This is a genomic window from Pedobacter chitinilyticus (assembly GCF_003313385.1).
Classification (GTDB): domain Bacteria; phylum Bacteroidota; class Bacteroidia; order Sphingobacteriales; family Sphingobacteriaceae; genus Pedobacter; species Pedobacter chitinilyticus.
Genome location: NZ_QMHN01000003.1, coordinates 173,014 through 230,684, shown reverse-complemented (window position 1 = coordinate 230,684; position 57,671 = coordinate 173,014). Strand labels below are relative to the sequence as shown.

The 57,671-nt window shown below is 39.8% G+C and carries 58 protein-coding genes and 1 tRNA gene (2 of these 59 only partly in view); 23 read left to right on the top strand and 36 right to left on the bottom strand.

The features are described 5' to 3' along the window. The 5 genes from DUT70_RS11195 to DUT70_RS11175 form a co-directional block, all read right to left on the bottom strand. Window positions 1-1,250: the 5' portion of an MFS transporter gene (locus DUT70_RS11195; protein ID WP_113647420.1), read on the bottom strand. 280 nt of this gene lie to the left of the window's left edge; 1,250 of the gene's 1,530 nt are visible here — the first part of the coding sequence; its start codon is at window positions 1,248-1,250; the stop codon falls past the left edge of the window. Window positions 1,251-1,329: 79 nt separating this feature from the next. Beyond that, window positions 1,330-2,091, bottom strand: a complete 762-nt coding sequence (locus DUT70_RS11190) for an SDR family oxidoreductase (protein WP_113647419.1) — start codon at window positions 2,089-2,091, stop codon at window positions 1,330-1,332. 65 nt (window positions 2,092-2,156) lie between these two features. Beyond that, window positions 2,157-2,540 carry a helix-turn-helix domain-containing protein gene (locus tag DUT70_RS11185; RefSeq protein WP_113647418.1) on the bottom strand — a complete coding sequence of 128 codons (384 nt, stop codon included), beginning with the start codon at window positions 2,538-2,540 and terminating at the stop codon, window positions 2,157-2,159. Between the two features lie 53 nt (window positions 2,541-2,593). Further along, window positions 2,594-3,649 (bottom strand): nucleoid-associated protein, encoded by a 1,056-nt coding sequence (locus DUT70_RS11180; protein ID WP_113647417.1) that lies wholly within the window; start codon window positions 3,647-3,649, stop codon window positions 2,594-2,596. Between the two features lie 171 nt (window positions 3,650-3,820). Beyond that, window positions 3,821-4,609 carry a TerC family protein gene (locus DUT70_RS11175; protein ID WP_113647416.1) on the bottom strand — a complete coding sequence of 263 codons (789 nt, stop codon included), beginning with the start codon at window positions 4,607-4,609 and terminating at the stop codon, window positions 3,821-3,823. Window positions 4,610-4,814: 205 nt separating this feature from the next. Between DUT70_RS11175 and DUT70_RS11170 the strand changes: the two genes are divergently transcribed. Continuing rightward, a complete protein-coding gene (locus DUT70_RS11170) occupies window positions 4,815-6,416 on the top strand; it encodes an amidase family protein (protein WP_113647415.1) in 1,602 nt (533 codons plus the stop codon). A 78-nt stretch (window positions 6,417-6,494) separates the two neighbouring features. Here the strand turns inward: DUT70_RS11170 and DUT70_RS11165 are convergent, their stop codons facing one another. Then, window positions 6,495-7,790, bottom strand: coding sequence for a DUF6600 domain-containing protein (locus tag DUT70_RS11165; protein WP_113647414.1), 1,296 nt, complete (start codon window positions 7,788-7,790; stop codon window positions 6,495-6,497). Between the two features lie 285 nt (window positions 7,791-8,075). Here DUT70_RS11165 and DUT70_RS11160 point away from each other — a divergent pair, with 285 nt between their 5' ends. Next, on the top strand, window positions 8,076-8,789 hold the full coding sequence (locus DUT70_RS11160; protein WP_113647413.1) for an SAM-dependent methyltransferase: 714 nt from the start codon (window positions 8,076-8,078) through the stop codon (window positions 8,787-8,789). A 9-nt stretch (window positions 8,790-8,798) separates the two neighbouring features. On the opposite strand, the gene DUT70_RS11155 is transcribed toward DUT70_RS11160, so the two are convergent. The 9 genes from DUT70_RS11155 to DUT70_RS11115 all read right to left on the bottom strand — a co-directional run bounded on the left by DUT70_RS11155 (window position 8,799) and on the right by DUT70_RS11115 (window position 17,165). Next, window positions 8,799-9,236 (bottom strand): hypothetical protein, encoded by a 438-nt coding sequence (locus tag DUT70_RS11155; RefSeq protein WP_113647412.1) that lies wholly within the window; start codon window positions 9,234-9,236, stop codon window positions 8,799-8,801. Then, complete coding sequence (locus DUT70_RS11150; protein ID WP_162926612.1) at window positions 9,223-9,594, bottom strand: phage holin family protein; 372 nt, start codon at window positions 9,592-9,594, stop codon at window positions 9,223-9,225. Before DUT70_RS11150 ends, DUT70_RS11155 begins: the two co-directional genes overlap by 14 nt. 26 nt (window positions 9,595-9,620) lie before the next feature. Next, the gene (locus tag DUT70_RS11145) at window positions 9,621-9,887 is read right to left on the bottom strand and encodes a YtxH domain-containing protein (protein ID WP_113647410.1); all 267 of its coding nucleotides are present in this window, start codon (window positions 9,885-9,887) and stop codon (window positions 9,621-9,623) included. 198 nt (window positions 9,888-10,085) lie between these two features. Next, complete coding sequence (locus DUT70_RS11140; RefSeq protein ID WP_113647409.1) at window positions 10,086-11,528, bottom strand: hybrid sensor histidine kinase/response regulator; 1,443 nt, start codon at window positions 11,526-11,528, stop codon at window positions 10,086-10,088. Between the two features lie 9 nt (window positions 11,529-11,537). Then, complete coding sequence (locus tag DUT70_RS11135) at window positions 11,538-11,948, bottom strand: response regulator (protein ID WP_113647408.1); 411 nt, start codon at window positions 11,946-11,948, stop codon at window positions 11,538-11,540. Next, window positions 11,945-14,395, bottom strand: coding sequence for a PAS domain-containing protein (locus tag DUT70_RS11130; RefSeq protein WP_113647407.1), 2,451 nt, complete (start codon window positions 14,393-14,395; stop codon window positions 11,945-11,947). The genes DUT70_RS11135 and DUT70_RS11130 overlap by 4 nt, the downstream gene beginning before the upstream one ends. Before the next feature lie 2 nt (window positions 14,396-14,397). Continuing rightward, the gene (locus tag DUT70_RS11125) at window positions 14,398-15,819 is read right to left on the bottom strand and encodes a sigma-54-dependent transcriptional regulator (RefSeq protein ID WP_113647406.1); all 1,422 of its coding nucleotides are present in this window, start codon (window positions 15,817-15,819) and stop codon (window positions 14,398-14,400) included. A 139-nt stretch (window positions 15,820-15,958) separates the two neighbouring features. Then, the gene (locus DUT70_RS11120) at window positions 15,959-16,741 is read right to left on the bottom strand and encodes an enoyl-CoA hydratase/isomerase family protein (RefSeq protein ID WP_113647405.1); all 783 of its coding nucleotides are present in this window, start codon (window positions 16,739-16,741) and stop codon (window positions 15,959-15,961) included. A gap of 4 nt (window positions 16,742-16,745) precedes the next feature. Beyond that, the gene (locus DUT70_RS11115; protein WP_113647404.1) at window positions 16,746-17,165 is read right to left on the bottom strand and encodes a cobalamin B12-binding domain-containing protein; all 420 of its coding nucleotides are present in this window, start codon (window positions 17,163-17,165) and stop codon (window positions 16,746-16,748) included. 187 nt (window positions 17,166-17,352) lie between these two features. Here DUT70_RS11115 and DUT70_RS11110 point away from each other — a divergent pair, with 187 nt between their 5' ends. Next, window positions 17,353-19,002, top strand: a complete 1,650-nt coding sequence (locus DUT70_RS11110; protein WP_113647403.1) for a glutamine--tRNA ligase/YqeY domain fusion protein — start codon at window positions 17,353-17,355, stop codon at window positions 19,000-19,002. Between the two features lie 81 nt (window positions 19,003-19,083). Here DUT70_RS11110 and nadD read toward each other — a convergent pair whose 3' ends face one another. The 5 genes from nadD to DUT70_RS11085 form a co-directional block, all read right to left on the bottom strand. Next, window positions 19,084-19,689, bottom strand: a complete 606-nt coding sequence (gene nadD / locus DUT70_RS11105; RefSeq protein ID WP_240432086.1) for a nicotinate (nicotinamide) nucleotide adenylyltransferase — start codon at window positions 19,687-19,689, stop codon at window positions 19,084-19,086. Window positions 19,690-19,693: 4 nt separating this feature from the next. Next, window positions 19,694-20,062 carry a four helix bundle protein gene (locus DUT70_RS11100; protein WP_113647402.1) on the bottom strand — a complete coding sequence of 123 codons (369 nt, stop codon included), beginning with the start codon at window positions 20,060-20,062 and terminating at the stop codon, window positions 19,694-19,696. A gap of 126 nt (window positions 20,063-20,188) precedes the next feature. Continuing rightward, window positions 20,189-20,758, bottom strand: coding sequence for a guanylate kinase (gene gmk / locus DUT70_RS11095; RefSeq protein ID WP_113647401.1), 570 nt, complete (start codon window positions 20,756-20,758; stop codon window positions 20,189-20,191). A gap of 64 nt (window positions 20,759-20,822) precedes the next feature. Beyond that, window positions 20,823-21,686 carry a YicC/YloC family endoribonuclease gene (locus DUT70_RS11090; RefSeq protein ID WP_113647400.1) on the bottom strand — a complete coding sequence of 288 codons (864 nt, stop codon included), beginning with the start codon at window positions 21,684-21,686 and terminating at the stop codon, window positions 20,823-20,825. Window positions 21,687-22,059: 373 nt separating this feature from the next. Further along, window positions 22,060-22,806 (bottom strand): lysophospholipid acyltransferase family protein, encoded by a 747-nt coding sequence (locus DUT70_RS11085; RefSeq protein WP_113647399.1) that lies wholly within the window; start codon window positions 22,804-22,806, stop codon window positions 22,060-22,062. 72 nt (window positions 22,807-22,878) lie between these two features. Between DUT70_RS11085 and DUT70_RS11080 the strand changes: the two genes are divergently transcribed. Beyond that, window positions 22,879-23,607, top strand: a complete 729-nt coding sequence (locus DUT70_RS11080; RefSeq protein WP_113647398.1) for a hypothetical protein — start codon at window positions 22,879-22,881, stop codon at window positions 23,605-23,607. 196 nt (window positions 23,608-23,803) lie between these two features. Here the strand turns inward: DUT70_RS11080 and rnc are convergent, their stop codons facing one another. The 3 genes from rnc to DUT70_RS11065 all read right to left on the bottom strand — a co-directional run bounded on the left by rnc (window position 23,804) and on the right by DUT70_RS11065 (window position 26,136). Further along, a complete protein-coding gene (rnc, locus tag DUT70_RS11075) occupies window positions 23,804-24,532 on the bottom strand; it encodes a ribonuclease III (protein WP_113647397.1) in 729 nt (242 codons plus the stop codon). 85 nt (window positions 24,533-24,617) lie between these two features. Next, on the bottom strand, window positions 24,618-25,871 hold the full coding sequence (gene fabF / locus DUT70_RS11070) for a beta-ketoacyl-ACP synthase II (protein WP_113647396.1): 1,254 nt from the start codon (window positions 25,869-25,871) through the stop codon (window positions 24,618-24,620). A 28-nt stretch (window positions 25,872-25,899) separates the two neighbouring features. Continuing rightward, window positions 25,900-26,136, bottom strand: coding sequence for an acyl carrier protein (locus DUT70_RS11065; RefSeq protein WP_008508386.1), 237 nt, complete (start codon window positions 26,134-26,136; stop codon window positions 25,900-25,902). Between the two features lie 153 nt (window positions 26,137-26,289). Here DUT70_RS11065 and DUT70_RS11060 point away from each other — a divergent pair, with 153 nt between their 5' ends. The 16 genes from DUT70_RS11060 (at window position 26,290) to DUT70_RS10990 (ending at window position 43,919) form a co-directional block, all read left to right on the top strand. Beyond that, a complete protein-coding gene (locus DUT70_RS11060; protein WP_113647395.1) occupies window positions 26,290-26,709 on the top strand; it encodes an IPExxxVDY family protein in 420 nt (139 codons plus the stop codon). Between the two features lie 130 nt (window positions 26,710-26,839). Next, window positions 26,840-28,270: a pyruvate kinase gene (gene pyk / locus DUT70_RS11055; protein ID WP_113647394.1), complete on the top strand. Its 1,431-nt coding sequence runs from the start codon at window positions 26,840-26,842 to the stop codon at window positions 28,268-28,270. 437 nt (window positions 28,271-28,707) lie between these two features. Next, window positions 28,708-28,795: transfer RNA gene (locus DUT70_RS11050), tRNA-Ser, on the top strand. Between the two features lie 288 nt (window positions 28,796-29,083). Continuing rightward, window positions 29,084-30,391, top strand: coding sequence for a hypothetical protein (locus tag DUT70_RS11045; protein ID WP_113647393.1), 1,308 nt, complete (start codon window positions 29,084-29,086; stop codon window positions 30,389-30,391). An 804-nt stretch (window positions 30,392-31,195) separates the two neighbouring features. Then, a complete protein-coding gene (locus DUT70_RS21180) occupies window positions 31,196-31,408 on the top strand; it encodes a hypothetical protein (protein WP_128353351.1) in 213 nt (70 codons plus the stop codon). 13 nt (window positions 31,409-31,421) lie between these two features. Beyond that, on the top strand, window positions 31,422-32,021 hold the full coding sequence (locus tag DUT70_RS11040) for a GNAT family N-acetyltransferase (RefSeq protein ID WP_113647392.1): 600 nt from the start codon (window positions 31,422-31,424) through the stop codon (window positions 32,019-32,021). 18 nt (window positions 32,022-32,039) lie between these two features. Beyond that, window positions 32,040-33,155, top strand: a complete 1,116-nt coding sequence (locus DUT70_RS11035) for a M20/M25/M40 family metallo-hydrolase (protein ID WP_113647391.1) — start codon at window positions 32,040-32,042, stop codon at window positions 33,153-33,155. A 16-nt stretch (window positions 33,156-33,171) separates the two neighbouring features. After that, window positions 33,172-34,506 (top strand): sigma-54-dependent transcriptional regulator, encoded by a 1,335-nt coding sequence (locus DUT70_RS11030; protein WP_113647390.1) that lies wholly within the window; start codon window positions 33,172-33,174, stop codon window positions 34,504-34,506. Window positions 34,507-34,775: 269 nt separating this feature from the next. Next, window positions 34,776-34,853, top strand: a complete 78-nt coding sequence (kdpF, locus tag DUT70_RS21550) for a K(+)-transporting ATPase subunit F (RefSeq protein WP_113647732.1) — start codon at window positions 34,776-34,778, stop codon at window positions 34,851-34,853. A gap of 8 nt (window positions 34,854-34,861) precedes the next feature. After that, complete coding sequence (gene kdpA / locus DUT70_RS11020; protein WP_113647731.1) at window positions 34,862-36,580, top strand: potassium-transporting ATPase subunit KdpA; 1,719 nt, start codon at window positions 34,862-34,864, stop codon at window positions 36,578-36,580. 53 nt (window positions 36,581-36,633) lie between these two features. After that, entirely contained in the window at window positions 36,634-38,664 is a 2,031-nt protein-coding gene (gene kdpB / locus DUT70_RS11015; protein WP_113647389.1) for a potassium-transporting ATPase subunit KdpB, read from the top strand. A gap of 25 nt (window positions 38,665-38,689) precedes the next feature. Then, a complete protein-coding gene (locus tag DUT70_RS11010; protein ID WP_113647388.1) occupies window positions 38,690-39,256 on the top strand; it encodes a K(+)-transporting ATPase subunit C in 567 nt (188 codons plus the stop codon). 119 nt (window positions 39,257-39,375) lie between these two features. Beyond that, window positions 39,376-40,446, top strand: a complete 1,071-nt coding sequence (locus DUT70_RS11005) for a porin (protein ID WP_113647387.1) — start codon at window positions 39,376-39,378, stop codon at window positions 40,444-40,446. Window positions 40,447-40,465: 19 nt separating this feature from the next. Beyond that, window positions 40,466-41,596, top strand: a complete 1,131-nt coding sequence (locus tag DUT70_RS11000; protein ID WP_113647386.1) for a sensor protein KdpD — start codon at window positions 40,466-40,468, stop codon at window positions 41,594-41,596. Window positions 41,597-41,607: 11 nt separating this feature from the next. After that, window positions 41,608-43,365 (top strand): HAMP domain-containing sensor histidine kinase, encoded by a 1,758-nt coding sequence (locus tag DUT70_RS10995; protein WP_113647385.1) that lies wholly within the window; start codon window positions 41,608-41,610, stop codon window positions 43,363-43,365. A gap of 92 nt (window positions 43,366-43,457) precedes the next feature. After that, the gene (locus DUT70_RS10990; RefSeq protein ID WP_113647384.1) at window positions 43,458-43,919 is read left to right on the top strand and encodes a hypothetical protein; all 462 of its coding nucleotides are present in this window, start codon (window positions 43,458-43,460) and stop codon (window positions 43,917-43,919) included. 42 nt (window positions 43,920-43,961) lie between these two features. Here DUT70_RS10990 and DUT70_RS21485 read toward each other — a convergent pair whose 3' ends face one another. From DUT70_RS21485 to DUT70_RS10960, 6 genes are all read right to left on the bottom strand, one after another. Next, entirely contained in the window at window positions 43,962-44,375 is a 414-nt protein-coding gene (locus DUT70_RS21485) for a serine hydrolase (protein ID WP_162926611.1), read from the bottom strand. A gap of 2 nt (window positions 44,376-44,377) precedes the next feature. Next, entirely contained in the window at window positions 44,378-45,052 is a 675-nt protein-coding gene (locus DUT70_RS21480) for a serine hydrolase domain-containing protein (protein WP_162926610.1), read from the bottom strand. 542 nt (window positions 45,053-45,594) lie between these two features. Further along, on the bottom strand, window positions 45,595-45,993 hold the full coding sequence (locus tag DUT70_RS10975) for a hypothetical protein (protein ID WP_113647381.1): 399 nt from the start codon (window positions 45,991-45,993) through the stop codon (window positions 45,595-45,597). A 106-nt stretch (window positions 45,994-46,099) separates the two neighbouring features. Continuing rightward, window positions 46,100-46,546: a GNAT family N-acetyltransferase gene (locus DUT70_RS10970; RefSeq protein WP_113647380.1), complete on the bottom strand. Its 447-nt coding sequence runs from the start codon at window positions 46,544-46,546 to the stop codon at window positions 46,100-46,102. Window positions 46,547-46,566: 20 nt separating this feature from the next. After that, window positions 46,567-47,406, bottom strand: a complete 840-nt coding sequence (locus DUT70_RS10965) for a GNAT family N-acetyltransferase (RefSeq protein WP_113647379.1) — start codon at window positions 47,404-47,406, stop codon at window positions 46,567-46,569. A gap of 52 nt (window positions 47,407-47,458) precedes the next feature. Then, complete coding sequence (locus DUT70_RS10960) at window positions 47,459-48,358, bottom strand: DMT family transporter (protein WP_113647378.1); 900 nt, start codon at window positions 48,356-48,358, stop codon at window positions 47,459-47,461. Window positions 48,359-48,452: 94 nt separating this feature from the next. Here DUT70_RS10960 and DUT70_RS10955 point away from each other — a divergent pair, with 94 nt between their 5' ends. Continuing rightward, a complete protein-coding gene (locus tag DUT70_RS10955; RefSeq protein ID WP_113647377.1) occupies window positions 48,453-49,877 on the top strand; it encodes an aminotransferase-like domain-containing protein in 1,425 nt (474 codons plus the stop codon). Here DUT70_RS10955 and DUT70_RS10950 read toward each other — a convergent pair. From DUT70_RS10950 to DUT70_RS10930, 5 genes are read right to left on the bottom strand one after another with little or no spacing between them, the layout of a single operon-like run. Beyond that, the gene (locus DUT70_RS10950) at window positions 49,874-50,596 is read right to left on the bottom strand and encodes a type 1 glutamine amidotransferase (protein ID WP_113647730.1); all 723 of its coding nucleotides are present in this window, start codon (window positions 50,594-50,596) and stop codon (window positions 49,874-49,876) included. The genes DUT70_RS10955 and DUT70_RS10950 overlap by 4 nt on opposite strands. Window positions 50,597-50,606: 10 nt before the next feature. Further along, the gene (locus tag DUT70_RS10945; protein ID WP_113647376.1) at window positions 50,607-51,338 is read right to left on the bottom strand and encodes a YggS family pyridoxal phosphate-dependent enzyme; all 732 of its coding nucleotides are present in this window, start codon (window positions 51,336-51,338) and stop codon (window positions 50,607-50,609) included. Beyond that, window positions 51,335-52,057, bottom strand: coding sequence for an AAA family ATPase (locus DUT70_RS10940; RefSeq protein WP_113647375.1), 723 nt, complete (start codon window positions 52,055-52,057; stop codon window positions 51,335-51,337). The genes DUT70_RS10945 and DUT70_RS10940 overlap by 4 nt, the downstream gene beginning before the upstream one ends. Then, on the bottom strand, window positions 52,058-52,465 hold the full coding sequence (locus tag DUT70_RS10935) for a GNAT family N-acetyltransferase (protein ID WP_113647374.1): 408 nt from the start codon (window positions 52,463-52,465) through the stop codon (window positions 52,058-52,060). Between the two features lie 59 nt (window positions 52,466-52,524). Continuing rightward, a complete protein-coding gene (locus DUT70_RS10930) occupies window positions 52,525-52,980 on the bottom strand; it encodes a GNAT family N-acetyltransferase (RefSeq protein ID WP_113647373.1) in 456 nt (151 codons plus the stop codon). 89 nt (window positions 52,981-53,069) lie between these two features. On the opposite strand from DUT70_RS10930, the gene pdxR reads away from it, so the two are divergent. Together pdxR and DUT70_RS10920 are read left to right on the top strand one after the other, a co-directional pair. Beyond that, window positions 53,070-54,494, top strand: coding sequence for a MocR-like pyridoxine biosynthesis transcription factor PdxR (pdxR, locus tag DUT70_RS10925; protein ID WP_113647372.1), 1,425 nt, complete (start codon window positions 53,070-53,072; stop codon window positions 54,492-54,494). 92 nt (window positions 54,495-54,586) lie between these two features. Further along, entirely contained in the window at window positions 54,587-56,893 is a 2,307-nt protein-coding gene (locus DUT70_RS10920) for a S9 family peptidase (protein ID WP_113647371.1), read from the top strand. 121 nt (window positions 56,894-57,014) lie between these two features. On the opposite strand, the gene DUT70_RS10915 is transcribed toward DUT70_RS10920, so the two are convergent. Both DUT70_RS10915 and DUT70_RS10910 read right to left on the bottom strand, forming a co-directional pair. Beyond that, window positions 57,015-57,260 (bottom strand): hypothetical protein, encoded by a 246-nt coding sequence (locus DUT70_RS10915; RefSeq protein WP_113647370.1) that lies wholly within the window; start codon window positions 57,258-57,260, stop codon window positions 57,015-57,017. A 33-nt stretch (window positions 57,261-57,293) separates the two neighbouring features. Next, on the bottom strand, window positions 57,294-57,671 hold the 3' portion of the coding sequence (locus tag DUT70_RS10910; protein WP_113647369.1) for a class I SAM-dependent methyltransferase. It continues 525 nt past the right edge of the window; 378 of the gene's 903 nt are visible here — the last part of the coding sequence; the start codon falls outside the window, past its right edge; its stop codon occupies window positions 57,294-57,296.

The window sequence follows — 57,671 nt, the reverse complement described above, 5'->3', positions numbered from 1 at the left end:
AAAATTAATCCTACAAATACCCAGAAGTCGTTAGAAGCTAATTTTTTGTCTTTGTAAAGCACTGGTGCATGGCCAATCGCTTTACTGGCATCCGCATAAACGGTATCTACCTGTACTTTATGGAAAGAAGAACCGTCAAGCAAACTCACTATGGTAGTGGTTGTCGCCAGGCTATCTCCGTTTTCATGTATCGCTGTGCGTAAAGTGATTGGTGCAGAAATTTCTTTGATTTCGGTAGGTGTAACATTACTTACGTCTGTTCTATCCAAAAACTCTTGATAAATGGGACGATAGCAAAGAACGCCTAGCAACATCCCTGTAAGCATGATCCATTTTCGGCCAACTTTATCGCTCCAAGCGCCAAATATTACAAAGAATGGTGTGGCAAAGGCAATGCCCCAAAGCAACATATATCTCGAATCGTTAAAATCTACTTTACAGGTATTTTCGATGAAGGACTGCGCGTAGAATTGCCCCGTGTACCAAACCACCCCTTGTCCCATGGCTGCGCCAAAGAGGGCTAACAATACCATTTTAAAGTTCGATTTTTTGCTGAAGCTTTCTTTTAGTGGATTTTTAGAAATGTTTCCTTCGCTTTTAAGTTTACTGAACAAAGGAGATTCGTGCATCTTCATACGGATGTAAACCGATACCAAAATCAACACGATGGAAAGTAAGAACGGAACTCTCCATCCCCAATCGGCAAATTGCTCAGCACCGATGATGTTTTTGGTCAATACAATTACGCCAAGGGAAAGAAATAAACCCAAAGTTGCTGTGGTTTGTATCCAACTGGTAAAGAAGCCACGTTTGCCTTTAGGAGCATGCTCGGCAACGTAAGTAGCTGCTCCGCCATATTCTCCTCCTAAGGCCAAGCCCTGTATTAATCTTAAAATTAAAACTAAAATAGGTGCCGCATAGCCGATGCTTTGATAGGAAGGAATTAAGCCAATTAAAAAAGTGGAGCCTCCCATGAGCACCAAAGTGAGCAAAAAGGTGTATTTACGACCAATTAGATCGCCCAAACGCCCAAATACTAATGCGCCAAATGGCCTGACAATAAAACCTGCCGCAAAAATGGCTAAGGTATTGATCAAGGCTGAAGCGCCTGCGTCTGAAGGAAAGAGCTGGGATCCGATGATGGTGGCCAAACTACCGAAGATGTAGAAGTCGTACCATTCAATGAGCGTCCCCAAAGAGGACGCTCCAATAACTTTGAAAATGTTGTTGGTTTTGGGTTGGTGGTTCATATAAAGGTTAGGTTCAAAATACTAAAACTAAACCTTTAAACTCTAAATCACAACATTTTACTGAAAATATGCTAAGATTCTACAGATACATACCGCCAGATGCTTCTAGTCGTTGCGCATTTACCCAACGGGCTTCTTCCGAACATAGGAAAGCTACTACACCGCCAATATCATCAGGCAAACCTACTCTTCCTAGTGCTGTATTGCCAGCAATTACTTTGTTTACTTGTTCGTTGTCTCTCACTACGCCACCGCCAAAATCGGTTTCAATGGCACCAGGAGCAATGGTATTTACGGCAATCCCTCTAGCGCCAAGTTCTTTTGCCAGATATTTGGTAAGGACTTCAATGGCTCCTTTTAATGCTGAGTAAACGCTATAACCTGGCATTGCGAAGCGAGTTAAGCCTGTAGAAACGGTAACAATTCTTCCGCCGTCGGCAATTAAAGGCAATAATTTTTGGGTAAGAAAGTATACTCCTTTAAAGTGGATATTGGTGAGCAGATCAAATTGTTCCTCGGTAGTTTCGGTAAAAGGCGTGTTGATCCCAATACCTGCGTTGTTGATTAAGAAGTCGAAATTGGTTCTGTTCCATTCCTCGTTTAAAACAGTGCTTAGTTGTGAGGAAAAGTCTGTAAAAGTTTTTACCTCTCCTACATTTAGCTGTACTGCCGCTGCTTTTCTGCCTAAAAATTCAATCGTGCTAACTACTTCGTCGGCCTCTTTTTTATTACTGTTGTAAGTAATGATGACGTCATTCCCTTTTTTTGCCAATGCGATGGCCATATTTTTTCCTAAACCACGGCTTGAGCCAGTAACTAGTGCTATTTTTTGTGTTTCCATTCTATTTGTATCTTTAAATTCAATACAAATATCAGGGCTAAAGTTGTGATAAAAATGGTGACAGTTTAAGTATTTTCTATCAACTGTCTTCGATATTGTTTGGGTGTAACTCCCTCAAATGACTTGAAAAATTTGGTGAAATTGGTTGGGTCGGTAAAAGTGAGGTTAAAGCTGATTTCGTTAATAGGCTTATGCGTTTGGCTCAGCATTTTCTTGGCTTCGTCCATTACCCTTTGTTCTGCAAAATGGCAGGGAGAATAACCTGTAGTTAATTTAATGGTATTGCTAAAGTGCGTGGGATGGATAAATAATTTGGATGCAAAATCTTTGATATGATACATTTTTTCGGTTCGCCCAACCAAAATATCCTCGATATGGGCATCAAGCAAAACAAAAAAATCTTTGGTAATCTCTTCTTTACGGCTTAGCAGTTTTTTAGGAATTGGCATGTACTAATTTAACAATAGTCCAACCATTATTTCATAAACGAACTGTCATAAATTTATTGCTCTTCTTTGAAATACAGTTTGTAGCAATTCATCCCCTTTTCGGCATCATATTCTTTTTCTATCATGTCTTTATTCCCATGGATGTAAACATGAAAGTTTTTATCAAGCTTTAAAATGCTTTTATAGTCTTTCGCCTGCTTTTTTACAGCAGCATCAGAGATGTCAAAAGTGTCTGCAATTTGGGTGTCAAACTCTTCTTCGTAGGATTGTTTATAGTTTTTAAAAAGCTCAATCCCTTCTTCGTTAGCAATTACCTCATTGGCAAATTCGTCTATGTCAAAAGTTTCTTTCTCTTTAAAATATTTCATCGATCGGTTGAGCAAATCGATTTTATCTGTTTTCTCAACGTCGAATTCTTGGTCTAATTTTTCAGTAACGAAGTTCTTGTAAACATCCATTACATTTTGGGTTTTGTTGAAATTGTCATTTCTCACTTTCAACATCAAGAATTGATCTTTCCAATAAGCTGCTTCAGAGGTACGACTGGTATTGTCAACCACTACTACTTTGTAGCCTTCTTCAGCTTCAGTCTTGAAAATTAAGCAGCCTTTGTCTAGCTTGTTGATGTTGATGCCTTGTTGCTCGTAGCTGATATTAAAACCACCATTTTCGGGGTAAACCTTGATGTAGCTTTCCTTACTTTCCGAACGGAAAATACCAATAGCATCGTGTAAGTCACCTTCAATTTGTACATTTTCGAAGTAACCTACATACAATTCTCCTCCTTTAACTTTCGGATGGTCTGCTACTTCAAACAAGTAAGTCGCGATGTTTTTGCTGTTCTCGTGGAATAATCCGCCATCAGCAAATACTTCTGAAGCAAGGCGGTAAATTTCGTTCGAATTTAAATCGTTATTGTGCTGGGTAAAGCGATACACTTCATTAACCTTTTGAAAAGGGGAAAGAAAGTACTGCTTTAGCAGCTGGTTAAGCATTTCGTCGTCTATATGCATAGAACTGTCAGCAAGCGAATAATATTCTTCGTTTGTTTTGTTCCCAACATGATGCACAGAAAGTTCTGCTAAATTCGATTCGAAAAAAGATACCATAAATTTGAATTGAGGAGCAAAGGTATTAAAAAAGTCAGCAGTACGGAAGATGGAAAAATAAAGGAGATTTCTCCTTGATATATTGGCGGTGGGAAGTTTCTCGAAATGAAAGTTTGGGGGACAAAAAAAGGGCTTTCGTTTCCGAAGCCCTTCTGCTATTTTTTAAAAAAGTTATTTCTTTTCTTCCTCTACTGGTGTGTTGCGTAGCTGAACAGGTTTTGACGCGTTCTTTTTCATTCTCAAATTCAGCATCTCTACCAAAACAGAAAACGCCATGGCAAAATATACATAACCTTTAGGGATATGTTGATCTAAGCCTTCTGCCAATAAAGAAACGCCAATTAATAATAGGAATGATAATGCAAGCATTTTCACTGTAGGGTGCTTGTTTACAAAATTGCTTATGGCACCTGCAGATATCATCATGATAATGACAGCAATCACTACAGCGGCAATCATGATTTCGATATGATCGGCCATACCTACCGCGGTAATTACCGAATCGAGTGAGAAAACAATGTCCAAAATTAAAATCTGGATAATGGTCCCCGTAAAAGAATGTGGTTTTACATTGCCTTCACTTTCGTTTTCTCCTTCGAGCTTATTGTGGATTTCGTGGGTACTTTTGTAGATCAGGAATAAACCTCCTATTAGTAGAATCAGGTCTCTACCAGAGATGGCCAGTTTTTCAAGCCAAACGGTGTCTGTAATGCCAATCCAATCACCAATGTTAAATAGTGGAGCGGTAAGTCTCATGATCCAACTTAAAGACATCAGCAACAGCACACGGGTAATCATGGCTAAGGCCAAACCTACTTGGCGTGCTTTCTTTTGTTGATTTTGCGGGAGTTTTCCCGCCAAAATAGAGATAAAGACAATATTGTCTATCCCTAGTACAATTTCTAAAACAGTTAATGTGAGTAGTGATATCCAGGCTTCTGGACTACTTAAAAATTCCATAAATAATTTCTAAAAAATATATGTTCGAAGATAAAACAAAAAAAGGTAGCTTTTGCTTCGTTGCCAAATGAAATATTTTTTTACTTCAATTAAGAGGATAAAATGGGCTGAAATTTCCAAATTTTGAAACCGTAAAGGTGTCATTTTAAAGAATAAAAAATTAAATTTGAATTAATCTACAAGAAGTTATATAAATATCTATCCTATGAAATACTCAAAATGCTTTGCAATAGCACTTATTGCCCTTTTTATCACATTTAATGCTGAAGCCCAAATAAACACAGACAGCCTGAAGCTGCCGCAAATCCAATCCAATACTTTAAAAACAGCGTTAATACCTTTTTTAAAAAAAGCTTTACTCGGATTTTCGGAAGAACGGTATGAATATTTAAAGCCTTTTATCTTAGAAAAAAGCATTCCTCAAATACAGAAAGCTATTTATGCACGTAAGTTTTCATACTTGCAATTAACCCAGTTTTTTCTGTTTCGCATTGCCAAATTCGAAACCACTGCTGGTACTTCTCTTCATGCCATTATTGCCCTTAATCCAAATATTATAGCAGAGGCTAAAGAAAAAGACGTGCAGCTTAAAAATAGAAAAGCAAAGCACGAAATTTTCGGAATGCCCATTTTATTGAAAGATAATATTGGCAGCAAAAATATGAAAACCACTGCTGGTGCTTTGGCCTTAATTGACAATGAAGCTGATGATGCCTTTGTTGTAAAACAGTTGAAAGCAAGAGGGGCTTTGATACTCGGAAAGGTAAATTTAAGCGAATGGGCATTTTTTTTAAGTTTTAATTGTCCAATCGGCTATTCGGCTGTGGGAGGGCAAACGTTAAATCCATACGGGCCTGGTAAGTTTGAAACAGGTGGCTCTAGTTCGGGAAGCGCCGTGGCAGTAGCCGCTAATTATGCGGTGGCTTCAATAGGTACAGAAACTTCAGGATCAATTCTTTTCCCATCGAGCAAAAACGCGGTAGTGGGTTTAAAACCTACTCTTGGTTCGCTCAGCCGAACTGGAATTATTCCATTATCATCAACTTTTGATACTCCAGGGGCAATCACGAAAAATGTAGTGGACAATGCAATTGTGTTTTCAGCTATGCTTGGAAAAGACGAAACAGACCCAGAATCAGTTAAAGTAGAAAACCAAGATAATTTAAAACGGAGTCTAAATCATACCTCTTTAAAAGGAAAACGTTTTGGCGTCATTTCATCTTATTTAAAAGACTCATTGTATGCCAATGCAATTGTAAAGCTTAAAGATGCTGGAGCAGTTCTGGTTGAGATAAACAAGGAGACTGATTTTTCTTTAGTCGGGGATATGTTGAAGATATTGAGTTATGATTTCAAAAACGACCTAAATCACTACCTTCAGCGTTATGCCTCGAAGAATGTAAAAATCAAATCTGTTTCTGATCTCGTCAATTTCAACAAAGCCAATGCCGATTTAAGAATACCTTTTGGGCAATCCAGAATTGAAAATGCTGAAAAAAATACCAGCTCGTTAGCAGAAATTACAGCAACCAAAAATAAGCTTAAGAATGAAGGTGGTATTGCTCTTAAAAAAAATTTTAGTGAATATAGTTTAGATGCGATTTTATCGATTGATAATAGTGACGCGATGGAAGCGGCAATTGCGAGATACCCAGCTTTGGCAATGCCGATGGGTTGCTCTGATAAAGGACAGCCTGCCGCATTAACATTTATAGCTAAACCATTCGAGGAATATAAGCTACTGTCGTTAGCAGCTGCTTATGAGCAAATTTCACCGTCCAGAAAACCTCCGTTAAGCTATAAGTAGTATGATGAAATGTATTGTCTTTTGCGCTTAGCTTACAAAAAGAAAAGGATGGCCAAATGGTCATCCTTTTCTTTTTGTTTAACCTCTTCCAGGTCTGCCGCCGCTGCTTTCGCTACGGTTAGGTCTTCCTGAACTTGAAGAACCAGATGATCTGCTATTTGAGCCAGATGACTGAGTTCTTTCTACTCTTTCTGTCCTTTGTGGCTGCGGTTGAGAACGTTCCATTCTCTCTGGGCGTTCCGTGCTTCTTTGTGGAGGAGCAGCTTGTTGGCTTCTTCCTTCAGATGACGATGAACGAGAAGGGAACGTTGGTCTGCTACGTTCAGCTTCCCGATTGTTTTGTTCAGTAGGTGTCGCTGCTTCCCTTTCTCTAGATCTTCCAAAAACACTGCTTCGATCGTTCCCACGACTGTTATTGTTGTCAACTCTGGTTTCTCTGGTAGGCGTAGTTGTATTGCCACGGTCTCTGGAGATATTGCTATCGTCGATATTTCGATTGTTAGCTCTATCTCCTCTGTTGGTATAAACATCATCTGCGCCACCACGACCTGGTCTGCTTACCACGCCACCTCTGTCAATTCTGTCTCTGGTTACACTACCGTCTACCGCTTGTCTTGGAGCTGCTTTAGCATTATCGCTTCCTCTACTCGGACGTGGGGCATAAATATTTACGGTGTTATTTTCAATCCTACTGGCACCTGATCTATTTGCTCTAGAAACATTGTATACGGTTACATCGCGGTTGGTTGCTCTCCTGATATCATCAGCTCTTGGACCAGTGTAATAAGTCCTGTTATTACGTACATACGTATTGTTAATGATTACCGTGTTTTGGATGTATACCCTGTTTCTTCCGCTATAATATCTAGGATAGCTGTTGTAATAGATGTTTCTTTCAGGAATAAAGTTCCAGCAGAAATCAGGCATTACATAACGACGTCCAATATTGATGTTGATATTAATGCTTGGACCTAAGGGAGCCCATCCATAATAACCGCCACCACTTCTCCAACTTACCCAAGCAGGTCCCCAAACGGTGTCTGGAAGCCATACCCATCTGTTGTACCTGTTGTATATCCAACGACCATAATGGAATGGTGCCCATCCCCAGTCGTAATTAGATACCCAAGTGTTACCGTATTCGGTCATTGCCCAACGGCCATTGGTGTAGTACGGTCTAAATTCATCCTGGTCTACATCTGGTCGCCAAACGTAGCCATACTCTGGATCATTGATCCAAGTTCCATAGGGAGAAAGCTCATCGTAAAATGTTTGCAGAGAAACATCATCATATTGAGCTTTTGCTTCTTGTGTGGTCCCGGTGAGGAGCAAAAGTCCAAGCACCACTGCCGAGAATTTGATCAAGCTTTTCATGTTTGTGTGTTTTAAATATTTTAATTAATTAACCTAACGGTTAGTGAATATCAATTTGAGAACCAAAGAATGTTAAAACCTGTTAAAGCAACAAGAAAGTTGCGGCTTTGTGATATTTAACGTATGTTTCAGTACTTTAAGTGTGTGTTTCTGTCTTAAAATTATGTCATTAATAGGTTGTTGTAGAACTAAATTTGATACAGAAACAACCTAACGAAACACCAATTGGCACTTTGTTGTTTTTAAAAACTTTAATTTTGATGTTGAATAGCTAATATATTATAGATGAAAAAAGGTACATTATTTTTAATTCCCGTTCCCTTGGCAGATGATGCCGCCCACAAATCTTTCACGCCATTTTTGGTAGACACGGTTAACAGCATCAACACTTATATTGTGGAGAATGAAAAGACGGCCCGTAGGTTTTTAAAGGAAGCAGGATTAAAAACGCCTCAAAGCGAATTGCTTATCCACGATTATGGTAAACATAAAAGAGGCAGTTCATTAGTGCCTTTTTTTAAGGAACTGAATGAGGGGATTAGTGTGGGGCTCATGAGCGAAGCAGGTTGTCCAGGAGTTGCAGATCCAGGAGCGGATATTGTTGCCGAAGCACATCGCAGAAATATTAAAGTGGTGCCTTTGGTTGGTCCAAATGCCATGTTGCAGGCATTAATGGCTTCGGGCTTTAGCGGACAAAGTTATGCATTTAGTGGCTACCTGCCTATTGATAAAGGCGACAGAAGCAAGCGGATCAAGGATTTGGAGCAAATGTCACAACGTTATCGACAGACGCAATTGTTTATGGAAACGCCTTTTAGAAATAATCAATTATTGGAAGAAGTTTTAAAAAACTGCCAGCCCAATACGTTGTTGTGTATTGCCAGCAATATTAACGCGGCGGATGAATATATTAAAACATTGCCCATTAGTTTATGGCGCAAAGAAAAAGTAGACCTTCATAAAAAGCCTACTGTATTTTTAATTTATAAAGAAAGTTGATTTGAAAGTTTAGTAAGTTTCGCTATCAGGTGGAATGCCATAGTCTACAAAACTTACTTCATCTTTTTTTCTCTTTGAAGTGAAGAGTGATTTCACTTTGCTGAAAATGCCTGTTAAGCTTTCGGCATCCAAAGATTTACCAATCTTACCCGAAACCAAAGCCGCAATACCTTTGGTTAAAAATCCAGAGCCTCTAAAAACGGTTTTGTTTAAAAATAAAGGCAGTATTAACGACATGATACTGCCGCTTAAATTGGTTTTTTCATCTAACTTCAACAAGCTTTGCGGATTAAAGAAATCTTTGATCAGGTTTAAAGGAGAAAACTGCTTAATATAAGTTTTAGTATCGGCCTTTAATTGGTCTTCTTTTGCCAAATATTCGCTCTTCACACGACTCATTTCAAGCTGTAAGTCAGCTAAGGATCCTATATCTCTACGCTTCTTCATCTTTATCTGCTATTTTGTCAAAGTATTTTTTAATAAACATGTTCACCAAAAGTCTTTCGATGAATTTATCCTTGGTTAAGAAAACGATAATGGATAAGAGTAAATAGATGCCTGCTACACAGCCAAATCCAGCAACATAACTACCAAACACCTCTGCAAGGTATAGGGCCAGCGTAATTGTTCCTAGTATAAAAGCTAATAGAAAGCATACCACTACCACTGTGTTGGTAATGAGATCTGAAAATAGTTTGGAACCCTTCTCTACCGATTTTAAGTGTATATACTCTAATCGGGTATCGACATAGCTTTTCGCATCAGATACAAGTTCCTCGATATTCTTTTCTTTTTTTTCTTCCATTATCGTTTATCAAAGGTGTTTAAACTTTATACGTGTTCTACTTCGTCAGAGTATTCTTGCTCCACATCACGAAGTTTACCTTTTATAGAATTAACTACTTTGTCTTTTAAACTACCCAAGTTGTTAATTTCGTCTGCTGCTCTTTCTTTGATTGAATCACCGAAATCTTTTAATGACTGACCTAATTTGTCGCGGGTGTCACTGCCTTTATCTGGGGCAAAAAGTATTCCTAGGGCTGCTCCTGCTGCTAAGCCAGCTAACAAGGCTACTACTACTTTTGAATTGTCGCTCATGTTTTTATAGTTTTATGTTAAAAAATGAAAAATTATCTTAACTACTTTAGTTAAACTTCGTACAAATACAAATTGTTTTAAGTATTTGTATTTACCTAATTACAAAATCTGTGCCTGTTAAGTATCCTAATATAAATAAAAAAATGCCTTAGGCAATCTAAATAGAAGATTTTTACGCTATTGTTGCTTAAGGCTTTTTTAATGAATGGGAAGTTGAACCACGAATAGACTGCCATGCTGCTGCGGCTTAAAAATAAGGCGGCCATTGTGCGCTAGAATAGAACGCTCGGCATTTGTAAGACCCAGTCCCTCTGCTTCCTTTTTGGTGGTAAAAAAAGGTTCAAATATTTGGTGTTCTAGCTCTGGATCAATGCCTTTTCCGTTATCTTCTATCAAAATAGAATACATCCCACTATCATTAATGGTGCTAATGTTGAGGATTTTTGGATAGCTTTCCATGCTTTCGATGGCGTTGTTGAGCAGATTGACCAGTGCTATTTTTATTTGTTTTGCGTCTATTAATAAGTAGGTCTCGGATGGTAAAAGATGCTTTTCTAAGATAATACGATGTCCTAAAATAAGATCGTTTATTTCAACAATCGCTTCTTCAATCAGTGCATTGATGCCTGTTTTCTGTTTTTGCACAGGCTTGGTTTCGGTACTGGTAATAAAGTTTTTGGTCAGCTGATTGATGTTGTCCACATTGGTTTTAATGATGTCCAAATTGTTCTGCAGTGTTTCATTGTAAGCTAGGGCATCATCGGAAGTAAGCTCATGCAGCACCAAATTAATGGTAGAAAGCGGATTTCTGATCTCTTCTACGAAGCCTTTGGCAATGTGCTCCGAAATAGAAAACTTACTCTCGTGAATGAACTTTGTTTCCTGGTGTTTTCTGTACGTAAGATCATGGATAATGGTATGGTAAACCTCCACCATGTTCTGTGGATCGATCTGTAAAAACGAAGAAAGGCTGCAATAATACACCTGTCCCTTGCTTGAGACCATTTGGCATTCAAAATCACTTACTGCGCCTTTGGTTTCCAGTTCTTGGATAAAATTCTCTCGGTCTTCTTGTGTATAAAACAGGCTGCGATCGTTGGTTTCCAAGATCTCCTTGATATGATAGCCAAAGAAATTGAGTCCCGCTTTATTGATGTCTCGAATTCTTCCTGTATAATCTGAAATCAGGATAGGTTCTTTCGCCTTATCAAAGATGATTTTAAATTTATGCTCACTCTCTTTTAGGGCGCTTAATGTTTCGCTCTGTTTTAAAGCATAGCGCAGGCTTCTATCTAAAGTATCTGGTTCTATTTTGTCTTTCACCAAATAGTCGGCAGCCCCCACGTTCATGGCCTCTTCATCTATTTTATAATCACCTTTTCCCGTAAGGATAATAATAGGCTCTCTAATGCCCGAAAGCACGGCCTCATTCACTAGGTCTACGCCAGTGTGCTTACCCAGTCTATAATCAACCAGGTAAATGTCGTATTGTCGTTTTAATACCGCATTTATTCCTTTTTCAAAAGTGTCTATCCAAGTTAATTCATATCTATCAGCTTGGCTAATGCGGCTGAAAATCTCTCTTGTGATGATGAAGTCATCTTCATCGTCGTCAATTAACAAAACCCTCACTTTATTCATAATTCACATTTAGGTGTTAAGCCATTTTGTGGCAATGGTATTGGTGATGCCTACCAGATCGCTAAAAGAAGCGGGTTTGGTAAAAAACTCACTGGCACCTAATGCCATTACCGAATCGATATCTTCCTTGCTTTTGGTTGTAGATAGCACTACTAAAGGAATGTTTTTGGTTTCGGTGTTTTTCTGTAGTTCTTTAATTACGCCCCTACCGTCTAAAACAGGCATATTTAAATCTATAACGATTAAGTTAGGTAGTTTATTGGTCAATAAAAGTTGTTGTATATGTTCTATCAATAATTTTCCATTGTTTAAAAAGGTTACCGTAGGTTGGTTAATTTCCGAAAAGGCGTCTTTCAGCATCAGCGCGTCATCGGGATCGTCTTCAGCAATTAAAATAAGTGGGTTGTACATAGTGGTCATTGAGCAGCATTAGATTTTAGTGGTAAAATAATAAAAAAAGAAGCTCCTTCACCTTCAATACTTTTGGCAAAGATGAATCCCGAGTGGTTTTCTACAATTTTTTTGCATATGGCTAAGCCTATTCCAGTTCCTTTATACTCTGTTCGTGAATGTAGGCGCTGGAAGAGGTCGAAAATCTTACCCGCATAACTTTCATCAAATCCAATCCCATTGTCGGTAATTTTGATTACACAATAGGAAGTATTAGCTACTGCTCCTGCTACAGGAAGATTGCTGCCCATTAGCGTTTGCGAAGTGATTTCAATTTGAGGCTGTGTATTGGGCTTGGTAAATTTTAATGAATTGCTAATGATATTTTGGAAAACTTGTGCGAGTTGTGGCGCAATGCCTTCTACTTTTTCATTTACCGTTAAGGATACTTTTGCGTGGGCGCTTTCGATGGTATAATCCAAATCTTGGAGTACCTTCGAAATGAGCTGATTCAGATCTACGGTTTCAAAAGCTTTGGTTTGACGGGCTACTTTAGAGAAGGCAAGTAAATCGTCAATCAGGATTTGCATCCGCTCGGCTGCATTTTGCATGCGATTGATATAGTCTTTACCTTCCTCGTCTACCTGTTCTGTAAAACGTGTTTTTAATCTGTCACCAAAGGCCCGTATTTTTCTAAGTGGTTCCTGTAAATCGTGCGAAGCCACGTAAGCAAATTGTTCCAAATCTTTATTTGACACATTGAGCTCGTTAATTTTTTCTTCCAGTTTTCGTTGGGTTTCTTTGAGCTGAGTCACGTCTTGGGTATTGCCCAAATAAGCATAGCCATTGCCTATTTCATCTTCTTTTAATTTAGCTGTTGTGGATACGTGCCTTATTTCTCCGCTAGGTCTAATAATGCGGTAACTGGCCTTAAATGAGGTTTTGTTTTTTCTTGCTTCCGCGAAAGTTTTTTTCAGTTCCTGTGCATCTTCAGGGTGTACGAAATTGAAGTAGGAGCTAAGTGTTACAATGGTGGAGTGGGGTAGATAGCCGTGAATGTTGAACATTTCATCGGACCAAAAGATATACTCTTGGTTTGAATGCCATTCCCAGCTTCCATTGTGTGATACGGCTTCGCCTTCACGTAATAAAGTTTCGTTTTTTCTTAGTTTTAAGGTTGCCTCTTTAAGCTCGGTAATGTCTTGTATCGTTCCTACCAGTTTATGCTCTTTGCCCGAAAAGTAACCTTGATTAAGCACGTAACGTTTAGCACCATCAGGCTGCATAATTTGGTATTCGGCCGCAAATGAGGTTTTATTTTTTACGGCATTTGAAAGTTCCTTGCTTAGCTTTTTGCTGTATTCGGGAACCACTACTTGCTGGGCAATGGCATGTGTGGGTTGAAAAGAGTTGCCTTCGAAACCATAAATTCTGTAAAGTTCATCAGACCATTTGTAGGAATTGTTCCTGATATCAAGCTCCCAGCTGCCTAATTTCGAGATTTTCTCGGCATTTGCCAGCAATGCTTCTCTTTCTAATAAATTAGCGGTTAGCGTTTGTTTCTCTTTTACCTCAACATCCAGCTTTGCAATGATTCTTTGCTCGTTTCTAACCGTTTCTATATAGTTAAGGATAATGCCTGTTAAAGGAACCAAATAACTGATAAAACGCAAGTAGTGAGCAGCATTAAAATAGGTGTCGAAAGCTGATGTGCTTAAGGCCATGAACAATTGCGCCAGAAAAAGTGGTGCAATGCTTAGGATTAAAAGTTTTGAAAAGATCCCTTGAAAGCGCAACATAAACTTAGGCAGGTAAAATACAGCCCAAATAAAAAGGAAGATCAGTGGTAGAAAAGATAGCAGGTCAATTTGTACCATTTTGTCCAAAACGAGTTTCCGTTGTAGAATGGTGCTGGTGTTGGCTATAATTAGGACACAGGTAAGTCCAGCAATGATACTGGTTATTGCCGTACGCCAAATGATTCTGCTCTTTTGTTCGGGCAGTCTTAAGTTTTTTGATTTTATTTTGAGATAAACGGCCGTTCCAATCAGCAGGGTCAGTGAATAAAATAGCCTGTTGATCCACCAAATGAAATACAAGATTTCGGAAATGTTGTTGGTGTTGGTTGCATTCTCGTTTAAGATCAGCAAGTAATAAACGTCTAAAACGGCGGAAATAAAAAGTGTAATGCCAAATAGGGTGATGGTGAGCTCTTTCCTAATGGTATAGTCAATCATGGCCAATATGCCGGTAAACAAAGCTGCTGCAATGCCAAAGGTGGTCCAGATACTGGTGTAAAAATTGGGCTTTACGTTGAAAAACAAAACTTCTTGAGAGGCTTTGCCTACTACGATGGATAATATTACGGATAGCAGCGGTGCAATGCACAACAGCATTACTATCCATAATATTTTTTTGGAAATATTGTAGCGGTTTTCGAACCTAGGAGCGCCAGATTTTCTAAAAAGACTAAACACTTTTATTTATTGTCAAGGTCAATTGCTTTCATCTTGTTATAGAGTGTTTTTCTATCGATGTTTAAAATTTTTGCTGCTTTTGTTTTGTTGAAGTTTACTTCTCTTAGCACTTTAAGGATGGTTTCGTACTCTGCTTCTAATGCCGCATTCTTTAAGTCCCGAGGTTTGCTGCGTTCGGTGTTTTCTGCATTGCCATTTGAAGCCAACATTGGGGCCTTAGCATAAGTAGAAATTTCTAACGGAAGCGCTTTTAACTGTATCTCGTCGGTTTCGGTAAGTAAGGTTGCTCTGCGTACGACGTTTTTAAGCTCTCTCACGTTGCCTGGCCAGTTGTAGGTCAAAAAGCAATCGACTACTTCCTCTGAAAATCCTTTGATATTTTTATTCAACTCCTGATTGGCCAGCTGCAAGAAACTTTCGGCAAAGGCCAAGATATCTTTTCCACGTTGGCTAATTGGAGGTAGGTTAATGGCAAATTCATTAAAACGATGGTAAAGATCTTCCCTGAATTTGCCTTTTGAGATGGCATCCTGCAAGTTTTCGTTAGTAGCTACAATGATCCTTACATCCAAGTCAATTTCTTTGGTGCTGCCAATGCGTTTGATTTTTCTTTCTTGTACGGTCCTAAGGAGTGCCGCTTGAATGTCGTAGGAAAGGTTTCCCACTTCGTCCAAAAATAGCGTTCCGCCATTAGCCATTTCAAAGTGACCAATTTTAGTGTACAAGGCACCAGTGAAAGAACCTTTTTCATGTCCAAAAAACTCGCTACCGGCAAGCTCCTTGGTTAAGGAACCGCAGTCCATTGCTACAAAAGGTTTGTCTTTTCTTGGGCTATTGAGATGTATTGCCTTGGCTACGGATTCTTTACCTGTACCACTATCTCCCATCAGAATAACACTGTATGCTGTTGGCGCTACCAATAAAATCTGCTTCATCAATTCTTTTGAAGCACCACTTTGCCCTATCACAAACTCATCGGTTAAGATATAGGTGTTTTTGGTTGCTTTTGTTTTTTCCTGCTCTTGAGGGCTTTCTGTTTCTGGCAAACTTGCATTTAAAGCAATCTGTGTTTCAATAGCCTTGTTAATGGTATTCAGGATTTCGTCTGGATACAAAGGCTTGGTGATATAGTCGTAAGCACCCAGCTTGATCAGTTCCACCGCTAGTTTAATGTCTGAATATCCAGTGATAATAATTACACCAGTTTTTGGATAGCTTTCCTTTATCTTAATGAGCATTTCCTTGCCATCGGTATCTTCTAAGCGATAATCGCACAGTACCAAGTCGTAATGATCCTTGGCAAGATATTCCATGGCAGAATTCCCACTGGTCGCGCTGCTTACATCAAAAGAGTTTCTGGTTAAAAATTTCGAGAGCAACAACCCGATATTTACCTCGTCATCAACAATTAATATTTTCTTCATACACGTAAAAGGATAGGGTAGATTAATATTTTAGCTAAAATATAGAAAAAAAATACACATGGGAAATATTTTCTACACTATTTGACGAGAAATTCTATTAAAAATGCAATAATGAGGGTTTTATTTGTTCCAAGTAGGTTTAATTGCCTTGGAAATTTGCTTTTCGTTTCTCTAAAAACGCGGTTACGCCTTCTTTAAAATCTTGAGTATCAAAGCATCTTCCAAACTCGTCAATCTCTACCTCGTATCCGTTTAACTGAGGGTTAAAGCCTGCATTGACCGCTTTTACTGCACTTGCCAAAGCTCGGGGTGCCCTCAATTTTATTTTGTCTAAAATCTTGTTTGCTTTCTCTAAAAGATTGGCGAAAGGTACTACGTGATTGACCAGTCCAAGTTGGAGCGCTTTTTCTGCAGCAATCATATCTGCCGTAAAAATCATTTCAAAAGCATTCCCTTTGCCCACTAACTGAGCCAAGCGTTGGGTACCGCCATAACCAGGGATAAGTCCTAGTGTCACTTCTGGCAGGCCTAGTTTGGCATTTTCACTAGCAATCCTGATGTGGCAGGCCATGGCCAGTTCTAAACCTCCGCCTAAGGCGAAACCGTTAATGGCAGCAATTACTGGCTTGGTTGAATTTTCGATGGCATTGAAAACCTTTTCCTGCCCGTCTTTTGCCAGTTGTTTGCCTTCGTCGAGATTATAGTTTTGAAACTCGGAAATGTCAGCACCCGCTACAAATGCTTTTTCTCCAGCGCCTGTAATTAAAATGCCCTTCACCTCTTGGTCTTCTTGGGCATTTGCTACGGCAACCGAGAGTTCTGCTAACACTTCTTTGTTGAGTGCATTGAGTTTTTGTGGACGATTGATGGTGATGTACAGTATGTTGTTATTGGTTTCTACCAGTAATTGTTGATAATTCATAAGTTTAAAAATTTCGGTGTTCAGCTACCCAGTTTTCAATATATTCTACAATGTCTTTCATGGCGGTGCCTGGTGCAAAAAGTTCTCCAACGCCCATTTCCTGTAGTTTTCGCATGTCGCCTTCGGGAATGATTCCGCCTCCAGTGACCAATACATCGTTCAGTTGTTTTTGCTTCATAATGTCCATTACTTTTGGAAAAACGGTCATGTGGGCTCCAGAAAGAATTGAAATCCCAATGGCATCCACATCTTCCTGTATGGCCGTGTTGACCACCATTTCAGGTGTTTGCCTCAAGCCAGTATAAATCACCTCCATACCTGCATCACGAAGCGAGGTTGCGATTACTTTTGCGCCACGGTCATGACCGTCCAAGCCCACCTTGGCAACAAGGACCCTAATTGGTCTATTTAGCGTTTTTTTCATATTTGGTTTCTTGATGTAGGTAAATGTAGTGAAATAGTTGTTTGGTTGGTTAGTTATTTGGTTTTTTGAGGTTCTATTAGGTTCAAAAAGCGCTGTTTTGGAAGCCGTTATTCTTTCCTCCTTGTTGTTTATTCCCCTTTAAAATACCCTAAATTTGGTTAACTTTGGAGTTTAAACACAGATTTATATGAGCGAGGAAAAATCATTAAACTTTATAGAAGAAATTATAGAGAATGATTTAAAAAGCGGAAAGTACGAAACACTGGTGACACGTTTTCCCCCAGAACCAAATGGTTATTTACATATTGGCCATGCTAAGGCGATATGCTTGAATTTTGGATTGACTCAGAAATACGGCGGTTACACTAATCTTAGATTTGATGATACCAATCCGGTTACTGAAAAAACGGAATATGTAAATAGCCAGCAGGAGGATATCCAATGGTTGGGTTTTCAGTGGAAAAACGAGCTTTACGCTTCTGACTATTTTGATCAGTTGTATAGCTATGCGGTACAGTTGATTGAAAAAGGGCTTGCTTATGTAGATGAAAGTACTGCCGAAGAAATTGCCGCACAAAAAGGAACACCTACGGAGCCAGGAACTCCAAATCAGTACAGAGAGAGAAGCATTGAAGAGAATTTGGCGCTTTTCACTAAAATGAAAAATGGTGAGTTTGAGGATGGCGCTTGTATTTTAAGGGCTAAAATAGATATGGCCAGCACTAACATGCTGATGCGTGATCCTATTATTTATCGTATTAAACATGCTCACCATCACCGTACTGGAGATGCTTGGTGCATTTATCCGATGTACGATTTTGCGCATGGGCAAAGTGATAGTATTGAGCACATTACCCATTCTATCTGTACGTTAGAGTATGTTTCTCACCGAGAGCTATATGATTGGTTTATTGCCCAGTTGGGTATTTTTCCTTCAAAACAATATGAGTTTGCCCGTTTAAATCTTACCTATACGGTAATGAGCAAACGTAAACTACTGCAATTGGTAAACGAAGGTTATGTAAGTGGTTGGGACGACCCTCGTATGCCTACTATTAGCGGTTTGAGAAGAAGGGGTTATACGCCAGAAAGTATCAGAGAGTTTTGTGAGCGTATTGGGATTGCGAAAAGAGAAAACCTGATTGAACTTAGTTTGTTGGAGTTCTGTATCCGTGAGGATTTGAATAAAAAAGCGACCAGAGCCATGGCGGTTTTAGATCCAATTAAATTGGTGATTACCAACTATGAAGGTGATGGTGAAATCCTGATTGGAGAAAATAACCCTGAAGCTGAGGATAAAGGCGGCACTAGGGAAATCCCTTTCAGTAAAGAACTTTGGATTGAACGCGAAGACTTTATGGAAGAGCCTGCCAAAAAATGGTTCAGATTGGCTCCTGGGGCAACCGTGCGTTTGAAATTCGCTTACATTGTGAAGTGCGAAAGCTTTGTTAAGGATGCTGATGGCAATGTTACAGAGGTTCACTGTACGTATATTCCTGAGTCGAAAAGTGGTAGCGATACCAGCGGAATCCATGTTAAAGGAACCATTCACTGGGTAAGTACGGCGCATGCTAAAACAGCGGAAGTGAGACAATACGATAGGTTGTTTAGCGTGGTATCTCCTGATGCTGAGGAAGGTGATTTTAAAGATTACCTTAATCCAAATAGCAAGGAAGTATTGAGCAAGGTATATATTGAGCCGGCTTTGGCCGAAGCCACTTTAGGCACTGGCTACCAGTTTATTCGTAAAGGTTATTTTTGCTTAGATAAAGATTCTACGGCTGATCATTTAGTGTTTAACCGAGTGGTTTCGCTAAAAGATAGTTGGAAAGGATAAGGGGAATTTACGATTGACGAATTACTATTTTAGATTGACAGCATTCGACTAGATTGTCGTTCGTCAATCTAAAAACGCCAATTAACGGTACAGACTTTTCTTGTCCATAAAATCGATTACAGCATCTGGTACTAAAAACTGGATGCTTTTTTGTTGCTTTACTGCCTGACGGATAAAAGTAGAAGAAATGTCCATTTGTGGCGTTTGGGTTATTACAATAGAAGGATGATTTTCCCATTCGCTAACGTCTGCATTGGGACGTGGGTACACAAAAATTTGATGGTTTTGGAGCAATACTTCGTAGTTTTTCCACTTTTTAAGGGATGCGAGGTTGTCTGCGCCCATGATTAAAGCAAATTCTTTTTCTGGGTGTTTTTCTTTGAGGTGCGCCATTGTATCTACGGTATACGAAGGCTGTGGAAGCTTGAACTCAATGTTACTTACTTTTAGGTGCGGGGCATTTTCTGTAGCCAAACGAGCCATTTCTAGGCGATCGTACATGTCGGCCAGGCCTGCTTTTTGCTTTAAGGGATTATGGGGAGAAACCACAAACCATACTTCTTTTAGGTCGGTATAATTGGCCATGTAATTGGCAATGACCAAATGTCCAAGGTGAATGGGGTTAAAAGAACCGAAGAAAAGACCAGTTATCAGTTTTCGGTTTTCAGTTTTCAGTTCATGTTGCATAATATTACTTTGCTCCGTATTTTTCAGGATTGTTCATCATGTGGTTCAACAGTTTTCCAACTTCGTCGCTTAAAACAACTAAATCGTTATAATGCTTTTCATCCAAATATCTACATGCGAAAGCAAATTGAAGCCATCCTTTCGTCTCGCTATTTTCCATGTCGCTATCTGATAGTTTGCTAACAAAATGAGCTGGATACCTGCGTTTTCTATAAGCTTCCACAATACAAATATTAGTAGAGCGTGATGAACGTCTAATTTGATCTGTCAACGAATACATCTCTTCTTTTGGAAAAGATTTAGTGATTTCGAAAATAAGCATCGCTAATTCGAAAGACTTCTTATAGACTAACAAATCATTAAAATCACTCATCTGCTTCTGTTTAGGTAGAAAGGAAACTGTATATATGTGTTTTTTAGGAAATTGAAAACTGGTAACTGCTTAAGGAACTGTCTATCGGCTCTTTCTATGAAACTGAAAACTGCTCATTGAAAACTGTTAACTTTTTAAGAAATCACCTACTAATTGCTCTGCTTCTGCGCAGGCGGTTCCAAGCTCGAAATTTTTGAGGATGATGTCAAATTTTTCTGCGTATGCTAGTTCTTTTTCTGCTTTGGCGTAACGCTCTTGTAGCTTTTCTTCGCTATCGGTGCCACGACCAGCTAAACGTTCCTTTAGCACTTCTAATGATGGTGGTTGTACGAAAATCGCTAATGCGTCCTCTTCAAATTTTCTTTTTAAACGTAAGCCACCTTCTACGTCGATGTCAAAGATCACGTGCTTGCCTTCATCCCAAATGCGCTGAATTTCTGAACGCAGGGTGCCGTAAAAGGTACCACTGTATACTTCTTCAAACTCTACAAATTCTTGGTGCGCAACCTTATGCAAAAACTCTTCCTTGCTGATAAAATAATAGTCTTTGCCATTGGTTTCGTCGCCACGTAGTTCTCTAGTAGTCGCCGAAATCGAAAAACTTAGGTTATTGAATTTGGTCAATAAATGTTTAACGATAGTAGTTTTACCAGCACCAGATGGAGCCGAAAATATAATAAGTTTGCCTTGTTTCATTTTTATGAGCTTAAAGCGCAAAGCTGAATGCTCAAAGCTTTGCGCTTTAAGCCTTAGCTTTTGCTTATAGTACGTTAAGTAATTGTTCTTTAATTTTTTCTAATTCTTCTTTCATGCCTACTACCAATTGCTGTATTTGCGCATCGTTGGCTTTGGCACCCATGGTATTAATTTCTCGGCCAATCTCTTGTGAGATGAAACCCAATTTTTTACCATTGGCATCTTTGTCATTTAAAGTAGCGATAAAATAATCACAATGACTTTTTAAGCGGGTTTGCTCTTCGGTAATGTCTAATTTGTCGATATAGTAAATCAGCTCCTGCTCAAAACGATTTTGATCATAGTTTACCTTCCCAACAGTATCTTCCAAAAACTGGGTTAAACGAGTTTTAATGTGTGGAATTCTTAAGGGAGCCAAAGTTTCTACTTCGACAAAAAAGCCAAGAATGTTTTTGATACGAAGTTCTAGGTCAGCTTTTAAAACATTGCCTTCATCTACCCTAAATTGGTTAAAGTTTTTGAGTGCCTTGCCAAAGGTTGCTTCTAATATTTCCCATTCGCTGTCGCTAGCTTCTTCCTCTGTGTAGGTAATTACCTCTGGTAAATTAAGTACAGCAGGCAATATTGTTGATAAATCGGCTGCAATTTCTTTGTTAATTTCTAGCAGTTGCGTGTAGTATTTTTTTAATAATACTTGGTTAATAGAAGCGCCTTTTTGTGCTTCTTCGCTACGTTCAACCGTAAGGGCAATGCTTACCTTGCCTCGCTCTATCTCTTTATTGCAAACGTTACGTAGGTAGAGTTCTTTGTCGGAAAATGCTTTTGGAATTTTGAGGCCAAGCTCAAGAAACTTCGAATTTAGCGATTTTATCTCTACTGAAAACTTTACACTTTCGTGGTCGGTAGATGCCAAGCCAAAGCCAGTCATTGATTTTATCATGTGCAAAGATATAAAAAGTACTTAGTAGTTCGTATAAAGTAATTAGATAGCGATGACTGAACGGATCTAATCGATCAATATCTCCTGCTCATGATGCTCCAAAATTGCTTGTTCCATATAGCCATAATTAGTTTTGAAAGTAAAGCTTGGGTTTTAGTGATGCACTATCATTAATTTGAAAATGGAGGTCAGTAGTTCTTCTTTTTGTGCAGTCCTGCTGTACGCTGCTATCTTTTGGTGAATGCCATGCAAGTCGAAACTTCGTAAGTTTTTAAAACTTACGAAGTGTAAAGTCATCGCAACCAAAAGGATATTCGCTTCCATCAGGTTTAATCAACCATCACCTGTACTACATGGCAATTTAGTTAGCGGGACTATTCCTTATGATCGCTTCCTCCATCAAATCATAAACTTTCTTTTTTAATGCTGGAACATCTTCCAAACTCAGCCCAGCCACACTGATTTCTGATAGTAATATGGTCGTTATTATACCAGGTCTGGCTTTTAGCGGATGCTTTCTTGGGAGTAGCTTCCTGTTATTGATCATCACAAAGGGAATGATAGGGGTTTGTGTTTCAATGGCAATTCTGAAAGCACCATCGTAAAAATCAGTTAGTGGTTTTTCGGTTTTGTTCATGGTGCCCTCCGCAAATATGAGGATGGATTGCCCGTTGGTAATGTCTTTCTTTAGGGCATTTACAGATTGTTCGCGGCTTTCTTTACTGCTTCGGTCTATGAGCACCACAATTCGTTTATAAATGAGCCCAAAGACGGGCACTTTGGTGATTTCTACTTTTCCTAATGCGCTAAAATATTGTGGAATGCTTAGGCAAACGACCACCGCATCTAGGTATGATCCGTGATTGCCTACATAAATGTGAGATTTGTTCAGGTCAACAATTTCTTTGTTTTTGGTGCGTACCCAAAATAAACTCAAGATGCTGAATAGCCAGGCCCAAGTTCTTAATACGATTAATATAGCCCGTTTGCCAGTGTTTAAAGGTAGTATTGCAGAGAAGAGCAATACAAATGGTAAAGCCACAAACATGAGTGCAATAAAAATGATTGCGGCATAAAGTAGGAATATTGTAGAAAGTATACGGCCCATGAATTAACCTTTTTTAACGTGCTAAACGCTAAACATTTGCTAAGTTTACAAAATAAAACAATAACGCTGCAAATGCTAGGCAAAGTTAGGCTCACATTTTATTCGTTAATCATCCTCTGTATAGGTACCACCTATCAGGGCTTTGCCCAACAAGATTTTACACTTACTGGGGTGCTTTTTGAGCGTGGAGCTAATATCCGCATTGCTTTGGCGGAGGTCAAAAATAAACGATCTGGCTACTCTGCAGGGAGTAATGATATGGGAATTTTTTCCATTAAAGCCAATGTAGGCGATACGCTAGTGGTGATGAAGCGCAATTTCAACGATTTGGAAGTGGTTGTGCGTAATAGTAAAGATCTGGTGTTGTACCTAAATCGTGGTACGACCTTAAACGAGGTGGTGGTTACTGGGCAAACTAAAAAGCAAACTTTGGATGAGCTGAAAAAAGATTTCAGGGATAAAGGTTCTTTTTATGGAGGAAAGCCTCCGCTGCTTTCTTTTTTGGGTAGTCCACTGACTGCTATCTATGAACTTTTTGGCAAAACTCCTAAACAGGCCAGAAGGTTTAATCGGATGTACCAAACGGAAATGCAGGATAATGTTGTGGATCAGCTTTTCAACAAAACAAGCATTAATCAGCATACTGGCTTGACTGGAAAGGCGCTAGAAAATTTTATGGTTGATTACCGACCAGACTACGAAAAGGCAAAAACCTGGACTACTTACGATGCGATTAAATGGATTAATGAATCTTTTAAGAAGTATAGTGATACGGCGGGGAAAGTTAAAAATCAGCACTAGTGTATTGATTTTTGGTTTTTTGGATGGTTGGTTTTTTGGGTTGGAATAATCGAATTAGCTAATTCTCGCCTAATAAAATATAACCACAGAGGCACATAGGGGTGCATGCTAAATGGGCTCTGCTTTTGGTGGAATGAAAAGGGTTGCTAGGGCTGGAGATCGTGAAAAATCAGAAAGCGCTTATCCTAGGGGTAGGCTAGATGGCTAGGGCTTCGCAAGCTTTTTCTGCTGCGAGTTTCTCGGCGTTCTTTTTATTGTAATCCCTGCCAATACCAAAGGTTTCATTCTCAATCATCACCTGTACGGTAAATAGTTTGGTGCTTTCGCCCTCGCCATTTTCAATTACATCAAAGGAAACGTCTTTGCCTTGTCGTTGGCACCATTCAATTAAGCGGCTTTTGAAATTGGTTTCGGTAATTTCTAGGTGATGAACATCAACGTAAGGTTTGATGATGCGCTTAAGGATCAGGTTTTTGGTGAAGTTATAGCCCTTGTCCAAATAAATGGCTCCAATTAATGCTTCAAAAGCATCACCGTACATGGAGTGGTGTTTCGATTGGAAGTTTACGGTTTTTTGATCGAATACGATGAGTTCATCAAAGCCCATTTTGCGGGCAAGTTGATTTAAATTGGCTCTGTTTACAATCTTAGAACGCATTTCAGTTAAAAAGCCTTCTTCTTTGTAGGGATAGCTTTTGAACAGCATTTCGGCCACTACAGCGCCTAAAATAGCGTCGCCCAAAAACTCTAAGCGTTCATTACTGCTCCTGCTGCCGTTTTTCAATATCTTGGCCGCCGAACGGTGCCTAAACGCCATTTTATAGAGCGCAATATTGCCCGGGACAAAACCAAGCACATTCTTTAATTTCTTTAAGAATTGCTTATTTGGCGAAAGATATAGTTTATAAATGCTGAGCAAAGACATCAACTAGCAACACAAAATTTAATTATAGAAAAAGCATTTGTATAAATATACAATACAATTGCTCTTAAACCATAAACTTTTTGGCTTATTCTTCGTATTTCTTAAAAACTACCGAAGCATTGTGGCCACCAAAACCAAAAGTATTACTTATTGCGGCTCTAACTTCTCGTTTTTGCGCTTTGTTAAAAGTAAAATTAAGTTTTGGATCAATCTCAGGGTCATCCGTAAAGTGATTGATGGTTGGAGGAATTGTGCTATTCTTGATGGCAAGAATGGCAGCCAAAGCCTCAACGGCACCAGCAGCACCTAGCAAGTGACCTGTCATAGATTTGGTAGAACTGATGTTTAGTTTATAAGCATCTTCTCCAAATAAATCTACAATGGCTTTTGCTTCTTGTATATCTCCAAGTGGCGTAGAGGTGCCATGTACGTTGATATAGTCGATCTGATTGGTTTCCAACTTTGCGTCTGCTAACGCTTTAGTCATTACCATTTTAGCACCCAGCCCTTCGGGGTGAGGGGCAGTGATATGATGAGCATCTGCGCTCATGCCACCACCTACAATTTCAGCATAGATTTTGGCTCCACGCGCTTTAGCGTGTTCCAGTTCTTCTAAAATAATGGTGCCGGCACCTTCGCCCGCTACAAAACCATCACGGTCTTTATCAAATGGACGAGAAGCTGTTGCAGGATCATCATTACGAGTAGATAAAGCATGCATTGCGTTAAACCCTCCCATGCCCGCTTCGTTAATAATCGCTTCTGAACCACCGCTGATAATGATATCAGCCATGCCCAAACGAATATAGTTGAAGGCATCAATCATCGCATTGGTTGATGATGCACAAGCAGAAACGGTGGCAAAGTTTGGCCCACGCAATCCATACTTCATCGAGATATGCCCTGGAGCAATATCAATAATCATTTTCGGGATAAAGAAAGGGTTGTATCTAGGCGTGCCATCTCCTTTGGCGAAGTTAGAAACTTCGTCTAAGAAAGTTTTTAGACCTCCAATTCCAGCGCCCCAGATCACACCAATGCGGTTAGTGTCAAGTGTAGAGAAATCATATCCTCCATCTTTAACGGCCTCTTCGGTGGATACTAGTGCGTACTGCACAAACGGATCCAATTTGCGGGCTTCTTTTTTATCCAAATAATCTTCTGGATTAAAGTTTTTCACCTCGCAAGCGAACTTTGTTTTGAATTTTTCGGTATTGAAACTCTTGATAGGCGCTGCGCCGCTCACACCATTTACTAGTGCTTCCCAAAATTCGGGAACACTATTTCCGATAGGAGTGAGCGCACCCAACCCAGTAACTACTACTCTTTTTAATCCCATTTATAAGTATTGTACAGAAAAAGTATTTCTACTTAACGTTTTTTTCTAAATAAGCAATTGCTTGACCTACGGTACCGATCGTTTCAGCTTGGTCATCTGGAATAGCTACATTGAATTCTTTTTCAAACTCCATGATTAGCTCAACAGTGTCTAGTGAATCTGCACCTAAGTCATTTGTGAAAGACGCTTCTGGCGTAACTTCACTTTCATCAACACCTAGTTTTTCTACGATAATAGCCTTTACTCTTGAAGCAATATCAGACATAATATTATAATTTAATGGTTAAATAATTCTGTGCAAAGAAAAATAAATTCTAACACATTTCAAATGTTTTTATTTCTCTATCAATTTTAACGGGTTTAAAACCCAAAGTAAAATTAGTTTTATAATTTCGTAATTCTAACAAAAAAATACATTTTGAACAAAACTTATTTAAAACTGTCGCTCGATTTGGACTTTGTCCTCATTGCCATCACTGCATCGTTGAAGGATTACGTTTTGTGCCACAAGATAAACACCAATCTTAACTTGGAGTTTTATAAAATTGAGGATCATGAAGTATATTTTAATACGGATGAAGCGCCCTTGGCATTTTCCAAGTATTTTTTCTTTGTGGAAGAGGGTGAGCGAGAGTATTTTTTGGTCAGCAATAGGAACAGTGAGGGCTTTTTGGTTCCCGAAATGAACAAGGTGGATTTCTTCATCGTTATTCATCAGTTTATAGACAAGGAGGACCTGAATTTTATTCTGACTAGCTTGAATAAAATGCCTGATATTCAGGTGGCTGCGCAAATAGATGTGCGTAAATTAAAGTCCAAAGAAAATTTGGTAATGTAAATTTTATATTGTTAGTGTAGTAAATACACTATATTTGAATCTGAAATCAAACTGAAATAGTATAATTAGAGCTTAAACAAGTAGCACATTTAAGTGTTGTTGTGGCGGCGGTAATCACAAGATAATTTTAATGAAACCTTTTCTTTCCAGAACCAAAATTGTGGCCACTTTGGGCCCTGCTTCGGCTAAATCGGAGGTGTTGTACAGTATGTTTAATGCGGGTTTAGACGTATGTAGGCTAAACTTTTCACACGGTTCACAAGCCGATCATCAAAAGGTGATAGACACCATCAGAGAGATCAACCACAAGCACAAATATAACGTGGGTATTTTGGCCGATTTACAAGGGCCTAAAATTAGAATTGGGATGGTGAAAGACGGTGGTATTAACCTTGTTAACGGCAGCAAAACCATCATCACTACTCAAGAATGTATTGGTAACGAGGAACGTATTTACATCACTTACGAAAATTTCCCTAAAGATGTAAAAGCAGGAGAAATTATCCTTTTGGATGATGGTAAATTGCAGATGCGTGTATTGGAAACCAATTATCAAGATGAGGTGATTTGCGAGGTGGTTCACGGTGGTATTTTAACTTCAAGAAAGGGCGTAAACCTTCCTAATACCAAAGTTTCTATCCCTTCTTTAACGGTTGAGGACAGAAAGAACTTAGATTTTGTACTTGAAAGTGATGTAGAGTGGATCGGTCTTTCGTTTGTGCGTAATGCCGCTGATATTGTTGAGTTAAAGGATATTATTAAGGAAAGAGGCAAAACAGCTAGGGTTGTTGCTAAAATTGAAAAGCCAGAGGCGATTGCTAATATTGATGAGATTATTGCGGTGACTGATGCGGTAATGGTTGCTCGTGGTGACCTAGGGGTAGAAATGCCAATGGAAGAGGTGCCTTTGTTGCAAAAAATGATTGTGAACAAGTGCAGAGCGGCTTCTAAGCCAGTAATTATTGCTACGCAGATGTTGGAGAGTATGATTACTACTCCTCGTCCGACGAGAGCGGAGGTGAATGACGTAGCGAACTCTGTGCTAGATGGTGCTGATGCGGTAATGCTTAGTGGTGAAACTTCGGTAGGTGAATTTCCGCTGATTGTGATTGAAACGATGCAGAAAATCATTAATAATATTGAAGAAAATAATTATCCGTTTTACGCAGAGAAATTTTTGAAGCCTAAAACTGATAGTTTCTTGGGAGATGCGGTATGCGATTCGGCTTGTTTCTTGGCTAAACAAACGGATGCTATCGGAATTGTTACCATGACTTCTAGCGGTTATACTGCTTTTGAGGTAGCAAGTCACCGTCCACAAGCGCCTATTTTTACTTTTACTAGTAATGAAAGCTTGCTTAATACTTTAAGCTTGGTTTGGGGTGTAAGGGGTTTCTTCTACGATAAATTTGAGAGTACAGATAAAACCATTGAAGAGGTAAATGATCTGTTGAAGAAAAAGAAATTGGTTAAGAAGGGGGATGTGGTGATTAACACTGCTGCTGTTCCTTTGGAGAAAAGAAGTAGGACCAATATGGTAAAAGTTAGCGTGGTTGAATAAACTTCCTATCAGCTATCAAAAAGCCTTGACCCATTGGTCGAGGCTTTTTTTTGTCCCTATGTGGCTTATCAAATCAGGCTATCTAAAGTAGAGGAAACCTAAAGGAGCATACTAGGAACAGCGTAACTGTACGGACTTCTACGGACTTGTATGCACTTCTACGGACTTTTACGGAGTTTTTGAGCGGAGTTTAACAGAGAGGTAAAGCGGGAGTGTCTTTAATTTAAGAAAAAAATTGATGCCTTGCAAAAGGCCTTTGTTATTATATCTGGTTAAAGTGAAGTAAGATTTAATTTTTAAATAGGGAAATTTTCAGCTGATTTTGGCGAAATATATTGTAGAATAATTGATTTTAATGATATTTTTGCAGCAATCTTAAAAGAGAGCATTTCTCTATAAATCAATAGAAGGATATGTTTTCTTAAAAGAGATAAAAAGGAGAAGTGTCCGAGTGGTCGAAGGAGCACGCCTGGAAAGTGTGTATGCCCCAAAAGGGTATCGAGGGTTCGAATCCCTCTTTCTCCGCTGAGAGGGATTTCATCAAGAAATTCCTCTTTTTTTTGATATTTCATCAAGCTTAAATCTTTCATTTTCATGCAATTAGATATGAATACTTCCATCATTTCAGGTGTTCGATAAACACCGTCTTCATCATAAAGATTGTTGGTGAACACCAAGCTAAAAAACTCCCTCTTTTGAAAACAAAATTATTGAATTGATTTATTAAAGATTTAATTATTTCTTAACTGATAAACAGGTATTTGCATTTTATTTTTAAGTATATTTAATCAACCAAATCTAATATTCACTCTTATGGGTTACAAAGTTATTTCTAGCTTGTACGCAAGCACTTATGCTACCATTAAGGCTAATGGCGAAGGTGGCGACAAAAACAACACAATTTTAATGGGTTCATTTGTACAATTGTTGGATGAAGAAAATGACATCTGGCAAAAGGTAAAAGCATTCAGTATCGAAGGCTGGATCAAAAAATCAAACCTTGGAGATACGTGCGGATTAAAATGTTTCTTTGTAGATGTTGGACAGGGAGACGGTGCGTTGCTTGAAATTGGAAATGATGAAGAAGGAATAAAGATTTTGATTGACGGCGGTCCTTCAGATAATATGAGCAGGTATTTGAATAAGTGGCAGTATGCCTACCAGTTAAAGAACAATAAACCCATTCATATTGACTACGTTTTTGTGAGCCATTTTGACAAGGATCATTATGAAGGTTTGATCGATATTATCAATGACCCTCATTATACTTTTGGTACAATTTTCCATAACGGTATTGGTAAATTCAATCTTAACAAGAAAGGTGTTCCAACAGCGTATAACGATGTTTTGGGAAAAAGAATTAAAGAAGGTAATAAATCATATCTGGTAACCCATTTTGATACACTACAAGACATAAATAATCTACAGCAGAAAGGAGGAATGCAAGATTTATTGGAGAAATTTTTGAATGCTGTAAACAGTGCAAGTATGCAGGGAAGGTTGCAAAATTTTCAACGAATAGATTACCGAAACAGTATTCCATCAAAAACCATTAGTGGGCAGCACTTTGGCATCGACATTTTGGGTCCTATACCGACAGAAGTTAATGGCGAATTTGCTTTTGATTATTTTGATGACCCAGCGCATACCGTTAACGGACATAGTTTGGTACTTAAACTTAAGTATGGTAAACGTTCTTTCCTTTTTGGAGGAGATTTAAATATTCCAGCAGAAGAGCATTTATTGAAATACTACAATGAAGAAAATCCATTTGAAGTAGACGTTGCTAAATCTTGCCATCATGGAGCATCAGAATTTACCTTGGAATACATGGAAAAAGTAAATCCATTGGCGACGGTAATTTCATCAGGTGATAACGAAAGCTACGCTCATCCGAGAGCGGATGCCATAGGTTGTGCAGGAAAATATTCTCGATCAGATAGACCATTGGTTTTCTCAACCGAGTTGGCAAGATCTTCAAACGTTAAAACTGATGAAATAAAATATGGTATGATTAATCTACGATGTAACGGAGATAAAATTGTAATGGCTCAAATGAAAGAGGCTCCTACTGATGGAAAAATTTGGGATCTTTATGATGATACACATCTGAACCCTTGAGCTTGCAAGAGCTAAGGGGTGACTATTGCAAAATTCAGCGCAGTTTCAGCTGCTTTGAATTTTGTAAAAGGGTTTTCAGTTTTGGAGTAATTCTTGCCAAGACCGTTTGAAATGGCTTTTCTTTTATTGAAAGTATTTTATTATTCCAAGATCTGAAAAGTTAAAACTCTATGCCATCAAAAAACGCTAATAAGGGTATTGGGGGGTTAATTGTACTTCCTTCCAATCCCCAATAAAGAAAATTAATTCTTAAAATGATAGGTCTGTTCACTTTCGAACAGACCTGTTTTATTTAGTTTAAATCCGTTTCAACAATAATTGTCTTCCTCGTTTTCTGCTTATATCCATCCACGGCATTATTTGTTTAGTCTATTGGTTTGGATATGTGCTAATCATCTCGCATTTGACTCACAGCAGCAGGTATTTCTCTGGCTACAAATAACTTGATTTAAATGACGATTAAAGTTAATGACCAGTTAACATGCTAGTGTAAAGCGCATGATGAATACGACGAGTAGTGGCGAGCGTAATGTTGTCTATTACAATTCTAGTGTGGAGAATAGTCTAATGGCTGCTCCAATGTTTATCAAAGAAGGTTAAATCACCAAAGCTATTTTCATCCCATCTATATCTAAATAAAATTTCTGTTGGAAATTATCCAGAACGGGAAAAACCCTTTCATTTTGGTAGGCTTATACACTGGTTGAAACTTTGTTGTGAAATAATATGTGGTTGATTATCAGTTTTGTGTTGTTCTTTTGCTGGGGATGGAATGCTATTGGTAGGTAGCAGAAAAACTTGAACATGGAAAAGACCATCACTAGGACAACAAGAAAGGTTGTTCCGCTTATCAAGAGTTATTATCTCATCATGCTGTTTTATGTGCTTATTTCATTTCTGGGCCTTGCACAATTGGTACGTCTTTCGGGTACTTCGGAGACGGAGAAATATGTTGGGCAGGAACATCGCTCTTTAAATGATATTTACAGAGAACGATTAATGAAGTTTATCCAATAATTATTTTTCGAATATGGAAAATGAAATGATTTTCGTGCGTACTGCCACGATAAATGATCTAAAATATATTCCTGAAATTCTGTGCGAAACCGAGGTTTCTGCGATAGCACGTGGTACAGGGATCGCAAAGAGAAACCCCGAGACTGTGGGAACTAAGATTGCGGAGGGAAAAGCGGTGATTGCTGTAACTTTAACAGGGGAATGGGTGGGTTTTTCGTATCTACAGGATTGGGAAAATGGCCGTTTTGTGTCTAACTCTGGATTAATTGTTCATCCGAGATACCGGAAAACGGGTGTAGCTACCGTCATTAAGGAACGGGTCTTCAAAATGTCCAGAAGACTATATCCCAATGCCAAGATTTTCAGTATTACTTCTGGAACAGCTGTGATGAAACTAAATTTTAGGTTGGGGTTTGCTCCAGTTGCTTTTTCGGAGATTACGCGGGACGAAGCGTTTTGGGATGGTTGTAAAGGCTGTATTAACCATGATATCCTACAGCGCAAAGGGAACCAAAACTGTCTTTGTACGGCGATGCTTTTTGATCCTATCGAAATGGAGCGAGAGCAAGTCCGTGAACTGCAAAAGCGTTCCACCCCCTTCGTACATCACTAAAAAATTTAAATAAAAGTTATGAAAATATTATATGAACAGGCAACTGAGCTATTGAAAAAGCTGATTGCCATCCCGTCTTTCAGTACAGAAGAAGCTGCTGCCTCTGATTTTATAGAAGCTTTTCTTCGCCAAAAAGGGGTACATCCTATTAGGAAGTATCACAATATTTGGTGTTATAACCAGCATTTTGAGTCTGGTAAGCCTTTGGTGCTGCTTAATTCGCACCTAGATACGGTAAGACCAAATAGCCAATATCAAATGGACCCTTTTGCACCAGTTATTAAGGATGGGAAGTTGTATGGACTGGGCAGCAATGATGCTGGAGGCGCATTGGTGTCGCTTATTGCTACTTTTCTTTACTTTAATGAAAGGAAGGATTTACCTTTTAACTTATGCCTAGCGGCCACCGCAGAGGAGGAAAATTCGGGGCCGCATGGGATTAGGTGTATTTTGGATGATTTAATGCCAATATCCGTTGCCATTGTGGGCGAACCGACCCAAATGGATATGGCTATTTCTGAAAAAGGCTCGATGGTGTTAGATTGTGTTGCTACAGGTAGGGCTGGCCATGCGGCGAGAGAAGAAGGGGATAATGCTATATATAGGGCAATAAGAGATATTTCATGGTTTTCGAGCTACGAATTTCCTGTTGATCCTGGTCAGCCTCGGGCCGTGAAAATGACGGTTACGGAAATTAATGGTGGGCTACAGCACAACATTGTACCTGGGGAATGTAGTTTTACGGTTGATATAAGATTTGACCATAACTATACCGTAAAAGAAATCATCAATAATATTAAAAACCATACTTTTTGTGATCTTACTGTGAGGCCTAATATTCTTTACCCATCCGTGATAGCGTGTTCGCACCTATTGGTTCAAGCAGGAATTGAAATTGGTTGTGAAACTTATGATTCGCCTACTAGTTCCGATCAGGGCTGGCTTCAATTACCTTCGGTAAAAATAGGCCCAGGAAATTCAGCTCGTTCACATTCTGCTGATGAATACATCTATCTTTCTGAAATTGAAGATGGTATAAGTACTTATATTAGGCTTTTAGAATCATTGAAAAAACTTATGGCTTCCGGCAAGCAATTAAATTCGCTATCTTTCGTGCCTCAATTAGAACCATAAGAATAGGAGCCAAACCATGCAAGATAGCATACTGATCATTGACGACGAAAAAAAGATCAATAGTCTGCTGGCCCGTATCATCAGTCTTGAGGGATTTCGGGTTTTACAAGCTTTTACTGGAAAGGAAGGATTGAAAATCCTAAAGAGTGAGGATATTCCAGTTGTACTTAGTGACGTTAAGTTACCTGATTGTAGTGGTGTGGAATTGGTGATAGAAATTAAGAAGCTGAGACCTGGTTCAGAGATCATCAATCTGACTGCCTTTGGCACCATTGCTGATGGGGTTTCGGCCATGCGCAATGGTGCGTTTGACTATATTACTAAGGGCGACGATAATGATAAAATTATTCCGCTGATCTATAAAGCACTCGAAAAAGCGAAAATGAACGCTCGTTTGCAAAGTCTCGAAAATCGTATTTTAAAGAAATACAGTTTTGAGTCGATGATTGGTCATTCAAGCCATATTCGAGATGCGGTTTCCCTTGCGAAGAAGGTGTCGGCTACTGATACTACCGTATTATTGTTAGGAGAAACAGGTACTGGGAAAGAGGTATTTGCGCAAGCGATCCATCATGATAGCCCTCGACAAAATAAACCTTTTGTGGCCGTAAATTGTAGTGGTTTTAGCCCAGAGCTCTTAGAGAGTGAATTGTTTGGTTACAAATCTGGTGCTTTTACAGGAGCCTCTAAAGATAAAAAAGGCTTGATAGAGGAGGCGAATGGTGGAACGCTTTTTTTAGATGAGATTGGCGAAATGAGCCTAGATTTACAAGCAAAGTTACTAAGGGTGTTGGAAAGCCAGACCTTTATTAAGGTAGGGGATACGCAGACAAGTAGTGTAAATGTCCGTATTATTGCAGCAACCAATAGAGATTTGCAGGGAGAGGCCGAGGTGGGTAAGTTCCGATTGGATCTTTATTATCGTCTTTCGGTTTTTTCCATTCAGCTTCCACCATTATCACATCGGCGGGAAGACATTTTACCGATTGCACAGCATTTTCTGGCCGAGTTTGGTGCAAAAGTGAATCGTAATCAATTGAGTTTGGATAAGGCGGTCATTAGCAAGCTTACCGGGCATCATTGGAAGGGCAATATCCGTGAACTTAAAAATGTAATTGAAAGGTTGGCTATTTTGTCTGATCGTGATGTGATTACTGCGGATCTTTTGCCGTTTGAATTCCATACGGCAACGGCCATATCTGATTCTATGAATATGCAATTGGTTGAAAAGATGCACATTATTAAGGTGTTGCGTTATACCAAAGGAAATAAAACAGAGGCTTCTCGTTTACTTGGAATTGGGTTGACGACACTGTACCGTAAGATTGAGGAGTATAACATTGAGTCTTAAAAAAGGAAAAGATCTATTTTCCAATATGAAAAAACCCTTCCATTTTGGAAGGGTTTTTTAGTTTCTATAAATCCCATTTTTATAAATATATCATTTAACAAGCTGTTTTTCAGCTTGTTGTTTTGCTGTTTTGTTTTTCGGCATGTGGATTGGCATAGGGCAGATAAAAGAAAAAAATCATGTTAACAATTCTATTACTCCTGGCCCTATTGATCCTTAGCTGGATTTGCTACAGATCAATCGATTGGTTCGAAAAAATCTAAAAGACTATGATCGCATTATTTATTATTTCCGTAGCCGTATTCATTTATATGTTGTACGTGCTCATCAAACCCGAAAAATTTTAATTACAAACATGAACACCGAATTACTTGGAATCTTAGCGACATACCTGCTCACACTGGTAATCGCAATCCCATTAGGTAAATACCTGGCAAAGGTTTTTGCGGGAGAGAGGGTCTGGACAGACTTCTTAAAGCCCCTGGAAACAGGAATCTTCAAAATTTCTGGTATTAATCCCAAAGAGGAGATGAACTGGAAACAGGCCATGAAAGCAATGCTAACTGTTAATTTAGTATGGCTTGTCTATGGTTTTTTTGTACTCATGTATCAGGACAAACTTCCGCTTAATCCTGATGGAAATCCTGGTATGACACCAGATCTGGCCTTTAATACTATCATTAGCTTTGTAGTTAATTGTAACCTGCAGCATTACTCTGGAGAAACTGGCGTAACCTATTTAACACAACACGTTATCATGATGTTTATGATGTTTGTAAGTTGTGCCACAGGTATTGCTGCTGCAGTGGTATTTTTTAAGGCTTTTAGGGACAAAACCACTGAAAAGCTTGGTAACTTCTGGGATTTTTTCGTAAAATCTATTACACGTTTGTTGCTGCCACTATCACTTGTAATGGCAGTTATCCTTGCGTTCAATGGTACTCCTACAAGCTATGAAGGAAAGGATCAGTTCATTTCATTGCAAGGGGATACCGTAAATGTATCTCGTGGTCCTGCTGCGGGCATGATCGCCATTAAGCACCTAGGTACCAATGGAGGCGGCTGGTTTGGTACAAATTCAAGCCACCCTTTAGAAAACCCTAACTATATTACAAATACGGTGGAGCTGGTTGCACAGGTGATTATCCCTATTGCCATGGTGATTGCGTTTGGTATCTTCATCAGAAGAAGAAAACTTTCTTGGGTAATCTTCGGTGTGATGACCGTTGGGATGTTATTGCTGTTGATTCCTACGCTAAGCGCTGAATTGGGCGGAAGTCCTGCTTTGGAAAAAATGGGGATTAGTCAAACCACAGGTGCGATGGAAGGTAAGGAAGTTCGATTTGGACCAGCAATATCGGCCTATTGGAGTACAGTTACCACGATTATCTCTACAGGTTCGGTTAACAGTATGCACGACAGTACCATGCCACTTACTGGCGCTTGGCAATTGTTGGGCATGATGATCAACTCCTTTTATGGAGGTTGTGGTGTGGGCATACTCAATTACTTCATTTACCTGATCATTGCGGTTTTCATTTCTGGTTTGATGGTTGGTAGAACTCCAGAGTTTCTGGGCCATAAAGTAGAAGCCAGGGAGGTAAAGATTGCAGCTTTGGTTACTTTATTGAGTCCATTTCTCATTTTGGCTGGTACTGCGTTGTCAAGTTTTGTATTTACGAATTACGCACAGGCCGAGTGGGCAGTACAACCACAAAGCTGGTTGAATAATCCAAGTTTTCATGGGTTTTCGGAGATGCTGTACGAAGTTACTTCATCTAATGCGAATAACGGTTCTGGTTTTGAAGGTTTGGGAGATAACAATGTGTTCTGGAATGTATTGACTGGCTTTGTGCTATTGTTGGGACGTTTCCTACCCATCATTGGACCTATCGCTATTGCGGGATTGTTGGGACGTAAGAAGTATATCCCAGAATCGGCAGGAACATTAAAGACCGATACGCTGACCTTCGGGCTTATGACCTTTGCGGTGATTCTCATCTTGAATGCGCTGTCTTATTTTCCTGCGCTGGCATTGGGACCATTGGCTGAATATTTTACGATGCTCAAATAAAGAAAGGTCCACGGGACCTATCATAAAATCCAAATCAAAACAAAATTATACAGATGAAACACTCATCAAATAGATTGTTCGAACCCGCACTAGTGCGGACCGCCCTTAAGGAGTCGTTTGTGAAACTCGACCCTAGGGTGATGATCAAAAACCCAGTGATGTTTACCGTTGAAATAGGTACGGTAATTATGGCTTGGGTAACTATATATTCACTTAGTAATAGCGGACAGGGCTCTGCTGTATACAATTTTATTATCTTTTTGATCCTTTTACTGACTGTTCTTTTTGCCAATTTTGCGGAAGCGATTGCTGAGGCAAGAGGTAAGGCACAGGCTGATTCTCTAAGAAAAACTAGAGAGGAAACGCCAGCAAAAGTACTTTTGAATAACGGGACAATTGAGGTACGTTCTTCGTCATCATTGCAAAAAGGCGATATCTTCATTTGCGAAGCGGGAGATACGATTCCCACAGATGGAGAGATTATCAAAGGTATTGCCACTATTGATGAATCGGCCATTACTGGAGAGTCTGCTCCTGTGATCAGAGAATCTGGAGGCGACAAATCATCGGTAACGGGCGGTACTAAAGTATTGTCAGACCGTATTGAGGTACAGGTGAACACCCAACCTGGAGAAAGCTTTTTAGATAAGATGATTGCTTTGGTGGAAGGTGCTTCTCGTCAGAAAACACCCAATGAAATTGCCCTTACCATTTTATTGGCAAGCTTTACGATTGTATTTATCATTGTATGTGTTACTTTGAAGCCGTTTGCCGATTATGCCAATACGCCAATTACCATTGCGGCATTAATCTCTTTGTTTGTTTGCTTGATTCCTACCACTATCGGTGGCTTGTTATCTGCAATAGGCATTGCGGGTATGGACAGGGCTTTGCGTGCAAATGTTATCACCAAATCAGGTAAAGCTGTAGAAACTGCTGGAGATATTGATGTTTTGCTACTGGATAAAACGGGTACCATCACCATTGGTAACAGAAAGGCGACCAGTTTTTATCCTGCACCTGGTATTGATCAAAAAACCTTCATCGAGGCTTGCGTATTGAGTTCGTTGGCTGACGAAACGCCCGAGGGGAAATCGATACTCGAATTAGCTGTTGCACAAAATTATCAGCTTGCACCGGCGCCTGAAGGTGCTGTCTTTATTAAGTTCACCGCAGAGACACGTTCTAGTGGGATCGATACTCCTGATGGCAAACGTATTCGCAAAGGTGCTTTTGATTCTATCCGTAATATCGTGATTAAAGCAGGACATCTTTTTCCTGCGGAAACCGAGGCTCAGGTACAACAAATTTCAAGTAATGGCGGAACACCTTTGGTGGTTGCATTAAATGAAACTGCCTTAGGCGTAATTGAGCTTCAAGACATTATCAAGCCTGGAATTAGCGAGCGTTTTGAGCGACTAAGGAAAATGGGGGTGAAGACCGTAATGGTTACAGGTGATAACCCATTAACTGCCAAGTTTATTGCACAAAAAGCTGGTGTTGATGATTTTATTGCGGAGGCTAAGCCAGAAGATAAGATGAACTACATCAAACAAGAACAAAATCAAGGCAAGTTGGTGGCCATGATGGGTGATGGCACAAATGATGCGCCAGCATTGGCGCAGGCAGATGTGGGTGTAGCGATGAATAGTGGTACGCAGGCAGCTAAAGAAGCGGGTAATATGGTAGACTTGGATAACGACCCAACCAAATTGATTGAGATTGTGGAAATTGGCAAACAGTTACTTATCACCAGAGGTACGCTCACTACTTTCTCAATTGCCAATGACGTGGCTAAGTACTTTGCTATTGTTCCAGCGTTGTTTATTGCTTCTATTCCGGCATTGCAAAGTTTAAACATTATGGGATTGCATAGCCCTGAAAGCGCTATCCTTTCTGCTGTGATTTTCAATGCTATTATTATACCAATCCTGATTCCTTTGGCTTTAAAAGGGGTGCAATATAAACCCATTGGCGCTAGTGCGTTGCTACGCAGAAACCTATTGGTTTACGGATTGGGAGGCGTTATTGTTCCGTTTATCGGTATCAAAGCAATTGATATGCTCGTGGGACTTTTCTTTTAAGTGAATTCATTAAGTTATAAAAATCATGAAAAAATACATCATACAATCGATCAGACTAACCTTGGTTTTGGCCGTACTTCTTTGTGGCATCTATCCGATGATTGTTGCTTTTGCGGGAGGATTTTCAACCGGAAATGGTGGAGGAGAAAAAATTACCAGAAATGGAAAGGTAGTGGGATATGCTCGTTTAGGGCAAAACTTCTCAAAGCCTGAATATTTTTGGGGAAGACCATCTGCCGTTGGCTATAATGCGGCAGGATCGGGAGGCTCTAATAAAGGTGCTTCAAACCCTGATTATCTGAAACAAGTATCCGATAGGATTGATACCCTATTGAAATATCATCCTGGCTTGAAAAGATCAGAAATCCCTGCGGATATGGTAACTGCTTCTGGTAGTGGGTTAGATCCAAATATCTCGCCACAGGGCGCTGCTATCCAAATCAAAAGGGTTGCGGCGTATCGGAAATTGGATGAAAAAATCGTCGCCGAATTGGTCGCAAAACATACCGAAGGACCGCTACTAGGGCTTTTTGGTCCGTCAACAATCAACGTACTTAAACTGAACCTCGCTCTTGACGAAATCAAGAAATAATTTACCCTACAACATTCCGTACCGCTGCCTGAACCTCCAGCGTTTGCCAACCATTGGTACAGGCAGCTTATCGGTAACATGGAATATTATCTAAAGCAATTAAATAACAATTTAAATATATGAAAAAACAATTTATACTCGCAGCGTTATTAGGAAGTGGAAGTTTTACTTTTGCCCAAGATGCTCCAAAAATTAAAGTGAGCGGTTATTTGGAAACCTACTATGGCTACGATTTTAACAAGCCTGCTGACAATAACAGACCAGGGTTTGTTTATTCACACAACCGCCATAATGAAGTTAACCTCAATTTGGGATTTATTAAAGGCAGTTATGATGATGGTGCAATTAGGGCAAATTTAGCGGTGATGGCAGGTACTTATGCTAATGCAAATTTAGCAGCGGAACCAGGTGTACTGAAAAATGTTTACGAGGCTAATGCTGGTGTAAAGTTGTCTAAAACGACCAATTTATGGATAGATGCTGGTATTTTCTCTTCCCACATTGGTTTTGAGAGCGCCATCAGTAAGGATTGCTGGGTTTTAACCAGGAATATCGTCTCTGAAAATACGCCTTATTATGAATCTGGAGCAAAGTTGAGCTATGTCACCAATGATGGAAAATTTGCTGCCACTGCTTTGTACTTGAACGGTTGGCAACGTATTGCACGCCAAACAGGCAACAGTCAACCAGCGGGTGGTGTGCAGTTAACTTGGAAGCCATCATCGAAGGTGACCTTAAATTATAGTAATTACCTAGGAACCGAAGGTGAAGATGCGGTTCGTGTACAACGTTTTTATCATAATTTTTATGGAATATTCCAATTGACTGAGGAATTTGGCCTTACCTTAGGAATTGATTATGGTACACAGCAAGTAGCAAAGGGCAGTAGCGAAAGAAATGAGATATTTTCACCAGTTGCCATTGCACAATATAAATTTGCAGACAAATGGGCGTTGGCAGGTAGGTTTGAACATTATCAGGATAAAAAAGGAATGATCATCGCTAGTAATACCCCAAATGGGTTCAAAACGTCTGGTTATTCGATGAACATTGATTATGCTCCAATTAGTAATGCAGTGATTAGGTTAGAGGGAAAGGTTTTATCTAGTAAAGATGCGATATTTATGAGGGATACGGCACCTGTAAAGCATAATGCACTTTTAACTACAAGTATCGCCGTATCGTTCTAACGCTAAAACGACCTCTGGAATGGAAGCAGAAAATAGCACAAATTCGGTTAAAAACTTTCTTGAACTGATTAGAAAGTCCAAGCGAGGAAAGCTCAAAATCTATATTGGGATGAGCGCAGGTGTGGGCAAAACTTATCGCATGCTACAGGAAGCACATGCGCTTTTGAAAAATGGGATAGAGGTGAAGATTGGTTATATTGAAACACATTTTCGAGCCGAAACCCATGCGCTTTTGGAAGGGCTACCTGTTATTCCCCGACGTAAACTTTTCTACAAAGGAAAAGAGTTGGAGGAGATGGATGTGTCGGCGATCCTGAATCTCCATCCAGAGGTTGTTATTGTTGATGAGTTGGCTCACAGTAATGTAGAAGGAAGTAAGAATGGCAAGCGATGGCAAGATGTGATGGATATTTTAGATGCTGGCATCAATGTGATTTCGGCGGTGAATATCCAACATCTAGAAAGTATGAATGAGGAGATAGAGGCCATTACAGGCATCTCTATTACCGAACGGATTCCTGATAAGATACTGGAGGTAGCTGATGAGGTGGTGAATATTGACCTTACTGCTGATGAGCTTATCGAGCGTTTAAAGGCTGGAAAGATATACGATCAGACCAAGGTGGAAAGGGCTTTGGGCAACTTTTTTCGTGCTGAAAAAATACTACAGCTGCGTGAGCTTGCCCTAAAGGAGGTAGCGCATCACTTGGAGCGAAAAATTAGTATTGAAGTTCCCAAACAAGTAAAGCTGCGGCAGGAAAAATTTCTGGCTTGTATTTCCACCAATCATACTACGGCAAAAGTGATCATTAGAAAAACAGCCCGACTAGCTTCGTATTATCGTTCACCCTGGATTGTTTTATATGTACAGCGAGAAAAAGAAGGTGGAAATCGAATCAAACTAGATTTACAACGCCATTTGATTAATAATTTCAAGTTAGCGACTGAATTAGGTGCTGAGGTAGTTAAGGTTAAAAGTGAGGATGTGACCGGAACCATTGCCGAAATAGCACGGGAAAGAGAGGTGACTACTATTTGTATAGGGAAACCAAACTTTAGCTTAATGAAGGTAATTTTGAATACAACGGTATTCAGTAAATTGCTGAAAAATATATCGGAAACTGAAATAGATTTGGTCATCCTCTCATAAATTTCAACGACATGAAAATAAAAACAAAACTTTGGCTTGGCTTTGGGTTTCTATTTATTGTGGTGCTCTTCTTTGGTGGGGTATCTCTTTTTTATATCAACAAAATATCCGATAGCTCAAAAATCATCTTGAAGGATAACTATGAAAGCTTGAGGTATGTCCGTTCGATGCGATCGATTTTGGATGAGCATACTTTGCCATTGAATGCTGCGGCTAGATCACGGTTTTCGGTATACCTCCAAAAGGAAAAACTTAACGTTACTGAACTGGGCGAAAGGGAAGCGGTTGAAAAGCTTAGGCAAATGTATACCCAATTGACTGATAAAAATGTGAGCTTGGAGCAGCAGATCCTTTATTCAAGAGAAATTCATCGTCAGTTGCGCACCATTGATAAACTGAATATGGATGCCATAGAGAAAAAAAATAATGCTGCACAAGCTAGTGTTGATAAAGCGGTGTCGTATTTGATCTTTGCAGCCTCTATCTGTTTTCTATTGCTACTGTCTTTTAGCGTAAACTTTCCTGGATTTGTGGCTAATCCACTTCGAGAATTTTCTGCTGCAATAAAGGAAATTGCCAAAAAAAACTATACACAGCATCTTGAATTTAGGGGTAATGACGAATTTTCTGACCTTGCCGCCGAATTTAATACGATGGTTAAGCAGTTGAAGAAGTGGGAGAACAGTAATTTGGCAAAGCTACAATCCGAGAAACTAAGAATAGAAACGATTATTCAGCAAATGCAGGATCCAATTATTGGACTGAATGAAAAAGAAGAAATTCTGTTTCTTAATAAAACCGCCGAGCAGGTGCTCAACCTAGAAGCGGATAAGGTAGTAGGACAAAATGCTAGAAAATTAGCGGCATCCAATGAACTATTGGATCGGGTGCTTAAAAAATCAAATGGTGAGAAACCTATTAAAATATATGCCGACGAAAGAGAATCTTTTTTTCAATTGGAGCGTAGGGAGATTTTGGTGCCAGTTTATGATTATCAGCAGGAAAATGCCATTAATGAAGCCCAAAGAGCTGCTGGCGAAGTTTTTTTGCTTAAGAATGTTACACAGTTTAAGGAGCTTGATGAAGCGAAGACCAATTTTATTGCGACAGTTTCACACGAATTAAAAACACCTATTTCTTCGCTGAAAATGAGCCTAAAGCTGATGAACGATCAGCGGGTTGGCGAACTGAATGCTGAGCAACAGGAATTGGTGCAACACATGAAAGAAGATTGTGGCCGTTTGTTGACCATTACCAGTGAACTATTGGATTTGGCACAGGTGGAAACAGGAAATATACAGCTCAACATCGTAAGATCTGATCCTAGAAAGATTGCTATTTACGCTATGGATGCAGTAAGGTTTCAGGCGGAACAGAAATCTATTGAGTTGGAGCTGATCAGTAGGAACGATTTGCCACATATTCAAGCAGACACTGAAAAGACCGCATGGGTGATGGTGAACTTTCTGTCTAATGCTTTACGTTATAGTCCTGCAAAGTCAAAAGTTTCTATCAAGATTATCCAAAAGGGAAGCTTTATTGAATTTTCGGTCAAGGATTTTGGCAAGGGCATTGATCAGCAGTATCAAAAGAGACTATTTGATCGCTATTTTCAAGTGCCTACAGATGGTAATAATAAATCTGGATCAGGTCTTGGACTGGCCATCTCAAAGGATTTCATTCAAGCACAAGGAGGTGAAATTTGGGTGGAGTCGGCTGTTGGAGAGGGTAGCGAGTTTGGTTTTAGAATACCCGTCCAGGAATCGTAGATCACGTCTCAGTTTTTGCTTTGGGCGATGAGCGTATTGGTATTTCCATTTAGGTTTGATAAATTAGAGGTCTAACCATTTAAATTATCACCATGAATGTTAAAACGCTTCTTCTATCGTGTTGCATCGCTTCCTTTTTTTCATGTCATTCTGTTAAAACAGAAAATACCCAAGTTCCCATTGTAGGGACATGGCAGTTGTTGTCGGCTACGACGGTTGAAAATGGCAAGCGTACCGAAACAGACTATACGAAAGGTAGAAGCATGATCAAGATCATTAATGATACGCATTTTGCTTTCCTCAACCATAAGCTGGACATGCCGAAAGACAGCAGCAATCATTTTGATGGCGGAGGTGGCAGATATCTCTTAAAAGGAGATGAGTATACCGAGTATTTGGACTATTATAAGGATAGGAACTGGGAAGGGAAAACTTTCAATTTTAAGGTCAGCATCAAAAACGATACATTGATCCAAACAGGGGTGGAAAAAGTAGAAGGCGCTGGGGTAGATCGTACCATTACTGAAAAATATATCAAAGTAAAAGCGAATTGATACTAAGCGCGTTAATTCGCTTGCTTAAAAAAATTAGTCAATTTAAATATTAAGCCTGTCGATGATGCGGTTTGACAGTTCATTCAGCCTGCTTTGAGAGTCGGCGGTTACCACATTAGTGACAATGAAAATTCCCACCTTTTGGTTGGGATAAAGTGCTATCCATGAGGAATGGCCAAAACTGCTACCGTTGTGATAAAGCATTTTTTTGGGCGTATTGTATGCATAGGTATTCCAGGCATAAGCTCGTCCTTGCAACCTATCGCCGGCCAATTGGTTCATGGTCTGTTTCACTACCGCATCGTTATTTTCCAAGTACATCTTTATATAGTTTAACATGGAAGTGGCTGATGACTTCATTCCTCCTGAATAATCGTAGAACCCGTTGATAATGGGCACAGGCTTGCCTTCACTGTTTCTGCCTATAGAGATGTTCGGATTTCCTTCTTGGTTCAATTTTAAAAAGTCTGTTTTTCTTTCGAACGGTAGAAGACATATTTTTGAAGTAGTTCCGTATGGTTCATCTGGTAAACTTGTTCCAATATATAGCCAACCAATTGGATGCCTACACCAGAGTAATGATAATTTTTTCCAGAGTTATCGGTCGGCCGCACCGTTTTTAATGCTTTAAAGAAATCTTCTTTTCGGAATTTTTCAAAACAGGCCATTTGTGTCGTCACATTTTGAGCGTGTTCGTCGCAGTTCATCACCAAGGGTAATCCAGAAGTATGTGTAATCAAGTGTCTGATGGTGATTGGCTTTCCATTGGCCAGTACAAGATTGGGATATTTACCGATCAGATATTTTCTTACATCATTATCTAAATTGATCTTTCGATCGTGAACTGCTTGAGAGAGCAACACACCTGTATAAGTTTTAGTGATTGAACCTATTTCATATATCGTGTTGCTGTTTGGTTGTTGCTCATTACTGAGTTTGCCGTAATTGAAATAATGTGCTTTGCCCTTGAGGTAAATGACTCCAGATACAGCCTTATAACTAGGCGACTTCATCAGCTTTGCCGTTTCCTCGGCGATTATTCTTTCTATTGGATCTTGGGCATCATTTGCTTTTACTACCATCCAAAAAGGGAGTATTGAACATAGAAGTACTGACGCCCATGTGAACTTCATTTGGCTAAGATTTTTAAACCTGTGCAAATTCATACTTATAGTTGTTTTACTACAAAGGTATATAAATAAAGCAAACTATATAGTTGACTTTATATTGTTTTTGAGTATGCTTGAGTTTTAGGACGTCTTTTTCATCCATGAGCTTCTTAGTATCTTTCAGCAGATACTATCTATTCTCATTTTATGGCGAAATTGATTACTCCAAGAGGTTTAAAAAGTGGCGATAAGATTATTAGATGAGGAGGGGGCTTTATGATTTGGCAGTAAATTACCCAAATTGATTTCTGGATAAGCGCTTTGTCTTTTTTTCATTATCTCCAGCCTTAGCAAATCCCCTTCGTTGTACTAAAATTGGAGCCCGTTTAGTGTTTACTCATATATGCCTATGTGGTTGTGTTTTTTGCCAAAACGCAAAAGTTTTCTAAATGAACCACATAGGCACATAGGTTTGTCGGCGAAGCTATAGAACTTTAAATAGTAGTAAAAAATGATTGCTGACACTAAATTTAATGCGTAGAATGCATTTTCCTATTTCGGACGGTTTATTTAAGGTTAAATTGTGCGGTGGCGGTTAAAGCTGTTCCTGTACCGGTTCCTTCTTTTTTCAACACGCCATCCACGTATACCTGAACTTTTAACGTTGAAGCTGCATTTGCGCCGATAGCATTGAATACTACACTTGCTACCGTTGCATTTGCAGGTGCAGTAATTTCTGGACTGGTCCAAGTTGTTCCACCTACGCTAGAAGCGGTGGTTAGCGTATTGTCGTAGCCATAAACAACCAGGTTTAGCGTCGATCCTGCGGAGGCTTCGGCCTTAAATACGAGCTTGTGGGAAGTAGAGGAAGGGGTGTTATCCTTGTCTTTTGAGCAACCGAACATTAAAATGGTAATCAATGTTGCGAAAATAATAGCGGCGTATTTGTTTCTTGTGGTTTTCATGATGCTTAATGATTTTAAATTTTTATCAAAACTAAAGTCATCAAACAAGACTGTATTGTATTAATCCGACAATTTAATAGGTGAATTGTGTCTATACGATTTCAAATTAAACCGCCATTAACTTCATTCTTAGCAAAGGATAATCTTTTCCGAGGTCGTCTTTTTCAGTACGTTCAAATGTGGTAAAGCCAAACTTTTGGTAGAAAGCCACCGCATTTGGATTTTGCTCATTTACATCAACAAGGGTTGCTCCATGGTGAGATAAGGCAAATTCCATGAGCTGTTTACCTAAGCCCTTGCCAATGTAATCAGGGTCGAGAAATAGCATTTCAATCTTCTTTTCTTCTATGCCGATAAATCCCACGACTTTCTGTTGGTGTAGCAAACAATAAACGTTGAGCATTTCAAAATCCATTTCTTGGAGAAGGGATTTGATAAACACAAAATCTTCTTGTGATAAGAAATGATGGGTGGCTAACACGGATTTCTCCCAAACGGATAATAATTGGTTTTTATCTCTAGGATGGTATTTTTCTATGAGGAATGTAGACATATCGTTTCGTTTTTAAAAATTTATACTGCTCGCTCCATCTCCAACTGTTTCACTTTTTCTTTAAGTCCCAGTGTCTTTAAAAATGAAATACAAGCCAGTGAGGTACCATCAATATTATAGACATACACTTCGCTGTTTAAGACCTGCTGTAGATGACTAAATAAAGCGGTGGCAATCCCTTTTTGACGATGTGATGGTGAAACCGCAAATTGGTTGACCTTTTTGCTGTTGGCGTTGTAAATGAGGTAGCCCACTAGCACCTCATTGAGGTAAGCCTCTAGCACTTTACAAATCGCTTTGCTGTTCTGTACCGATTGAACGGCATTTTGCCACGAAGGTTGGATGTCCCAAAAACTTAACCATTTATTCCATTGAAATGCTGTTGCTTCTTTAATACTGATTTCTTTTTGTGTCTCCTCAGCTTTAGCCGTTCCCGAGAAACAAACCAGCTTTCTGGAAATGGTATAGCCCATTTTTTCATAAGCTTTAATGGCTGGCTCGTTTCCTTCAATGACTTCGAGTACCATTTTCTGTACCTGTAGCGCTTGTAGCTTTGGCATTAGGAAATGATACATTTTACCCACTAATCCCTTTCCTCGGTAAGTGGGGATCACCCCTGTGGCTGCATTGTAAGCCACTAAATCATCATTATTTTTACGTAAGCCGTGCAGCATGATTCCTACCAATGCGTTGCCATCAAAAACACCAACAGATAAGTTAAGGTCTACATCTTCCTGTATGATTTTATATTGCAATTGTTCCGTATTCAATTGAAAGGGTACGATGTAATCTGCAAAGGATTGGTTGATCGCTTCTGCCATTTGAGGGATATCGATATCCGCTAAAGTCTTTACGGTCATGTCATGCAATTTGTTTCAAATTAAGGGATTTTATCTGGGCCTGCCAAGCTGATTAACGCTGAAGTTTTGCAAATTTCCTTGTTGCTGCAACACAAAGAATGACGCCAAGGGTAACAGCGACCATTCCCAAACTTACTTGTTCGTGCAATAATGAAGCTGCCAAAGCCAAACCGAAAAAAGGCTGTAGTAACTGCAGTTGACCTATAGTAGCCGTACCCCCTTGGGCTAGGCCACGGTACCAAAATATAAATCCAATAAACATGCTGAACAATGATACATAAGCCAAGCTAGTCCATGCTCCTACGCTAACGCCCTCAAAAGAAGTGGGCAGATAGCAAAAACTAAGGGGTAACATGATGGGTAAAGAAAGCACCAAAGCCCAAGAGATGACCTGCCAGCCGCCTAAAGTTTTGGTGAGCTTTGCACCCTCGGCATAACCCAATCCGCAAAGAATCACGGCCAATAGCATTAAAATATCCCCCATGGGAGAAGCACTAAGCCCCTGCGCAAAGGCGTAGCCGACTACTAATAGGCTGCCCATCAATGAAAATAGCCAAAAGATGGGTCTTGGGCGTTCGCCGCCACGAAGGATTCCAAAGATAGCGGTAGCCAAAGGTAAAATGCCTACAAAAACAATGGAATGGGCCGAACTTACATATTGCAAGGCCAAGGCACTGAGTAAGGGAAAACCGACTACCACACCCAAAGCCACAATGACCAAGGGGAAAAGCTGTTCTTTGCTTGGTTTTTTTTCTTTAAAAACCAGTAAGGCTATTAAAGCAAGTATGCCTGCAATGGAGGCTCTGGCCAAAGTGACAAATACAGGATTAAATTCTAAAACCGCCATCCTCGTGGCTGGTAGCGATCCGCTAAATAATACCACGCCAATAAAGCCATTTACCCAAGCTTGTGTGGTATCTTCTTTTACTTTATGCCTACTGATTTCTGTCATGTGTTGAAATTTTTTGATACAAAGTTCTACATAGAAAACCAGTAAGTACAGTCACAGTTTTTGATTTTACAATGGATACAGTTAGTTTTGTGAAGTGAAGAAAGATTTCATTTATAACGAAATAGCAGATAATATTGCCAGTAAGATTAAAACGGGCGTTTTGCAGGCTGGTGAACGTTTGGCCTCGGTACGGATATTGAGCAGGGAGCATGGCATTAGCATTAATACGGCTAAAAGAGTGTTTCTTGAGCTAGAAGCTCAATCGCTGGTACAATCAAGGCCGCAATCGGGCTATTTTGTGAGTCCGCTTCCTTACCTCAAACTTCCTTTGCCACAAGCTAGTCAGCCTTTGCCTACGGCGAATATTACCGAGCCCAACGAATTGATTGATAGTGTGTATTCCAATATGGGGAATAAGGAATTGACTCTTCTTTCCATTGGTGTGCCTTCAGGTAATCTATTGCCTCTGGCCAAATTGAAAAAGGAGGTGGTATTGGCAACAAGAGCCTTAAAGGAAGGAGGGACAGAATACGAACCTTTACAGGGCAATGTAAAATTGAGAAGAATGATTGCCGCTCGTTCCCTTGCTTGGGAGGGACATTTAAAGGAGAGTGATGTGGTTACTACAGCAGGTTGTATGAATGCTTTAACCTTATGCTTGATGGCATTGACCAAGCCAGGTGACACCGTTGCGATGGAAAGCCCTTGCTACCCTGGTATTTTACAGCTGGCATTGAGCTTGCGATTAAAGGTGTTGGAAGTAGCTACAGATCCTGTGAAGGGTGTTAATCTTGATGCGCTAAAAGCCTTGCTACCGCAAATTAATGTGTGTTTATTGGTTCCTAATTTCAACACGCCTTTGGGCTATTGTATGCCCGATGACCAAAAGAAGGCCGTGGTGATGCTTTTGGAAAAACACGATATTCCCTTAATTGAAGATGATACGTATGGGGACCTTTATTTTGGAACAGAGCGTCCGAAGTGCTGTAAGTCTTTTGATACCAAGGGAAATGTGTTGTACTGCGGTTCTGTTTCTAAAACCTTGGCGCCTGGTTACCGAGTGGGGTGGGTTGCTCCTGGCAAGTATAAGGAGCAAATTATGCGGTTGAAAATGATTCATGCACTGTCTTCCACCTCGGTGATTAATGAAGCGGTAGGGAATTTCCTGATGACAGGCCGCTATGAAAACCACCTGCGTCATCTTCGTAAGACTTTGCAAGAAAACTATCAACGTTATGCCTTAGCTATTGCCGAGTTTTTTCCCGTGGGTACAAAAATCAGTAGGCCGCAGGGTGGATTGGCGCTATGGGTAGAATTTCCCGAGGGCATAGATACGGCAACCTTGTATAATTATGCCATGAAGAAGCAAATTAGCATTGCGCCTGGTCGCATGTTTACCTTACAAGAGCAGTTTCACAACTGTATGCGCCTTTGCATTGGCTTGCCTTGGACAGATGATTTGCGATTGACTTTGAAACAAATTGGTAATTTGGCCAAATGGATGGTGGCTAAGGCTTAGTGACTGCTTTTGAGGTAAGCACTCATCAAATGATCAAGGAAACGGAATAGTTTGTTATTCATTTCCCTAAAATCGTGCTGACGGATGACCTCAGGTTTTTGGACAAATTGATGGGTACTGCGGCGAAGGAAGTCTTCGTCGGCTGCAATGAGCAGTTCAACCACTTCTTTGGTCAATTCCATGTGACATTGAAAGCCGTAAACCAAATCTGTATAGGCAATAATTTGTCGTGGGCAACCTTTGCTAGTGGCTAGTATTTTGCTGTTTTTGGTAAGGCCAGGCATATCACTGTGCCAATGTCCTACCGACAAGGGCGAACCAAAATGGTGAATCTTCTCATCCCTTAAACCCTCTTCAGTAAGGTTGATTGGAAAAACGCCAATTTCCTTTTCAGGGCTATGTTCAAAGGCAGCACCTAGGGATACTCCAATCAACTGTGCGCCCAAACAAACACCTATTACTGCTTTGCCTGCCTGTATGCATTTTAAAATGAGGGCTTGCTCTGCTGTCGAATCAAAATGGGGGCATTCTGCTAATGTAGTATCTGGACTTTGTGGGCCACCCATCACCAATAACAAATCAATATGTTCCACGGTATTAGGTAGTGCTTGGCCTTCATATACTTTTGAAAAGCTGATGCTGTCATTGCGCTGTTGTGCCCATTCCAGATAGGCCCCTGGGGCTTCAAATGTTTCGTGTTGTACAATATGGATATGCATGGTATTCTTTTTATTTGTTTTCGTTCCAGTACTCACTGTCGGGTGTGGGTCTTGTCCCAAAAATAGCCGTGCCTACTCTTACGATGGTGGCACCTTCGGCAATCGCTGCCTCTAAGTCGCCACTCATGCCCATTGATAATTCCTGCATGTTAACGTTGGGTATTTGCAGGGCAATAATTTGTTGTTGAATCTGCTTGAGTAACCGAAAACACTTGCGGACTTTTTCAACCTCTGCACTTAACAAGCCTATGGTCATTAGGCCTTTTATTTTTAGGGTAGGCAGTTGCGCCACCTGTTTGGTTAGTGCAATGGCCTCATCTGGGCTTACGCCAAACTTACTTTCTTCAAAAGAAGTATTTACCTGTATCAACACTTCCATGGTTTTGTTTTCAAGAAGTAAACGTTGATGTAGTTTTTCGGCTAAGTCCAAACGGTCTAAGGACTGGATGCAGGACACCTCATGCTTTAGCAAATCTTTGATTTTATTCGTTTGTAAATGCCCAATAAAGTGATTGGTGTGTGGCATTTCACTTAAAGCCTCATATTTTTCCTTAAGTTCTTGGACCTTGTTTTCGGCGATAAGGGTTTGCCCTGCAGCTAGGGCAACTTTTATGCGATCAGCAGGAACGGTCTTGGTGGCCAACAAAAGCTTCACTTCGCTTTGGTCTCTGCCACTCAAGGCGCATGCCTTTGCTATTCTTTCGGTAATGGTGTTGATATTTAAGATTATATCCTCGCTCATGCGTTCTCCATTTTGTTCTTTTCTGCTAGTGCCTTAATGAGTTTGGTTTTCACCAAGGTAAATGTAAGGTCTTTCGCTTCGGCAAATGAGATGTTATACTGGCGTTCTATGTTTCGCAGGTGTTCTGGGAACCTCGATAATAATTGATTATAATAGTCATCCAAAACCTCTGTGGCGGGCATGTCAAAACCTATTCGTAACTGAAAACGTCTGATGAGGGCGCTGTCGATAATTTCGAGATGGTTCGTGGCACAAATCAATAGTGCATCTTCTGGGTAATAGTCGATCAGTTGAATCAAGGTATTCACTAGCCTTCTCATTTCGCCAACATCTTTATCATCATTTCCCCGAGCCTTTCCTATTTGGTCAAATTCATCCAAAAACAGTACGGCTTTTTCTCGGGCAGCTTTATCAAATACCAGTTTAATGTTTTGTGAGGTTTCGCCAATTTTTGAACAAATCACATTGCTCAAATTAAGGATCAGGATGTTTTTCCCTAAGGCACTAGCAATGGCTTTTGCGGTCATGGTTTTGCCACAGCCCGAACTGCCGTACAATAGCACCTTGTTATTTACAGGCAAACCATATTGATGCAGTTCCTCGATATAAGTGTGCTCCTGCAACAGTTGGGTTAAGGCATCTTTACGGGTCTCATCTAAAAAAATATCATCAAGGGATACCTGCTCCCTGTCGTTTATGATCAAATCAACTATATTCATTTATCTAAGATAGTCCACTTGATCCAATGTATAACAATCTTCCCATTTGGTCATGCCAATTTTCGGGTAATAATCCACTGCTTTAGGCGCGGCCAATAAAATCAGCTTTGCTTGAGGACTGTGGTTTTTGGTAAGACGGATCAGCGCTTTTCCAATTCCCATTTTCTGGTAACGTTCATCTACCGCCAAATCTGAAAGATAGGTGCAGTACACAAAATCCGTTAAGGATCTAGCTACACCTATCAGTTTACCCTCGTCACGGGCGGTGGCAATTAAATTGGCATGTTGTAGCATTTGGGCAATGCGTTCGGGCTCATTTATGGGTCTTCTTTCGGCCAAAGTAGAGGCATTGAGTACCTCCGTAAATTCTGCTGTGGTAATGCTTTGTTCAATTTTATAAGTAATCATATCAGCTGTTAATGATTAAGGTGTAACTGGAGCAAACCTTAATCGGCTTGCTCCAATAGTTATTTCCACCAATGGTAGTAGTTGTGTAGGGCATCGTACTCAAATCCACAGCGGGGATAAAGCTTGTTGCCAATGTCATTGGTTTTCTCGGTCTCCAGCATCAGGCCACAAGCGCCTGTTTCTTTGCACCATTGTTTGCTACGATCTATCAGTGCTACCGAAAGTCCATGGCCTCTATAATCGGGGTGTACAAATAAATCGCTGAGCAACCATTGCTTTTCTAGTTTGGTGTAGTGAAACAGCTTGTATAGCTGTACAAAGCCTACTGCTTTTCCATCTACTATCGCTAAAAAAATATCAGATTCGCCGTTCAGCAGACGCTCCTTTAAAAAGGCCTTTCCTTTTTCTAAATCCGAGGGTTGACGATAGAAGATGCGGTAAAGATTAAATAATTCAGCGGCTTGGTCTAGCTCTTCGAGGCTCGCTTTTTTGATTTGGTAATTGGTTTGTTCCATTCTGATTATGTTTTTCTGTTTTGCAACACAAAATTAGGTTATCTTTGGAGGGTCTTACTGGTACAGTTTTTATAAAAATAGCTAGTCCAATGCTGCGTTCATGGAAGTTTGAAGTACAATTAGATAAGGAGGCTGATCAAGCTGTTTATCTGCAGATTGCTGATGCAATGATCAAGGATATTCAATCAGGAAGGTTAAAGGCAGGTGACGCCTTGCCGGGGAGTAGGAACCTTGCGCAATTATTGAAGGTAAATCGAAATACTGTGGTGGAGGCCCTTCATGTGCTTATTATGGAAGGGTGGCTGATCCCTAAAGAACGACAAGGAACTTTTGTTGCCGATAATATTCCTAAGCTTAGCACCACCAGAAAAATTAAGCAGGCCAGCTCAATGGTGGTGGACCCGCTAGAAAAGAAATTTCACCTTCAGTTTGATGATGGGCATCCGAATGCCAAAATTGCCCCTGTTAACGAATTGGCAAGGGCTTACCGACAAATTTTTAGCCTAAAAACGAAATGGCAATTGATGAGTTACGATGGCAATGCCCTTGGCGATGCAGCTTTCAGACAGGAAATTGCACAAATGCTTAATCACCAGCGGGGGATGCAGGTGCAGGAAGAAAACTTGTGCCTTACCAGGGGGAGCCAAATGGCGATGTACTTGGCCGCACAATGTTTATTGAAAACAGGCGATGAGGTGATGGTAGAAAGTCCTGGCTACAAGCCCGCTTGGAAAGCATTTGAACATGCTGGTGCCAAACTTCTCCCTGTTGGGGTTGATGAAGAAGGTTTGGTGATTGCCGAAGTGCAGGAGTATCTTAAATCAAACAAAAGGATCAAAGCCATTTATGTGACCCCACATCATCAATATCCTACTACGGTAACCCTAAGTTTAAAAAGGCGTTTGGAACTGATCAGGCTTTCTAACGAATATGGTTTTACGATTATTGAAGATGACTATGATAATGAATTCCATTTTGGTTACCGACCTGTATTGCCTTTGTCGAGCTTTCCAGCGCTTAAAAACTACGTATACATCGGCACCATGAGCAAGGTGGTTTCTCCTGTATTGCGTGTGGGTTATTTAACCAGTAGTGATGGGACGTTGATTGAGAAAGTAGGTCAGTTAAGGAAAATCATAGATGTGAATGGGGACAGCATTATGGAACAAGCTGTTTTGCAGTTGATTAAGGATGGAGCCATTAAGCGACATATTAAAAAAGCAACCAGTTATTACAAAGCCAAAAGAGATTTTACAGCAGCGCTATTGAAAAAACACCTCGAAAACAAAGTGGTTTATGCTGTTCCAGATGGTGGCTTGGCTTTTTGGATTGTGATGAAAACACCCACGGATTGGACTGCATTTTCCGAAAAGATGCTCCAAAAGGGAATTAAAATTACCAGTCCTAGTGCCTATGGTTTAGACAGTAGCGCAAATGGTTTAAGGCTGGGCTACGGTGCTTTAACTGAACAGGAATTAGAAGAAGGCATTATGGCTCTGAGTAGCTGTTTGTAAAAGTTCATTCCATAAAAAACTGTATCATTATTAATACCTTAATTTGTAAATGACCAAACCCTATTATTTTAGTTTTTTATTCCTATTTAAAAATGAAAAAACACATACTCAGCATTGGTGCCATTTTAACCGTTTTTACATTGAAGGCTCAAAATAAACCCTTAACCGAGCAGGATTATGCTAGGGCGGAACAATTTCTAAGCTATCATATTGAACCTTTTGTGGATGGTACTACGGTGCGTCCAAGTTGGACTAAGGGAGAGCAGCTGATTTATTTGGCGACGACCAAAAATGGTCAAGAGTTTTTATGGTTAGACCCCGTAAAGAAAACAAAAGTACCTGCTTTTGATCATCAGCAATTGGCAGCAGCTTTAAACAAAGCCACTGGTAAAACTTACCAAGCTTACAAGCTGCCTTTTCAAACCATTGCGCTTTCCAGTGATGAAAAAAGCTTTCAGTTTTTTGCGGATGAAAAATCATGGACCTATCAGATCGACAAAAATTCACTTGTTGAAGGTAGGACAAGTGCACGACCATCAGCAGGAAGAATGGGTGGGGCTGCTGAATCGGTTTCGCCAGATGGCAAAAAAGCAGTTTTTATCAAAGATTGGAACTTATGGTTGAGAGACATTGCTTCCAAAAAAGAAACACAGCTTACTTTTGATGGCGTAAAAGATTATGGTTATGCCACGGATAATGCGGGTTGGAAATCTAGCGATAGACCGATTGTACGTTGGTCGCCAGATTCTAAAAAACTAACTACTTTCCAACAGGACCAACGTCATTTGAGTGATATGTATTTGGTGACCACCAATGTAGGTTCGCCCACTTTAAAAGCATGGAAATATCCTTTGCCAGGGGATAAAGAAGTGGCCAAGTTGCGTAGGGTAGTGATTGATGTAGAGAATCCTAAAGTAATCAGTTTGCAGATTCCTTTGGATGATCATAGGAGTTCGCTAAGCGATGATATTGTTGACGGCGGCCAACTGGCAGATATTGATTGGAATGCCGATGGTACGGAGTTCGCTTTCTTGTCCACCTCTAGAGATCACAAAATCTCTAAACTGCAAATTGCTAATGCCAGCACCGGTGCTGTAAGAGAGGTATTTACCGAAACGGTTAAAACACAGTTTGAGTCGGGGGTAAATTCAATTAACTGGCGTTACTTACCTAAAACCAACGAAATTTTATGGTACTCGGAGCGTGATAACTGGGGGCATTTGTATTTGTATGATGCCAAAACAGGAAAAGTGAAAAACCAAATCACCAAAGGGGATTGGTTGGTAGGAAGGCTGCTGCGTGTAGACGAAAAAAGCAGAACCTTGTGGTTTACAGGGCATGGTCGCGAAAAAGGTAATCCATATTTTGCCTATTTGTATCGTGTAGGGTTTGATGGTAAAGGTTTCACCTTGTTAACGCCAGATGAGGGTAATCACCAAGTGTCGTTTTCTCCAGCATTCAATTATATCGTTGATACTTATTCGCAACCTAATGTGCCTGGGGTAACGGTTTTAAGAGATTTAAAGGGCAAGCAGATTGAAGAATTGGGCAGGACTGATATTTCAAGATTATTAGCTAAAGGTTGGAAAGCTCCTGATGTAGTGCAAATGGTAGCTGCGGATGGACAAACAGCTATTTATGGTTTGGTATTTACGCCAACTAAAATGGAGGCGGGTAAGAAATATCCTGTGGTCGATTACATTTACCCAGGTCCGCAAGGCGGAAGTGTGGGCAGTTGGTCTTTCTCTGCTTCGAGGTCTGACCACCAAGCATTGGCCGAACTAGGATTTATTGTGGTCGTTATTGAAGGCACTAGCAATCCATACCGTTCGAAAAGCTATCACGATATGGCTTATGGCAATATGGGCGAAAACACTTTGCCTGATCAAATTACAGGCATTAAACAATTGGCACAAAAATACCCGATGGATTTGGATAAAGTTGGGATTTGGGGTCACTCTGGTGGTGGTTTTGCTACTGCTGCGGCCATGTTCCGTTATCCTGATTTCTTTAAAGTAGGCGTATCTCAAGCAGGTAACCACGAAAACAGAAATTACGAGGACGATTGGGGCGAGCGTTACAATGGTTTGTTGGCCAATTCAGATTATGAGGCACAAGCTAACCAAAACCATGCAAAAAACTTGAAAGGAAAATTAATGTTAGCGCATGGGATGATGGATAATAACGTCCCCCCGTATAACACTTATTTAGTGGTTGATGCCTTGAATAAAGCGAATAAAGATTATGATTTGGTATTGTTCCCGCATAGCGCACATGGTTTTGGCCCTAACAATCCTTACATGATGCGTCGCCGCTGGGATTATTTTGTGAAAAACTTACTTGGCGTAGACCCACCAAAGGAGTATAATTTAAGAGGAACTAACCAATTGCAGAGATAGTTGATGATGCTGTTCAGACTTACGAAGTTTAACTTTAGCTATTTGTTGTTTTAAAAGGTAAAGTTGAGGGCTTTGCCGTTTTAAAACTTCGTAAGTCTCTAAAATGATATTGAAGCTCAACCTAAGCGTTGGGCTTTTCTTTTTCCTGTCTTTCTCTAACGTGATCAGCTAGTTGATAGCTCTTTTTCTCTTCTTTGGCCTGTTTAGGTTTTTTGTTATCAATGACTAATAGAACCACCAGCGAGATAATAGGAATGAGAAAAGAAATGAAGAACCAAAACCAGAAACTTTTGCCAATACTGTGCGCATACACGCCAGCCACTATTTGTGGAATCATCATGAAACATAGCAGTAGTATCTCTGGCATGGCAATGGATTGATCATAGCAAAGATAATTACATTATTGGTAAGGGTTGCTAGGGATTTTGATGATTCGGTAACCCGTACGTTGTAGGTGCTTAAGGGTACTTTCATTAGGCTCTGTTTTAAAAATAATAGCGCATAATACTTGAGCAGGAATAATGCCCGTTTTAGACAGGAAATCTCTTATTCGTTTTTTGAAATAGATGGACAAAAACTTGAAGCTTCTTTTATTGAACAAAGTTTCATTTGCCCCTTCAAAATAAAAATTAGGGTTCAGTTTTTTAAACGCAACCATAGGCAAGTTAAGGCCTGCGGCGAATTTCTCAAGCTCTCTCTCTGCTATTTTGTAAATAAAATTGCCCACAGGTTCATAGGAAAAACGGTTTTTCCATAGCTTTTGACTTAATTGATCGCT

Excerpts from the sequence above, each read along its gene's own strand:
- DUT70_RS11190 (WP_113647419.1), bottom strand. The coding sequence starts at position 2,091 with ATGGAAACACAAAAAATAGCACTAGTTACTGGCTCAAGCCGTGGTTTA.
- DUT70_RS11185 (WP_113647418.1), bottom strand. The coding sequence starts at position 2,540 with ATGCCAATTCCTAAAAAACTGCTAAGCCGTAAAGAAGAGATTACCAAA.
- DUT70_RS11180 (WP_113647417.1), bottom strand. The coding sequence starts at position 3,649 with ATGGTATCTTTTTTCGAATCGAATTTAGCAGAACTTTCTGTGCATCAT.
- DUT70_RS11175 (WP_113647416.1), bottom strand. The coding sequence starts at position 4,609 with ATGGAATTTTTAAGTAGTCCAGAAGCCTGGATATCACTACTCACATTA.
- DUT70_RS11170 (WP_113647415.1), top strand. The coding sequence starts at position 4,815 with ATGAAATACTCAAAATGCTTTGCAATAGCACTTATTGCCCTTTTTATC.
- DUT70_RS11165 (WP_113647414.1), bottom strand. The coding sequence starts at position 7,790 with ATGAAAAGCTTGATCAAATTCTCGGCAGTGGTGCTTGGACTTTTGCTC.
- DUT70_RS11160 (WP_113647413.1), top strand. The coding sequence starts at position 8,076 with ATGAAAAAAGGTACATTATTTTTAATTCCCGTTCCCTTGGCAGATGAT.
- DUT70_RS11155 (WP_113647412.1), bottom strand. The coding sequence starts at position 9,236 with ATGAAGAAGCGTAGAGATATAGGATCCTTAGCTGACTTACAGCTTGAA.
- DUT70_RS11150 (WP_162926612.1), bottom strand. The coding sequence starts at position 9,594 with ATGGAAGAAAAAAAAGAAAAGAATATCGAGGAACTTGTATCTGATGCG.
- DUT70_RS11145 (WP_113647410.1), bottom strand. The coding sequence starts at position 9,887 with ATGAGCGACAATTCAAAAGTAGTAGTAGCCTTGTTAGCTGGCTTAGCA.
- DUT70_RS11140 (WP_113647409.1), bottom strand. The coding sequence starts at position 11,528 with ATGAATAAAGTGAGGGTTTTGTTAATTGACGACGATGAAGATGACTTC.
- DUT70_RS11135 (WP_113647408.1), bottom strand. The coding sequence starts at position 11,948 with ATGACCACTATGTACAACCCACTTATTTTAATTGCTGAAGACGATCCC.
- DUT70_RS11125 (WP_113647406.1), bottom strand. The coding sequence starts at position 15,819 with ATGAAGAAAATATTAATTGTTGATGACGAGGTAAATATCGGGTTGTTG.
- DUT70_RS11120 (WP_113647405.1), bottom strand. The coding sequence starts at position 16,741 with ATGAATTATCAACAATTACTGGTAGAAACCAATAACAACATACTGTAC.
- DUT70_RS11115 (WP_113647404.1), bottom strand. The coding sequence starts at position 17,165 with ATGAAAAAAACGCTAAATAGACCAATTAGGGTCCTTGTTGCCAAGGTG.
- DUT70_RS11110 (WP_113647403.1), top strand. The coding sequence starts at position 17,353 with ATGAGCGAGGAAAAATCATTAAACTTTATAGAAGAAATTATAGAGAAT.
- nadD (WP_240432086.1), bottom strand. The coding sequence starts at position 19,689 with ATGCAACATGAACTGAAAACTGAAAACCGAAAACTGATAACTGGTCTT.
- DUT70_RS11100 (WP_113647402.1), bottom strand. The coding sequence starts at position 20,062 with ATGAGTGATTTTAATGATTTGTTAGTCTATAAGAAGTCTTTCGAATTA.
- gmk (WP_113647401.1), bottom strand. The coding sequence starts at position 20,758 with ATGAAACAAGGCAAACTTATTATATTTTCGGCTCCATCTGGTGCTGGT.
- DUT70_RS11090 (WP_113647400.1), bottom strand. The coding sequence starts at position 21,686 with ATGACTGGCTTTGGCTTGGCATCTACCGACCACGAAAGTGTAAAGTTT.
- DUT70_RS11085 (WP_113647399.1), bottom strand. The coding sequence starts at position 22,806 with ATGGGCCGTATACTTTCTACAATATTCCTACTTTATGCCGCAATCATT.
- DUT70_RS11080 (WP_113647398.1), top strand. The coding sequence starts at position 22,879 with ATGCTAGGCAAAGTTAGGCTCACATTTTATTCGTTAATCATCCTCTGT.
- rnc (WP_113647397.1), bottom strand. The coding sequence starts at position 24,532 with ATGTCTTTGCTCAGCATTTATAAACTATATCTTTCGCCAAATAAGCAA.
- fabF (WP_113647396.1), bottom strand. The coding sequence starts at position 25,871 with ATGGGATTAAAAAGAGTAGTAGTTACTGGGTTGGGTGCGCTCACTCCT.
- DUT70_RS11065 (WP_008508386.1), bottom strand. The coding sequence starts at position 26,136 with ATGTCTGATATTGCTTCAAGAGTAAAGGCTATTATCGTAGAAAAACTA.
- pyk (WP_113647394.1), top strand. The coding sequence starts at position 26,840 with ATGAAACCTTTTCTTTCCAGAACCAAAATTGTGGCCACTTTGGGCCCT.
- DUT70_RS11045 (WP_113647393.1), top strand. The coding sequence starts at position 29,084 with ATGGGTTACAAAGTTATTTCTAGCTTGTACGCAAGCACTTATGCTACC.
- DUT70_RS21180 (WP_128353351.1), top strand. The coding sequence starts at position 31,196 with ATGGAAAAGACCATCACTAGGACAACAAGAAAGGTTGTTCCGCTTATC.
- DUT70_RS11040 (WP_113647392.1), top strand. The coding sequence starts at position 31,422 with ATGGAAAATGAAATGATTTTCGTGCGTACTGCCACGATAAATGATCTA.
- DUT70_RS11035 (WP_113647391.1), top strand. The coding sequence starts at position 32,040 with ATGAAAATATTATATGAACAGGCAACTGAGCTATTGAAAAAGCTGATT.
- DUT70_RS11030 (WP_113647390.1), top strand. The coding sequence starts at position 33,172 with ATGCAAGATAGCATACTGATCATTGACGACGAAAAAAAGATCAATAGT.
- kdpF (WP_113647732.1), top strand. The coding sequence starts at position 34,776 with ATGATCGCATTATTTATTATTTCCGTAGCCGTATTCATTTATATGTTG.
- kdpA (WP_113647731.1), top strand. The coding sequence starts at position 34,862 with ATGAACACCGAATTACTTGGAATCTTAGCGACATACCTGCTCACACTG.
- kdpB (WP_113647389.1), top strand. The coding sequence starts at position 36,634 with ATGAAACACTCATCAAATAGATTGTTCGAACCCGCACTAGTGCGGACC.
- DUT70_RS11010 (WP_113647388.1), top strand. The coding sequence starts at position 38,690 with ATGAAAAAATACATCATACAATCGATCAGACTAACCTTGGTTTTGGCC.
- DUT70_RS11005 (WP_113647387.1), top strand. The coding sequence starts at position 39,376 with ATGAAAAAACAATTTATACTCGCAGCGTTATTAGGAAGTGGAAGTTTT.
- DUT70_RS11000 (WP_113647386.1), top strand. The coding sequence starts at position 40,466 with ATGGAAGCAGAAAATAGCACAAATTCGGTTAAAAACTTTCTTGAACTG.
- DUT70_RS10995 (WP_113647385.1), top strand. The coding sequence starts at position 41,608 with ATGAAAATAAAAACAAAACTTTGGCTTGGCTTTGGGTTTCTATTTATT.
- DUT70_RS10990 (WP_113647384.1), top strand. The coding sequence starts at position 43,458 with ATGAATGTTAAAACGCTTCTTCTATCGTGTTGCATCGCTTCCTTTTTT.
- DUT70_RS21480 (WP_162926610.1), bottom strand. The coding sequence starts at position 45,052 with ATGAAGTTCACATGGGCGTCAGTACTTCTATGTTCAATACTCCCTTTT.
- DUT70_RS10975 (WP_113647381.1), bottom strand. The coding sequence starts at position 45,993 with ATGAAAACCACAAGAAACAAATACGCCGCTATTATTTTCGCAACATTG.
- DUT70_RS10970 (WP_113647380.1), bottom strand. The coding sequence starts at position 46,546 with ATGTCTACATTCCTCATAGAAAAATACCATCCTAGAGATAAAAACCAA.
- DUT70_RS10965 (WP_113647379.1), bottom strand. The coding sequence starts at position 47,406 with ATGACCGTAAAGACTTTAGCGGATATCGATATCCCTCAAATGGCAGAA.
- DUT70_RS10960 (WP_113647378.1), bottom strand. The coding sequence starts at position 48,358 with ATGACAGAAATCAGTAGGCATAAAGTAAAAGAAGATACCACACAAGCT.
- DUT70_RS10950 (WP_113647730.1), bottom strand. The coding sequence starts at position 50,596 with ATGCATATCCATATTGTACAACACGAAACATTTGAAGCCCCAGGGGCC.
- DUT70_RS10945 (WP_113647376.1), bottom strand. The coding sequence starts at position 51,338 with ATGAGCGAGGATATAATCTTAAATATCAACACCATTACCGAAAGAATA.
- DUT70_RS10940 (WP_113647375.1), bottom strand. The coding sequence starts at position 52,057 with ATGAATATAGTTGATTTGATCATAAACGACAGGGAGCAGGTATCCCTT.
- DUT70_RS10935 (WP_113647374.1), bottom strand. The coding sequence starts at position 52,465 with ATGATTACTTATAAAATTGAACAAAGCATTACCACAGCAGAATTTACG.
- DUT70_RS10930 (WP_113647373.1), bottom strand. The coding sequence starts at position 52,980 with ATGGAACAAACCAATTACCAAATCAAAAAAGCGAGCCTCGAAGAGCTA.
- pdxR (WP_113647372.1), top strand. The coding sequence starts at position 53,070 with ATGCTGCGTTCATGGAAGTTTGAAGTACAATTAGATAAGGAGGCTGAT.
- DUT70_RS10920 (WP_113647371.1), top strand. The coding sequence starts at position 54,587 with ATGAAAAAACACATACTCAGCATTGGTGCCATTTTAACCGTTTTTACA.
- DUT70_RS10915 (WP_113647370.1), bottom strand. The coding sequence starts at position 57,260 with ATGCCAGAGATACTACTGCTATGTTTCATGATGATTCCACAAATAGTG.